46 protein-coding genes (1 of these 46 running past the window's edge) are annotated in these 42,712 nt (G+C 64.0%); 27 read left to right on the forward strand and 19 right to left on the reverse strand.

What is annotated here, in order from left to right; translation table 11 throughout:
- The 6 genes from AB6804_RS11770 to AB6804_RS11795 form a co-directional block, all read left to right on the forward strand.
- A protein-coding gene (locus tag AB6804_RS11770; RefSeq protein WP_370886619.1) for a methionine ABC transporter ATP-binding protein crosses the window boundary here: on the forward strand, positions 1–1,021 show its 3' portion. It extends 14 nt beyond the left edge of the window; only the last 1,021 of its 1,035 coding nucleotides appear in the window; its start codon lies off the left edge, out of view; it ends in the stop codon at positions 1,019–1,021.
- Positions 1,011–1,664 (forward strand): methionine ABC transporter permease, encoded by a 654-nt coding sequence (locus AB6804_RS11775; protein WP_035959668.1) that lies wholly within the window; start codon positions 1,011–1,013, stop codon positions 1,662–1,664. Before AB6804_RS11770 ends, AB6804_RS11775 begins: the two co-directional genes overlap by 11 nt.
- Before the next feature lie 25 nt (positions 1,665–1,689).
- Complete coding sequence (locus tag AB6804_RS11780; protein ID WP_035959667.1) at positions 1,690–2,484, forward strand: MetQ/NlpA family ABC transporter substrate-binding protein; 795 nt, start codon at positions 1,690–1,692, stop codon at positions 2,482–2,484.
- A gap of 194 nt (positions 2,485–2,678) precedes the next feature.
- Positions 2,679–3,428: an electron transfer flavoprotein subunit beta/FixA family protein gene (locus AB6804_RS11785; protein WP_035959665.1), complete on the forward strand. Its 750-nt coding sequence runs from the start codon at positions 2,679–2,681 to the stop codon at positions 3,426–3,428.
- 15 nt (positions 3,429–3,443) lie between these two features.
- Positions 3,444–4,379 carry an electron transfer flavoprotein subunit alpha/FixB family protein gene (locus AB6804_RS11790; RefSeq protein ID WP_244794300.1) on the forward strand — a complete coding sequence of 312 codons (936 nt, stop codon included), beginning with the start codon at positions 3,444–3,446 and terminating at the stop codon, positions 4,377–4,379.
- Positions 4,380–4,484: 105 nt separating this feature from the next.
- On the forward strand, positions 4,485–6,275 hold the full coding sequence (locus AB6804_RS11795) for an acyl-CoA dehydrogenase (RefSeq protein WP_370886620.1): 1,791 nt from the start codon (positions 4,485–4,487) through the stop codon (positions 6,273–6,275).
- A gap of 48 nt (positions 6,276–6,323) precedes the next feature.
- On the opposite strand, the gene AB6804_RS11800 is transcribed toward AB6804_RS11795, so the two are convergent.
- Positions 6,324–7,616, reverse strand: a complete 1,293-nt coding sequence (locus AB6804_RS11800; protein WP_370886621.1) for a D-amino acid dehydrogenase — start codon at positions 7,614–7,616, stop codon at positions 6,324–6,326.
- Between the two features lie 142 nt (positions 7,617–7,758).
- On the opposite strand from AB6804_RS11800, the gene AB6804_RS11805 reads away from it, so the two are divergent.
- Positions 7,759–8,247 (forward strand): Lrp/AsnC ligand binding domain-containing protein, encoded by a 489-nt coding sequence (locus AB6804_RS11805; protein ID WP_035959661.1) that lies wholly within the window; start codon positions 7,759–7,761, stop codon positions 8,245–8,247.
- A gap of 71 nt (positions 8,248–8,318) precedes the next feature.
- The gene (locus AB6804_RS11810; protein ID WP_370886622.1) at positions 8,319–9,443 is read left to right on the forward strand and encodes a PA0069 family radical SAM protein; all 1,125 of its coding nucleotides are present in this window, start codon (positions 8,319–8,321) and stop codon (positions 9,441–9,443) included.
- A 9-nt stretch (positions 9,444–9,452) separates the two neighbouring features.
- On the opposite strand, the gene AB6804_RS11815 is transcribed toward AB6804_RS11810, so the two are convergent.
- Complete coding sequence (locus AB6804_RS11815; RefSeq protein ID WP_370886623.1) at positions 9,453–9,944, reverse strand: hypothetical protein; 492 nt, start codon at positions 9,942–9,944, stop codon at positions 9,453–9,455.
- A gap of 246 nt (positions 9,945–10,190) precedes the next feature.
- Here AB6804_RS11815 and rpsP point away from each other — a divergent pair, with 246 nt between their 5' ends.
- The 6 genes from rpsP (at position 10,191) to AB6804_RS11845 (ending at position 14,478) form a co-directional block, all read left to right on the forward strand.
- The gene (gene rpsP / locus AB6804_RS11820; RefSeq protein ID WP_035959657.1) at positions 10,191–10,445 is read left to right on the forward strand and encodes a 30S ribosomal protein S16; all 255 of its coding nucleotides are present in this window, start codon (positions 10,191–10,193) and stop codon (positions 10,443–10,445) included.
- A gap of 95 nt (positions 10,446–10,540) precedes the next feature.
- Entirely contained in the window at positions 10,541–11,272 is a 732-nt protein-coding gene (rimM, locus tag AB6804_RS11825; protein ID WP_370886819.1) for a ribosome maturation factor RimM, read from the forward strand.
- Positions 11,273–11,323: 51 nt separating this feature from the next.
- Positions 11,324–12,094 (forward strand): tRNA (guanosine(37)-N1)-methyltransferase TrmD, encoded by a 771-nt coding sequence (gene trmD, locus AB6804_RS11830; protein ID WP_370886624.1) that lies wholly within the window; start codon positions 11,324–11,326, stop codon positions 12,092–12,094.
- A 130-nt stretch (positions 12,095–12,224) separates the two neighbouring features.
- A complete protein-coding gene (gene rplS / locus AB6804_RS11835; RefSeq protein ID WP_370886625.1) occupies positions 12,225–12,614 on the forward strand; it encodes a 50S ribosomal protein L19 in 390 nt (129 codons plus the stop codon).
- 146 nt (positions 12,615–12,760) lie between these two features.
- The gene (locus AB6804_RS11840) at positions 12,761–13,414 is read left to right on the forward strand and encodes a CoA pyrophosphatase (protein WP_244794757.1); all 654 of its coding nucleotides are present in this window, start codon (positions 12,761–12,763) and stop codon (positions 13,412–13,414) included.
- A gap of 125 nt (positions 13,415–13,539) precedes the next feature.
- Positions 13,540–14,478, forward strand: a complete 939-nt coding sequence (locus AB6804_RS11845; RefSeq protein ID WP_244794307.1) for a CobD/CbiB family protein — start codon at positions 13,540–13,542, stop codon at positions 14,476–14,478.
- Between the two features lie 6 nt (positions 14,479–14,484).
- Here the strand turns inward: AB6804_RS11845 and AB6804_RS11850 are convergent, their stop codons facing one another.
- From AB6804_RS11850 to AB6804_RS11860, 3 genes are read right to left on the reverse strand one after another with little or no spacing between them, the layout of a single operon-like run.
- Positions 14,485–14,808, reverse strand: coding sequence for a DUF2007 domain-containing protein (locus tag AB6804_RS11850; protein WP_370886626.1), 324 nt, complete (start codon positions 14,806–14,808; stop codon positions 14,485–14,487).
- Complete coding sequence (rsgA, locus tag AB6804_RS11855) at positions 14,805–15,740, reverse strand: ribosome small subunit-dependent GTPase A (protein ID WP_370886627.1); 936 nt, start codon at positions 15,738–15,740, stop codon at positions 14,805–14,807. Before rsgA ends, AB6804_RS11850 begins: the two co-directional genes overlap by 4 nt.
- Positions 15,737–17,005, reverse strand: a complete 1,269-nt coding sequence (locus AB6804_RS11860; RefSeq protein ID WP_244794310.1) for a M48 family metallopeptidase — start codon at positions 17,003–17,005, stop codon at positions 15,737–15,739. The genes rsgA and AB6804_RS11860 overlap by 4 nt, the downstream gene beginning before the upstream one ends.
- 118 nt (positions 17,006–17,123) lie before the next feature.
- Between AB6804_RS11860 and orn the strand changes: the two genes are divergently transcribed.
- Positions 17,124–17,729, forward strand: a complete 606-nt coding sequence (gene orn / locus AB6804_RS11865; RefSeq protein WP_370886628.1) for an oligoribonuclease — start codon at positions 17,124–17,126, stop codon at positions 17,727–17,729.
- Here orn and mog read toward each other — a convergent pair.
- Both mog and yjgA read right to left on the reverse strand, forming a co-directional pair.
- Positions 17,681–18,346, reverse strand: coding sequence for a molybdopterin adenylyltransferase (mog, locus tag AB6804_RS11870; RefSeq protein WP_370886629.1), 666 nt, complete (start codon positions 18,344–18,346; stop codon positions 17,681–17,683). The two genes, orn and mog, sit on opposite strands and share 49 nt — an antisense overlap.
- Positions 18,330–18,935 carry a ribosome biogenesis factor YjgA gene (yjgA, locus tag AB6804_RS11875; RefSeq protein ID WP_370886630.1) on the reverse strand — a complete coding sequence of 202 codons (606 nt, stop codon included), beginning with the start codon at positions 18,933–18,935 and terminating at the stop codon, positions 18,330–18,332. The genes mog and yjgA overlap by 17 nt, the downstream gene beginning before the upstream one ends.
- A gap of 204 nt (positions 18,936–19,139) precedes the next feature.
- Here yjgA and pmbA point away from each other — a divergent pair, with 204 nt between their 5' ends.
- Positions 19,140–20,510, forward strand: a complete 1,371-nt coding sequence (gene pmbA, locus AB6804_RS11880) for a metalloprotease PmbA (RefSeq protein WP_035959646.1) — start codon at positions 19,140–19,142, stop codon at positions 20,508–20,510.
- A 57-nt stretch (positions 20,511–20,567) separates the two neighbouring features.
- Here the strand turns inward: pmbA and AB6804_RS11885 are convergent, their stop codons facing one another.
- Positions 20,568–21,065, reverse strand: coding sequence for a dihydrofolate reductase (locus AB6804_RS11885; protein ID WP_370886631.1), 498 nt, complete (start codon positions 21,063–21,065; stop codon positions 20,568–20,570).
- Positions 21,066–21,984: 919 nt separating this feature from the next.
- Between AB6804_RS11885 and AB6804_RS11890 the strand changes: the two genes are divergently transcribed.
- Together AB6804_RS11890 and AB6804_RS11895 are read left to right on the forward strand one after the other, a co-directional pair.
- On the forward strand, positions 21,985–23,364 hold the full coding sequence (locus tag AB6804_RS11890; RefSeq protein WP_035959644.1) for a sigma-54 dependent transcriptional regulator: 1,380 nt from the start codon (positions 21,985–21,987) through the stop codon (positions 23,362–23,364).
- Positions 23,365–23,498: 134 nt separating this feature from the next.
- Positions 23,499–24,470, forward strand: coding sequence for a thymidylate synthase (locus AB6804_RS11895; RefSeq protein WP_370886632.1), 972 nt, complete (start codon positions 23,499–23,501; stop codon positions 24,468–24,470).
- Between the two features lie 45 nt (positions 24,471–24,515).
- Here the strand turns inward: AB6804_RS11895 and AB6804_RS11900 are convergent, their stop codons facing one another.
- Positions 24,516–25,244 (reverse strand): ArsR/SmtB family transcription factor, encoded by a 729-nt coding sequence (locus AB6804_RS11900; protein WP_370886633.1) that lies wholly within the window; start codon positions 25,242–25,244, stop codon positions 24,516–24,518.
- A 143-nt stretch (positions 25,245–25,387) separates the two neighbouring features.
- On the opposite strand from AB6804_RS11900, the gene AB6804_RS11905 reads away from it, so the two are divergent.
- Positions 25,388–25,534, forward strand: a complete 147-nt coding sequence (locus tag AB6804_RS11905; protein ID WP_370886634.1) for a hypothetical protein — start codon at positions 25,388–25,390, stop codon at positions 25,532–25,534.
- A gap of 56 nt (positions 25,535–25,590) precedes the next feature.
- Positions 25,591–26,124 carry an acyl-CoA thioesterase gene (locus AB6804_RS11910; protein ID WP_244794318.1) on the forward strand — a complete coding sequence of 178 codons (534 nt, stop codon included), beginning with the start codon at positions 25,591–25,593 and terminating at the stop codon, positions 26,122–26,124.
- A 27-nt stretch (positions 26,125–26,151) separates the two neighbouring features.
- On the opposite strand, the gene fumC is transcribed toward AB6804_RS11910, so the two are convergent.
- Together fumC and AB6804_RS11920 are read right to left on the reverse strand one after the other, a co-directional pair.
- Positions 26,152–27,558 carry a class II fumarate hydratase gene (gene fumC, locus AB6804_RS11915; RefSeq protein WP_370886635.1) on the reverse strand — a complete coding sequence of 469 codons (1,407 nt, stop codon included), beginning with the start codon at positions 27,556–27,558 and terminating at the stop codon, positions 26,152–26,154.
- A gap of 25 nt (positions 27,559–27,583) precedes the next feature.
- Positions 27,584–29,242: a phospholipase D family protein gene (locus tag AB6804_RS11920; protein ID WP_370886636.1), complete on the reverse strand. Its 1,659-nt coding sequence runs from the start codon at positions 29,240–29,242 to the stop codon at positions 27,584–27,586.
- Positions 29,243–29,508: 266 nt separating this feature from the next.
- Between AB6804_RS11920 and AB6804_RS11925 the strand changes: the two genes are divergently transcribed.
- Entirely contained in the window at positions 29,509–29,817 is a 309-nt protein-coding gene (locus AB6804_RS11925) for a helix-turn-helix domain-containing protein (protein WP_370886637.1), read from the forward strand.
- Between the two features lie 191 nt (positions 29,818–30,008).
- Here the strand turns inward: AB6804_RS11925 and AB6804_RS11930 are convergent, their stop codons facing one another.
- Both AB6804_RS11930 and AB6804_RS11935 read right to left on the reverse strand, forming a co-directional pair.
- Positions 30,009–31,442: an MATE family efflux transporter gene (locus AB6804_RS11930; RefSeq protein ID WP_370886638.1), complete on the reverse strand. Its 1,434-nt coding sequence runs from the start codon at positions 31,440–31,442 to the stop codon at positions 30,009–30,011.
- 196 nt (positions 31,443–31,638) lie between these two features.
- Positions 31,639–31,860 (reverse strand): RNA-binding S4 domain-containing protein, encoded by a 222-nt coding sequence (locus tag AB6804_RS11935; protein WP_035959636.1) that lies wholly within the window; start codon positions 31,858–31,860, stop codon positions 31,639–31,641.
- A 309-nt stretch (positions 31,861–32,169) separates the two neighbouring features.
- Between AB6804_RS11935 and AB6804_RS11940 the strand changes: the two genes are divergently transcribed.
- From AB6804_RS11940 to AB6804_RS11950, 3 genes are all read left to right on the forward strand, one after another.
- A complete protein-coding gene (locus AB6804_RS11940; protein WP_244794323.1) occupies positions 32,170–32,562 on the forward strand; it encodes a hypothetical protein in 393 nt (130 codons plus the stop codon).
- A 66-nt stretch (positions 32,563–32,628) separates the two neighbouring features.
- Complete coding sequence (locus tag AB6804_RS11945; protein WP_035959634.1) at positions 32,629–32,886, forward strand: hypothetical protein; 258 nt, start codon at positions 32,629–32,631, stop codon at positions 32,884–32,886.
- A 147-nt stretch (positions 32,887–33,033) separates the two neighbouring features.
- Entirely contained in the window at positions 33,034–35,160 is a 2,127-nt protein-coding gene (locus AB6804_RS11950) for an ATP-dependent helicase (RefSeq protein WP_370886639.1), read from the forward strand.
- 12 nt (positions 35,161–35,172) lie between these two features.
- Here AB6804_RS11950 and AB6804_RS11955 read toward each other — a convergent pair whose 3' ends face one another.
- The 6 genes from AB6804_RS11955 to AB6804_RS11980 all read right to left on the reverse strand — a co-directional run bounded on the left by AB6804_RS11955 (position 35,173) and on the right by AB6804_RS11980 (position 39,684).
- A complete protein-coding gene (locus tag AB6804_RS11955) occupies positions 35,173–35,937 on the reverse strand; it encodes a DUF4088 family protein (protein ID WP_035959632.1) in 765 nt (254 codons plus the stop codon).
- Between the two features lie 152 nt (positions 35,938–36,089).
- The gene (locus tag AB6804_RS11960; RefSeq protein ID WP_370886640.1) at positions 36,090–36,413 is read right to left on the reverse strand and encodes an AzlD domain-containing protein; all 324 of its coding nucleotides are present in this window, start codon (positions 36,411–36,413) and stop codon (positions 36,090–36,092) included.
- A complete protein-coding gene (locus tag AB6804_RS11965; protein ID WP_370886820.1) occupies positions 36,410–37,081 on the reverse strand; it encodes an AzlC family ABC transporter permease in 672 nt (223 codons plus the stop codon). Before AB6804_RS11965 ends, AB6804_RS11960 begins: the two co-directional genes overlap by 4 nt.
- A 177-nt stretch (positions 37,082–37,258) precedes the next feature.
- Positions 37,259–38,095 carry an AraC family transcriptional regulator gene (locus AB6804_RS11970; protein ID WP_370886641.1) on the reverse strand — a complete coding sequence of 279 codons (837 nt, stop codon included), beginning with the start codon at positions 38,093–38,095 and terminating at the stop codon, positions 37,259–37,261.
- 61 nt (positions 38,096–38,156) lie between these two features.
- Positions 38,157–38,636: a CreA family protein gene (locus AB6804_RS11975; protein WP_370886642.1), complete on the reverse strand. Its 480-nt coding sequence runs from the start codon at positions 38,634–38,636 to the stop codon at positions 38,157–38,159.
- Between the two features lie 277 nt (positions 38,637–38,913).
- Positions 38,914–39,684 (reverse strand): FadR/GntR family transcriptional regulator, encoded by a 771-nt coding sequence (locus tag AB6804_RS11980; protein ID WP_370886643.1) that lies wholly within the window; start codon positions 39,682–39,684, stop codon positions 38,914–38,916.
- A gap of 123 nt (positions 39,685–39,807) precedes the next feature.
- On the opposite strand from AB6804_RS11980, the gene AB6804_RS11985 reads away from it, so the two are divergent.
- From AB6804_RS11985 to AB6804_RS11995, 3 genes are read left to right on the forward strand one after another with little or no spacing between them, the layout of a single operon-like run.
- Positions 39,808–40,551 (forward strand): (Fe-S)-binding protein, encoded by a 744-nt coding sequence (locus AB6804_RS11985; protein WP_370886644.1) that lies wholly within the window; start codon positions 39,808–39,810, stop codon positions 40,549–40,551.
- A complete protein-coding gene (locus AB6804_RS11990) occupies positions 40,548–41,939 on the forward strand; it encodes a lactate utilization protein B (RefSeq protein WP_370886645.1) in 1,392 nt (463 codons plus the stop codon). Before AB6804_RS11985 ends, AB6804_RS11990 begins: the two co-directional genes overlap by 4 nt.
- Positions 41,936–42,523 (forward strand): lactate utilization protein C, encoded by a 588-nt coding sequence (locus tag AB6804_RS11995; RefSeq protein WP_370886646.1) that lies wholly within the window; start codon positions 41,936–41,938, stop codon positions 42,521–42,523. The genes AB6804_RS11990 and AB6804_RS11995 overlap by 4 nt, the downstream gene beginning before the upstream one ends.
- The last annotated feature ends 189 nt before the right edge of the window (positions 42,524–42,712 follow it).

Genomic DNA, 42,712 nt, shown 5'->3' on the forward strand with positions numbered 1-42,712 from the left:
TAATCTCTCGCAGCGCTTTGCGGGACCTCGGGGCTGGGTGGAAGCGCTGCATAACGTCAATCTGGCGATTCCCGCCGGCGAGATCTTCGGCATCATCGGACGCAGCGGGGCGGGCAAGAGCACGCTGGTGCGCACCATCAACCTGCTGACGCGGCCAAGCGAAGGCAGCGTCGTCGTCGATGGGCGCGACCTCACCACGCTCGGCAAGGATGACCTGCGTGCCGCGCGCCGCGACATCGGCATGATCTTCCAGCACTTCAACCTGCTGTCGTCGCGCACGGTGTTCGGCAACGTCGCGCTGCCGCTCGAACTCGCCGGCAAGACGCGCGCACAAATCGAAGAGACGGTGCTGCCGCTGCTCGAACTCGTCGGCCTCACGCAGCACAAGGACAAGTATCCGGCGCAAATCAGCGGCGGACAGAAGCAGCGCGTGGGCATCGCGCGGGCGCTCGCCAGCAAGCCGAGCGTGCTGCTCTCCGACGAAGCCACGTCCGCGCTCGATCCCGAAACCACGCGTGCCATTCTGGACCTGCTGCGCAAGATCAATCGCGAGCTGGGGCTGACCATCGTGCTCATCACGCACCAGATGGAAGTGATCAAGCAGGTCTGCGATCGCGTGGCCGTGCTCGATGCCGGACGCGTCGTCGAAGAAGGGAAGGTGGTCGATGTCTTCATGCAGCCGCGTCACGAAGTCACGCGCGCGCTGATCGGCGACGTCATCGCGCACGAGTTGCCGCCCGCGTTGAAGGCGCGCGTCGCCGAGCGTCTTTCGACCGGCAGCGGGCATTTGCTGCGGCTCGCGTTCACGGGCTCGGGCGTCGATCAGCCGATTCTCTCGGAGACGATTCGCCGCTACGAACTCGATTTCAACATCCTGCATGGCCAGATCGACGAGATACAGGGCCAGGCGTTCGGCTCGCTCGCGGTGCTCGCGGGCGGACAGCCGGTGAAGGTCGCGGAAGCGATCGCTTATTTGCGCTCGCAAGGCGTCGTGGTGGAGGAGCTTTCCCATGTTGAGTGAAATGTTCGACATGTTCGTGCAGTCGTTCTGGGAGACGCTGGTCATGGTCGGCATCTCGGGACTCATCGGCGCGGCGCTCGGCCTGCCGCTCGGCGTGCTGCTCTATCTGACCGATCGCGACGGCGTGCTGCAGAACATCGGCGTGAATCGCGTGCTCGGCGGCGTCGTGAATGCGGTGCGCTCGACGCCCTTCATCATCCTGCTCGTTGCGGTGATCCCGTTCACGCGGCTCGTCGTCGGATCGTCGATCGGCACCGCGGCGGCGGTCGTGCCGCTGACCATCGCGTCGGCGCCGTTCATCGCGCGTCTCGTCGAAACGGCGCTGCGCGAAGTCGATCGCGGCCTGATCGAAGCCGCCCAGGCGATGGGCGCGACCACGAGCCAGATCGTGTTCAAGGTGCTGCTGCCGGAATCGCTGCCGGGCGTCGTCGCGGGACTGACGATCACGTTCGTGTCGCTCGTCGGCTATTCGGCGATGGCGGGCGCGATCGGCGGCGGCGGCCTCGGAGATCTCGGCATCCGCTACGGCTATCAACGCTTTCTCCCTGAAGTGATGCTCACGGTCGTCGTGATCCTCATCGTGTTCGTGCAGCTCGTGCAGTCGTTCGGCGACTGGCTCGTGCGCCGTCTGAGCCATAAATAACCACATCGAAAAGAAAGGTCAGCACATGCAACGTCGATTCATTCTGAAGTTCGCCGCCGCTCTGGGTGCGGCATCGCTGTTCAGCGCAGCGCACGCGGATGACAACGCGATCAAGGTCGGCGTGACGGGCGGCCCGCACGCGCAGATGATGGAAGTGGTGAAGCAGGTCGCCGCGAAGAACGGGCTCAAGATCACGGTCATCGAATTCTCGGACTACGTGCAGCCGAACGCCGCGCTCGCCGCCGGCGATCTCGACGCGAACAGCTATCAGCATCAGCCGTATCTGGACGCGCAGGTGCGCGATCGCGGCTACAAGCTCATCAAGGTGGCCGATACCGTCACGTTCCCGATGGGCATCTATTCGAAGAAGCTGAAGTCGCTCGCGCAATTGCAGAACGGTGCGCGCATCGCGGTGCCGAACGATCCGACCAACGGCGGCCGTGCGTTGCTGCTCCTGCAGAAGCAGGGCTTGCTGAAGCTGCGCGCCGACGCCGGTCTGAAGGCGACGCCGCTCGATATCGTCGAGAATCCGAAGAAGCTGAAGATCGTCGAACTGGACGCGGCGCAGATTCCGCGCTCGCTCGCCGACGTCGACGCCGCCGCGATCAACACGAACTTCGCGATGGAAGCAGGCCTGAAGCCGAAGTCCGATGCGATCGCGATTGAAGATCCGCACGGCCCGTACGCGAACATCATCGCGATTCGCGCGGCCGACAAGGACAAGCCGTGGGTCGGCAAACTGGTCGCCGCGTATCACTCCGCCGAAGTGAAGCAGTTCATCGAAGGCAAGTATGCAGGCGCGGTGATCGCAGCCTGGTAAGCCTTGGCGCCGGTCGTCCGGGTTTTTCGGGATGGAAAAAGAACGACCGTTCCATAAAAATGGGCGCAAAGCTCGAAATCCCTATCCAATCTGATGCACGCTAACCCGGCCCTCCCGTCTGGAGGGGGAAAACGCGATCGTGTCGCTCGTATAATGAGCCTGGGTTGACGTAATCGTAACTTTGGAGCGTGTGCATGAAAATTCTGGTGCCAGTCAAGCGCGTGGTCGACTACAACGTCAAGGTGCGCGTGAAGTCGGACAACACGGGCGTCGATATCGCTAACGTGAAGATGTCGATGAACCCGTTCGATGAAATCGCCGTGGAAGAGGCGGTTCGTCTGAAGGAAGCAGGCGTGGCGACCGAAGTGATCGCCGTTTCGTGCGGCGTGACGCAGTGTCAGGAAACGCTGCGCACGGCGCTGGCGATTGGTGCGGATCGTGCGATTCTGGTCGAGTCCACGGAAGACCTGCAGCCGCTCGCGGTCGCCAAGATCCTGAAGGCCTTGGTCGATCAGGAAAAGCCTGAGCTGGTCATTCTCGGCAAGCAGGCTATCGACGACGATTCGAATCAGACCGGCCAGATGCTCGCTGCACTGGCGGGCCTGCCGCAAGCGACGTTCGCATCGAAGGTGACGATCGCCGATGGCAAGGCCACGGTGTCGCGCGAAGTCGATGGCGGCGCGGAAACGCTGTCGCTGAAACTGCCGGCGGTGGTCACCACCGACCTGCGCCTGAACGAGCCGCGTTACGTGACGCTGCCGAACATCATGAAGGCGAAGAAGAAGCCGCTGACGACGGTGAAGCCCGCCGACCTCGGCGTGGACGTGACGCCGCGTCTGAAGACGCTGAAGGTCGTCGAGCCGCCGAAGCGCAGCGCGGGCGTCATGGTGCCCGACGTGAAGACGCTGGTCGAGAAGCTCAAGACCGAAGCCAAGGTGCTGTGAGGGAGACGCGAGAAAATGACGATTCTGGTTATTGCAGAGCATGACAACGCGTCGATCAAGGCGGCGACGTTGAACACGGTCGCGGCAGCGGCCAAGATGGGCGGCGACGTGCACGTGCTGGTCGCGGGCTCGAACGCGCAAGGCGCGGCGGATGCGGCGGCAAAGATCGCGGGCGTGAGCAAGGTGCTGCTCGCCGATGCGCCTCAACTGGCCGAAGGCCTCGCTGAGAACGTCGAAGGCACGGTGCTGAATATTGCGAAGGATTACTCGCATATCGTTGCGCCCGCTACCGCGTACGGCAAGAACGTGGCCCCGCGCATCGCGGCGCATCTCGATGTCGCGCAAATCAGCGACATCACCGCTGTCGTCAGCGCTGACACCTTCGAGCGCCCGATCTACGCCGGCAACGCAGTCGCGACGGTGCAGTCGAGCGATCCGATCAAGGTCATCACGGTGCGCGGCACCGGCTTCGACGCGGTCGCGGCGGAAGGCGGCAGCGCGTCGGTCGAGAAAATCGACGCGGCGGCGGATGCCGGCATCTCGCAGTTCGTAAGCCGTGAGATCACGAAGCTGGATCGCCCGGAACTGACGAGCGCGCAGACCATCGTCTCGGGCGGTCGCGGTCTCGGCAGCGGCGAGAACTACACGCACGTGCTCGAACCGCTCGCGGACAAGCTCGGCGCGGCGCTGGGCGCATCGCGTGCGGCGGTCGATGCCGGTTATGTGCCGAACGATTATCAAGTCGGCCAGACGGGCAAGATCGTCGCGCCGCAGTTGTACGTGGCGGTCGGCATCTCGGGTGCGATTCAGCATTTGGCCGGCATGAAGGACAGCAAGGTCATCGTCGCGATCAACAAGGACGCCGAAGCGCCGATCTTCAGCGTGGCCGACTACGGCCTCGTTGGCGATCTGTTCTCGGTCGTCCCGGAGCTGGTCAAGGAACTCGGCTAGAACGCGCGGCGGTAATCGCTGCACGAAGAGCGAAAGGGCGCGACGACCGTTGCGCCCTTTTTTGTATCCGTGGACGAGAGAAGCATCACAGGAGGAGACACGACAATGAGCTACCGCGCCCCCGTCAAGGACATGCTGTTCGTGATGAAGGAACTGGCGGACCTGGACAGCATCGCCGCGTTGCCCGGCTTTGAAGACGGCAACTTCGATACCGCGCAGGCCGTCCTCGACGAGGCCGCGCGCTTCTGCGGCGAAGTGATTGCGCCGCTGAACGTCGCGGGCGACCGCGATCCGAGCGCATGGTCCGACGGCGAAGTGCGGACGACGCCGGGCTTCAAGGACGCGTTTCGCCAGTTCGGGCAAGGCGGGTGGCAAGGCGTCATGCATCCGTCTGAGTTCGGCGGACAGAATTTGCCGAAACTGATCGCGACGGCGTGCATGGAAATGCTCAACTCGGCGAATCTCTCGTTTGCGTTGTGCCCGCTGCTGACCGACGGCGCGATCGAAGCGTTGCTCACGGCCGGCACCGACGACCAAAAGGCGCGCTATCTGCCGAAGTTCATCGCCGGCGAATGGACCGGCACGATGAATCTCACCGAGCCGCACGCCGGTTCCGATCTCGCGCTGGTGCGTACGCGCGCCGAACCGCAGGGCGACGGCACGTACAAGCTCCTCGGCACGAAGATATTCATCACGTATGGCGAGCATGATATGGCCGAGAACATCGTGCATCTCGTGCTCGCGCGCACGCCCGACGCGCCGGAAGGCGTGAAGGGCATTTCGCTCTTTATCGTGCCCAAGTTTCTCGTCAACGATGACGGTTCACTCGGCGCGCGCAACGACGTGCATTGCGTGTCGATCGAGCACAAGCTCGGCATCAAGGCGAGCCCGACGGCGGTATTGCAATTCGGCGATCACGGCGGCGCGGTCGGTTATCTGATCGGCGAAGAGAATCACGGCCTCGAGTACATGTTCATCATGATGAACGCGGCGCGCTTCGCGGTGGGGATGCAGGGCGTCGGCGTATCGGAGCGCGCGTATCAGCAGGCGGTCGCGTACGCGAAAGAGCGCGTGCAAAGCCGTCCGGTCGATGGCAGCGCGAGGGAAGCGGTAACGATCATCCATCATCCCGATGTGCGCCGCATGCTCGCGACGATGCGCGCCTATACCGAGGGCGCGCGCGCACTGGCGTATGTCGCCGCCGCGCACAGCGATGTCGCGCACGCGCATCCGGACGAAGCGCAGCGCAAGAAACATCAGGCGGTGTACGAGTATCTCGTGCCGATCGTCAAAGGCTTCAGCACCGAGATTGCCGTCGATGTCGCGAGCATCGGCGTGCAGGTCCACGGCGGCATGGGTTTCATCGAGGAGACGGGCGCGGCGCAGTATTACCGCGATGCGCGCATCTTGCCGATCTACGAAGGCACGACCGCGATCCAGGCGAACGATCTGATCGGCCGCAAGACCGTGCGCGACGGCGGCGCGGCGGCGCAACTGCTGCTCGCACACATCGATCAGACGATCGCCGCGCTTGCAGAAGTCGATGGCCAGCCGTTCAAGTCGATGCATCGGCATCTGAGCGCGGGCAGTTTGTCGCTCGGGCGGTCGGTGGAGTTCATCGTCGCCAGGATCAAGAGCGATCCGAACGCCGTGTTCCTGGGGAGCGTGCCGTATCTGCGGCTGGCGGGCATCGTGCTGTGCGGATGGCAAATGGCGCGAGCGATGCTGGTTTCGCACGCAAGACGCGCGGAGGACGGGCCGTTCCACACGGCGAAGATCGCGACGGCGCAGTTCTATGCGGAGCACATTCTGTCGCTCGCACCAGGACTCGAGGCCGCGATCGTCAGCGCGAACGGCAGCGAAGGCGTGCTCGCGCTCAGCGAAGATCAGTTCTGAAACGACAACGGCGCCTTTCTTTCGAGAGGCGCCGTTGTGTATGCGTACTCAGACGTTGGCGTAAGCCGGTCGCGTATTCACGCCGACATCGCCGAAATAGCGATGCACCGACAAGTCATCCGAGCGGATCGCCGGCTGCTTGCCGGACATCAGATCGGCGAGCAACTGACCGGAGCCGCACGACATCGTCCAGCCCAGCGTGCCATGCCCCGTGTTGAGGAACAGGTTCGGCAGCGGCGTGCGGCCAACGATCGGCGTGCCGTCCGGCGTCATCGGGCGCAGGCCGGTCCAGAACGTGGCGCTCGTGGTATCGCCGCCGCCGGGGAACAGGTCGTTCACGCACATTTCGAGCGTCTCGCGGCGCGCCTTCTTGAGCGTCTTGTCGTAGCCGACAATTTCCGCCATGCCGCCCACGCGGATGCGATCGTTGAAGCGCGTGATCGCGATCTTGTACGTCTCGTCGAGCACCGTCGACACCGGCGCGCGGTTCGCATCGACGATCGGCGCGGTGATCGAATAGCCCTTCAGCGGATACACCGGAATCTTGATGAGGTCGCCAAGCAGCTTCGGCGAATACGAGCCGAGCGCGACGACATAGGAATCGCCCGTCACGAGTTCATCGCCGCATTTCACGCCCGCGATGCGGCCGTTGCTGACTGCGAGCGCATCGATCGGCGTGTTGTAGCGGAACTTGACGCCCAGCGATTCGGCCATCGCGGCGAGGCGCGTGGTGAACATCTGGCAGTCGCCGGTTTCGTCGTTCGGCAGACGCAGGCCGCCCGTCAGCTTGTGCGAAATGGCGGCCAGCGCCGGTTCCGCCTGCGCCAGTTCCGCCGACGACAACAGCTCGAACGGCACGTTTGCATCCTTCAGCACGCCGATGTCCTTAGCCGCGCCGTCAAGCTGCTGCTGCGTGCGGAAAAGCTGGAGCGTCCCGCCCGTGCGGCCTTCGTACTGAATGCCGGTGTCGGCACGCAGCGCCTGCAGGCAATCGCGGCTGTATTCGGCGAGGCGCACCATGCGGCCCTTGTTCACCGCGTAGCGGTCCTGCGTGCAGTTGCGCAGCATTTGCCACATCCACTGCAACTGGTTCATCGTGCCGTCGAGCCGGATCGCGAGCGGCGCGTGCTTTTCGAACATCCATTTGACGGCCTTCAGCGGCACGCCCGGCGCGGCCCACGGTGACGCGTAGCCCGGGGAGATCTGTCCCGCATTGGCGAAACTCGTTTCGAGAGCAGGGCCGGCTTCACGGTCGATGACCGTCACTTCGTGCCCTGCGCGCGCCAGATAGTACGCACTCGTCACGCCGACCACGCCGCTTCCGAGAATAACGATTCGCATGAAATCTCCAGTTTTTCGATCCGGCCGGACACTGTCGCTTCGCATGAACCGCGGCGGATTGTCCGTCTAGTGTTATCGCCTATAATATTGCGATCAAGGCAGTTTTGGTTAATGTATTTGGCGGATTTTTAGCAAAAAACACATGAGAACGCAGCGAAATCCGGTCCGGGCGCTCGACAAGCTCGATCACAAGATCCTGAATATCCTTCAGCAGGACGGGCGCATCGCGATGAAGGATCTTGCGGAGCGCGTCGGGCTCTCGGTGACGCCGTGCATCGAGCGAGTGAAGCGCATGGAGCGCGATGGCGTCATCACGGGCTACTACGCTCGCGTGAACCCGACGCAACTGGGCGCGGCGCTGCTGGTTTTCGTCGAAATCACGCTCGATCACAAGAGCGGGAACATGTTCGAGCAGTTTCGTCGCGAGGTGCAGCGCATTCCCGAAGTGCTCGAATGCCATCTCGTTTCGGGCGATTTCGACTATCTGATCAAGGCGCGCATCGGCGAAATGGCCGATTACCGGAAACTGCTCGGCGACATTCTTCTGCAACTGCCGGGGGCGGTGCAATCGAAGAGCTATGTCGTGATGGAGGAGATCAAGGAGACGCTGACGATCCCCGTCGATGTGTGAAATTTCCGCTAGCGGCGACGCGGCGATACTGTATATTTATACAGGTATCTCGACGACAAGCTCTCACCGAAATGCCGACGCCGGACCGCGAATTTCCCGTTGCACCGCCTTCGCCGCTCAAGGGGCGAGGCGCCGTCACGAACATTCAGGGGCGATACGAGCGTGACGAGCGCGAGTCCGTCGATGACGGCTGGGTTCACGAATCGGCTGAAGAAGAAGGCGCGCCGGTGCTGCGTACGCAAGTGTTCGAGGAGCGCGCCAAAAGCATTCTCACGCGCAACAACTCGCCGGACATTCCTTTCACGGTTTCGCTCAATCCGTACCGCGGTTGCGAGCACGGCTGTATCTACTGCTTCGCGCGGCCGACGCACAGCTATCTAGGGCTCTCGCCGGGACTCGATTTCGAAAGCCGCATCTATGCGAAGGTCAATGCCGGCGACTTGCTCGAACGGGAGCTTGCGAAGCCCAACTATCAGCCGGATCCCATCGCGCTGGGCGTCAATACCGACGCGTATCAGCCGGTCGAGCGCGACCTGAAGCTCACGCGGCGCGTGACCGAAGTCCTGCACGACTGCGGGCATCCGTTTGCGGCGATTACGAAGTCATCGCTGATCGAGCGGGATATCGACTTGCTCGCGCCGATGGCCGAGCGCGGGCAGTTCATGGCCGCAATCACCGTCACGACGCTCGATGCCGACATCGCACGCACGCTGGAACCACGCGCCGCCACGCCGTCGCGCCGGCTGCGCACGATCCGCACACTTGCCGACGCCGGGATTCCGGTGGGCGTCAGCATCGCGCCGGTGATCCCGTTCGTCACCGAGCCGGACCTCGAGCGCGTGCTGGAAGCGTGCGCGGAGGCGGGCGCGACGACGGCGAGTTACATCGTGCTGCGCTTGCCGTGGGAAGTCGCGCCGCTTTTCAAGGATTGGCTGACCGCGCACTTTCCGGCGCGGGCGGACCGCGTGATGAGCCGCGTGCGCGACATGCGCGGCGGCAAGGACTACGACTCCGATTTCGCCACGCGCATGAAAGGCGAAGGTCTATGGGCCGATATGTTGAAACAGCGCTTTCATCAGGCGACGAAGCGGCTCGGGCTGAATCAGCGCAATCGCGGCATCCTGGATATGTCGGATTTCAAGCGCCCGGCGCTTACCCGGACGCCGCCGCGCACGGGTCAACTCGATCTGTTCTGAGCGCGGCGCTCACTGAGACAAGGCCTTCGCGGCCTCGACCTGACCTTCGAAGTACGTCTGGAACGTCAGCGCGAGTCCCGTCATGAGCAGGAACGCGCCGATCAGCAGCGAAAAGATCACGACGAAGATCACGGTCCAGCCGGAGTCGCTCTCACGATTCGTGTGGGCATTGAACTGCGCGTCCCACTTTGCGTCCGGGCGCAAGCCGTACACGATGGCCGAAAGAAACGCCGCCAGCAACGAGACCGCGCCCGGAAAGGCGAGCGCCCAACCGAGCACGGAGGTGCGCTCGCTCGCCGCGAGCATCAGATAGCCGAACGCGCCCATCACGATGCCGACGATATGCGCCCAGCCGTACTTGTCGCGCATGCCATACAGATAGAAGCGGTGCAAACCAATGCTGCCGAACAGAAACGCGAGCGCCGCAGTTAGCGTCTTCGAGCGAAAGTAGGTCGGGGCGGACTTCGGGGCAGCGGGCGTGGCGACGGACGGGGAGGTCATCAGCGAAAGCAGTGGTAAGGTGTTGGCGCGCCCGTGCGATAGCAGCGCAATCCGTTATTTTACGATGCGCCCGGCGCAGCCAACAGAACGCCGCAAGCGCGGGTTTCAGCGATAGCACACAGGTCAAAATTCTTCCGAAGCACGCGCCGCTCGCGAAAAATGCGTTAAGTGTTTGTTCGTGCTTTGGATTCCCGCTATAATCGCGTGTTCTGGTAGTTCCGAACCCCGGTTTTCAAGGATTTCAGCATGGTCATCATCCGTCTGGCTCGTGGCGGCTCGAAGAAGCGCCCGTTCTACAACATCGTCGCAACCGATTCGCGTAGCCGCCGTGACGGCCGCTTCATCGAGCGCGTGGGTTTCTACAACCCGGTCGCTACGAAGGGCGAATCGCTGCGTATCTCGCAAGATCGCCTGACCTACTGGCAAGGCGTTGGCGCGCAACTGTCGCCGACCGTCGAGCGTCTGGTCAAGCAGTCGCAACAAGCTCAGCCGGCTGCTTAAGCCGTCTGATCGATTGAAGCGATGGAAACGATTGTGCGCGCCGCGAGGCGCGGCGCAGTCGCCGAATCGTTCGAAATTTGCCCAAAGGTTCGCTGATGCCCGCGCGTGATCCCAGAAACGGCCACGAATCCGGCGCTGTCAGTCAACCGAAGCCGGGGCAGGAAGAAGGCGCCGGCACGTTTGGTGCGTTTGTCCGCAAGCCGGGCACGCGCCGCGTGGCGGCCGGCGCTTCTGCGGCAGTCAAGCCGGAAGAGCACGCGGGCGGCATCGAGCCCGTCGAGCAATTGCCGGAAGACGCGGTGGAAGTCGGCTTCGTCGCGGATGCCTACGGCCTGAAGGGCTGGGTCAAGGTCACGCCGCATGCAAACGGCAAGTCGGGCGGCGATGCATTGCTCGCGGCCAAGCGTTGGTGGCTCGTCAAGAATCGCGACCGCAAGCTCGCGCGTTGTATCCAGTCGAAGGTGCATAGCGATTCCATCGTCGCGCGCCTGTCGGGCTGCGACGACCGCGACGCCGCCCTCGCGCTGAAAGGCCACACGGTGCATATTGCACGCAGCGACTTTCCGAAGCTCGACGACGAAGACGAGTTCTACTGGGTCGACCTGATCGGCATGGCAGTCGAAAACGAGGCGGGCGTCGCGCTCGGCCACGTCGCCGACATGATCGACAACGGCGCGCATTCCATCCTGCGGATCGAGTATCCGAGCGAAACGAAGGATGGCAAGCCCGTCACCGGCGAGCGGCTCGTTCCGTTCGTCGGCGTGTATGTGAAGACGGTGGATCGGGCGGCGAAGCGCATCATCGTCGACTGGGACGCCGACTATTAATCCGGTGCTCTCGTCAGCAACACGCGACACCGGCGGAATACGGAGAGGGCGATGCAGTTCGATGTCGTGACGCTCTTTCCAGAGATGTTTCGCGCACTGACCGACTGGGGCATTACCAGCCGGGCGGTGAAACAGGGGCGCTTCGGTCTGCGCACGTGGAATCCGCGCGATTTCACCACGGACAACTATCGCACCGTGGATGATCGGCCTTACGGCGGCGGTCCCGGCATGGTCATGCTGGCGCGTCCGCTGGAAGACGCGATCGCCGCGGCGAAAGCGACGCAGCGCGAGCAGGGCATCGAGGGCACGCGCGTCGTGATGATGTCTCCGCAAGGCGCGAAGCTCGACCACGATCGCGTCATGCGTTACGCGCAGGAACCCGGCCTCGTGCTGTTATGCGGCCGTTATGAAGCGATCGACCAGCGTTTGATTGATCGCGTCGTGGACGAGGAAGTCAGCCTCGGCGACTTCGTGCTGTCGGGCGGCGAATTGCCCGCGATGGCGCTGATGGACGCCGTGGTGCGCCATATTCCCGGCGTGCTGAACGACGCGCAGTCGGCGGTGCAGGACAGTTTCGTCGATGTATTGCTCGATTGTCCGCACTACACGCGCCCCGAGGAATACGAAGGCGTGCGCGTGCCGGACGTGCTGCTCGGCGGGCATCACAAGGAAATCGACGCCTGGCGCAGGCGCGAAGCATTACGCAATACCCTATTCAAGCGGCCCGATCTAATCGCACGGGCGCGCAAGCAGAAGATGTTGAGCCGCGCCGATGAAGCGTGGCTCGCAGAACTCGCAAAGGGCGCGTCGAAGTCTGAATAGACCGGCGCGAACGAGCGGGACAAGGGGGCGTCGTGAAAACGGCGTCTGAAGCAAACCCATCCTCTACCGGGGCCTCATCGACAGCAGTGCGAGGCACGCAACTTCGGCAAGATGGCACAAGGAGTCAGTAATGAATCTGATTGAACAACTCGAGAAGGAAGAGATCGCACGCGTGCTGGCCGAGAAGACCATCCCCGACTTCGGTCCGGGCGACACGGTCATCGTCAACGTGAACGTCGTCGAAGGTACGCGTAAGCGCGTTCAGGCTTACGAAGGCGTCGTGATCGCAAAGCGCAATCGTGGCCTGAACTCGAACTTCATCGTCCGCAAGATTTCGTCGGGCGAAGGCGTCGAGCGTACGTTCCAGACCTACTCGCCGCTGCTCGCGAGCATCGTCGTGAAGCGCCGCGGTGACGTTCGTCGCGCGAAGCTCTACTACCTGCGCGAGCGTTCGGGCAAGTCGGCTCGAATCAAGGAAAAGCTGGTCTCGAAGGACCGCGCTGCTTCCGCCGCCGAGTAAGTGGCTCAGTAGTTCGTTGCACCGGAAAAAGCACCCCTCGCGGGTGCTTTTTTCTTTGATGTGTTCCAATCGTATCTTCGACATTCAGGCTTGAGACCGTGTCCACTGGCAAGACATCGACTCCGCGCATCCTCGAACCCGAACTCATGCCGGTTCTCTCGACCGGCGAAAACATGCCGCCGATCCCGCCCGAGCGCCTGACGCCGGACGGACTCCGCGCGCATTTCGCGAAGGAACTCGAATGGACGCAGGAGCCGCCTGAACAGCGCATCAAGGCAATTGGCGGCGATCCGCGTGTGGCCTCCGTGCTGGTGCCGCTGGTGGTGCGCGAAGGCGGGCTGACCGTGCTGCTGACTCAGCGTGCGGATCATCTGTCGGACCATGCCGGTCAGATCAGCTTCCCTGGCGGGCGGCGCGAGCCCGAAGACATCGACGCCGCCGCGACCGCGCTGCGTGAAGCGCACGAGGAAGTGGGCCTGAGCGCGGAGCATTGCGAAGTGATCGGCGCGATGCCCGATTATCTGACCGGCACCGGTTTTCGTGTGACGCCGGTCGTCGCGCTGGTGTATCCGCCGTTTTCGCTGCAGGCGGACACGCGCGAAGTCGCCGATATCTTTGAAGTGCCGCTCGCGTGGCTCATGAATCCGGCGAATCACGAAGTCCGCGTATTTCGATGGGAAGGCGGCGAGCGCCGTTTCTTCGCGATGCCCTACACGCCGGCCGCCGGCAAAGCGCCGTACTTCATCTGGGGCGCAACAGCCGGCATGTTGCGCAATTTCTATCGCTTCCTCGCCGCGTGAGCGGGACGGCGCAAGCACCATGCGTGATGCGCGCGCGCCACGCGCCCGGCCGGGGTGATGCGCGCGCGAGGTGCTGTGCTATCGTTACGCGAAACTCGAATTAACCGACTGTTTCGGCGCCTCGCATGACTTTTTTCTCCGTATTGCTGGCTCTCATCATCGAGCAAGTGCGCGCGCTCACGCCGCACAATCCCGTTTCGGCGCTGCTTCACTATCATGCGGAATCCACCGCGCATGGCTTCGACGCCGGCAAGCAGAAGCACGGCATCGTCGCGTGGCTCGTCGTCGTGCTGCCGTGGACGCTGGCAGTCGGGCTCGTCTATTACGTGCTGTATCGCATCAACTTCGCTCTGGCGTTCCTCTGGAACGTGGTGGTCGTTTACTTCACGCTTGGCTTCCGCCAGTTCAGCCACTATTTCACCGATATCCACCTCGCCCTGAACAACGACGACGTGCCGCGTGCGCGCGAAGTGCTCGCACAGTGGACCGGGCTCGACACCATCGACATGCCCGTCAGCGAAATCGTGCGTCATACGCTGGTTCACGCGGTGATCGCGTCGCATCGGCACGTGTTCGGCGTGTTCTTCTGGTTCCTGATCCCGGTCGGTCCGGCGGGCGCGGTGTTCTATCGCATCGCGGAGTATCTGGCGCGTGCGTGGGCCGTGCCGAGTCCTGAACGCACGGCCGAGTTCTCGTCGTTCGCGCAGCGCGCTTTCTTCTTCATCGACTGGATTCCGACGCGCCTCACCGCGATGGGCTTCGCGATCGTCGGCAACTTCGAGGACGCGATCTACGCGTGGCGCAATCATGCGCGCCAGTGGCCCGATGCGAATCAGGGCGTGCTGCTCGCGGCGGGCAGCGGCGCACTTGGCGCGCGTCTGGCGGGACCGCTCGCGGAGCCGTTGAGCGTGGAGGCGCTGGCCGTCGGCGATGCGAGCCCGCTGCCTGTCGGCGACGACTGCACGCCGCGCACGCTGCAATCGGCGGTGGGTCTCGTGTGGCGCGCGGTCATCCTGTGGATGTTGCTGCTGCTGATGCTGACCATCGCCGTCTGGCTGGCTTGAGGCGAATCAATCGTCGAGCGGATCGCGCTCCGTCTGACACTTCCAGCATACGGTGAACTGCGGTTCGAGCCACTCGCCGCAATGCTTGCACTTCCAGGGCCGGGCGTTGACGTCCGGCCCTCTTTGCGCACGGTCGAGAAGACGCTGCGCCAGCGTTTCGTCGCGGTCATCGACGATCCAGATTTCCGGCGCGCACTGATCCGCTGGAATTTCGCCCATTGCGCCGTTCAGATAGCGGTTATGAAGTTCGCACGGCACGCCCGCCGTCTTCAGCACGTTCACCCAGTGATGCGCGGTGATGAGATTGGGCGCGCGCGTGAGCCGTTTCATCGCACGATCTGGCTGGCTTCGTGGACCAGTTGCGCATATAGCGCGTGGCGCTCTGGCCGGATCTTTCCGGCCTCGACCGCTTCGAGCACTGCGCAGCCCGGCTCGTGCAGGTGATGACAGTTATAGAACCGGCAATGCCCGAGATAGGGCCTGAAATCCGCGAACGCGCGCTCGAGCTGGCCTTCGGACAGGTGATGAAGGCCGAACTCCTGAAAGCCGGGTGAATCGATCAGCGAACCGCCGCCCGGCAGCGCATAAAGGCGCGTGAATGTCGTCGTGTGCCGGCCGCTGTTGAGCGCGGACGAGATCTCGCGGGTGGCGGCGTCGGCATCGGGGACGAGCAGGTTCACGAGCGTCGACTTGCCCATGCCGGACTGACCGAGCAGGATGGTCGAGCGATCTTTCAGATGGGCGTCGAGTTGAGGATGCACGTCGCCCGGCTGCGTTTTCGCCGATAGCTCGATCACCGTGTAACCGAGCTTGCGATACGGCGCGAGCCGCTCGCGCGCCAGCGTCAACGCGCCTTCCACGTCGATCTTGTTGAGCACGATCAGCGATTGCAGCCCATGCGCTTCGGCCGCGATCAGGGCGCGCCCGAGCAGGTCTTCGCTGAAATGAGGCTCGGTGGCGAGCACGACGAGCAGTTGATCGAGGTTCGCCGCGAACAGCTTCGACTTGAACTGGTCGGATCGATAAAGCAGATTGCGCCGCTCCCCGATCTCGACGATCACTCCCTGATCCGCCGACGACTGCTCGTACACCACATGATCGCCGACTGCGACTTCGCTGCGCTTGCCGCGCGGAAAGCACTGGAGCATCGCGCCGCCATCGCTCGGCCTGACGAGATAATGCCGACCGTGCGCGGCGATCACCGTGCCCGTGAGCCGTCCGGCCGCCGCCGCGTCGCCCTTGCGCGTCGAACGCGCGGTCATGCGGCGTGCTGCATCAGACGATCGATGCGTTGCGATGCCGGCGGATGCGAATAGTAAAACGCGGTGTAGAGCGGATCGGGTGTGAGCGTCGACGCGTTATCTTCGTAGAGCTTGACGAGCGCGTTGACGAGATCCTTCGGATCGGTCTGGCTGGCTGCGAAGGCATCCGCTTCGAATTCGTTCTTGCGCGATGTCAGGCTGCCCAGCGGCGTGATGAAGAACATGAATACGGGCAGCACCAGCATGAAGAGCACGAGCGCGAGCCCGTTATTGCTGCCGATGAGCGAAGGCCGCACGCCGAGTCCTTCGTAGAACCACACGGTCTGTGCGAGCCAGCCGAGCAGCGCGAGCATGACGAGGCTGATGCCGAACATGACGAGCATCAGCTTCAGCACGTGACGGCGCTTGAAGTGGCCGAGTTCGTGCGCGAGCACGGCTTCGATCTCGCTGCCCGACAGGCGCGCGAGGAGCGTATCGAAGAAAACAATGCGCTTGGTCGCGCCGAAACCGGTGAAATACGCGTTCCCGTGGGCCGAGCGGCGGCTGCCGTCCATCACGAAGAGGCCTTTCGCCGCGAAGCCCGTGCGCGACATCAGATTTTCGATGCGCGCGACCAGCGCCTCGTCCTTCAGCGGCTCGAACTTGTTGAAGAGCGGGGCAATGAAGGTGGGATAGATGATCATCGCGAGCAGCTGGAACGCAACCCAGACCATCCACGTCCAGAGCCACCAGTAGGCGCCCGCGCGATCCATCAGCCACAGCGTCAACAGCAGAAGCGGCGCGCCGACGAGCACGCCGATCAGCGTGCCCTTCACGAGGTCCGCGAAGAACAGCTTCTTCGTCATGCGATTGAAGCCGAATTTCTCTTCGATCACGAACTGGCGGAAGTAGTCGAATGGCAAGTCGATGATGCTCGTGATCGCCACCACCGACGCCACCAGCGCGATCTGCCCGAGATAGCCGCGCCCGAGCCACGCGGTGATCGCGTTGTCGAGCGCCTGCACGCCGCCGAGCAGCGTCAGCGCGACGAGCACGACGGCGCTCGTCACCACTTCGATCATCGTGAGCCGCGTGCGCTCGACGGTGTAATCCGCCGCGCGTTGATGCGCGGTCAGCGGGATCGTGCCGGTGAACTGCGGCGGCACGTCATTGCGATGCGCGGCGACGTGCCGGATCTGGCGTGACGCCAGCCACAGCTTGGTCGAAACCATCGCGACCAGTGCAACGACGAAGATCGTCGAGAAAGCGAGAGTGAGGTTGGTCATCCGGGAATTCCGATTGAACTATGCGAGAATTATAGGTTCTTGGCTCTGCCGCCGTTGTCACATCATGCCATTGCCAACCGGCGCGCACGCGGCCTCACTTCTTCCTCAGGCATCGTCCATGACCGACTCTTCCAACGTTCCCGGCGTCGAACCCGTGCTCGCGCGCAGCGACATGAACCTCGTGTGGCTCGACATGGAGATGACCGGGCTCGATCCCGACAATGACCGCATCATCGAGATTGCGGTGGTCGTGACGAACTCGACGCTCGACAAGATGGTGGAAGGCCCGGTCCTCGCGATTCATCAATCGGAAGAGGCGCTCGGACGCATGGACGAGTGGAACCGCAATACGCATGGGCGCTCGGGGCTGACCGAGCGCGTGAAGGCGTCGACGGTGAATGAAGCCGAAGCCACGCGGCAGATTCGTGAGTTTCTCGGCCAGTATGTGCCGCCCGGCAAATCACCGATGTGCGGCAACTCGATTTGCCAGGACCGCCGCTTCATGGCGCGCTGGATGCCGGAACTGGAGACGTTCTTCCACTACCGCAACCTCGACGTCAGCACGCTGAAGGAGTTGTGCCGCCGCTGGCAGCCGGCGATCTACAAGGGCTTTCAGAAGCGCGCGATGCACACGGCGCTCGCGGATATCCACGAATCCATCGACGAGCTCAAGTACTACCGCGAGCATTTCCTCATTCCGTCGGCGGCCGCCGACGGGTCTTGATCCTTCGGCGGGCGAATCGCGCTTTTCGGGCGGAAGGCGGCGACCACTTCGGCCCGCGTTTCGATGTACGGCCCGCCGATCAGGTCGATGCAGTACGGCACCGCCGCGAAGATGCCCGGCACGGCGGTCTTGCCCTCGGCGTCCTTCACCCCTTCCAGCGTTTCACGGATCGACTTCGGCTGTCCCGGCAGATTGATGACGAGCGCGGCATGGCCGTTCGTCTCGCGGATCACCGCGACTTGCCGCGACAGGATCGCGGTCGGCACGAAGTTGAGGCTGATCTGGCGCATCTGCTCCCCGAAGCCCGGCATCTCCTTCGTCGCGACGGCCAGCGTGGCTTCCGGCGTCACGTCGCGGCGCGCGGGGCCGGTGCCGCCCGTCGTTAGGACGATATCGCAGCCGAAGGTATCGACGAGTTCGACGAGCGTCGCGGAGATGGTCGCGGCGTCGTCCTGAATCAGCCGCGTCTCGGCGCGCCACGGCGATTCCAGCGCCTCGCCGAGCCACGCCTGCAGCGCCGGCAAGCCCTTGTCCTCATACACGCCTTGCGATGCGCGATCGCTGATCGAAACGAGCCCGACGATCAACTCGTCGGGATGATTACGCTTCGGAATCATCGCCTTCCTCGGTATCGGCGGAATCGTCGTCGTCTTCGACGCCCGCCGCGTTCTTGATCCACTGGAACAGCTCCCGATAGTAGCGCGGCGGTTTCTGCTGCTCGCGCTCCTTGCGGGCGTTGCGAATCAGCGTGCGGCCTTCCTGCGCATCGACGCCCGGATGCTGACGGATGAACTCGGTCAGCGCGGCGTCGTCGGCGAGCAGCTTTTCGCGCGTCCGCTCGATCCAGTGCATCCGCGCGGTTTCCGCCTTGTTCACGCCGCGATAGGTGTCGAGCGCGGTGCGCAGCGCAGCGACCTGTTCTTCTTCCAGCGAGCGCATGACGCGCCCGACATACTGCAACTGGCGGCGCTTGCCTTCGTGATCGGTGATGCGGCGTGCTTCGCGCACGGCGTCGTCGAGGCTTTCGGGCATCGGCATACGCTTGAGCGCGTCTTTCGGCAGCGCGATCAGCGCCTCGCCCAGCTCCTGCAGCGCGTGCATGTCGCGCTTCAGTTGCGATTTGCTGGGGCGATCGTAGCCATGATCATCGGCCTCGCCGTCGTTGCGGGCGGCTTCGATCGGTTGAATGCGGGTTTTACGGTTCATGGCGTCATTGTAGCTTGCGCCTGCGGGGGACCGGGCGCGGCGGGCGCGTGATGGCGGGTGAATGCACGCGGTCCTTGCTATGATCGCGTAACGGGCCGATGCGGCACGCGAGCGTTTCGCGCATGGGCCGGCATCGGCACTGAATGACCAGAAGGAGCGCGTCGCGCTCGGCTTTTGCAGTCAACGAAACCAAGGCAACGACAAATGGCAGCAGACATCGACGTCAAGCAACGCTTTTTCCCGCATACGCAAGACGAACTGAAGGAGATCGCCTCCGACATCCTGCGCTACGCGAAGGAGTTGGGCGCGAGCGATGCCGCCACCGAAATCTCCGAAGGCGATGGCCTCTCGGTGAGCGTGCGGCGCGGCGAAGTGGAAACCATCGAGCACAACCGCGACAAGATGGTCGGCGTGACGGTGTTCATCGGCAAGAAGCGCGGCAACGCGAGCACCGCCGACTTCACGCGCGAGGCGCTGCGCGACACGGTCGCGGCGGCGTACAACATCGCCCGCTTTACGGCGGAAGACAGCGCGGCGGGGCTCGCCGAAGAGGACTTGCTCGAGAAGACGCCGCAGGATCTCGACCTTTATCACCCGTGGGAACTCGACGCCGACGAAGCCGCCGACATCGCGCGGCGCGCCGAGGACGCGGCCTTCGCCGTCGACAAGCGCATCACCAACTCGGAAGGCGCGAGCGTGTCCGCGCAGCATTCGCAGTTCGTGCTCGCGACGTCGCGCGGCTTTATGGCCGGCTATCCGTATTCACGGCATTACATTGCGTGCGCGCCGATCGCGCAAAGCGGCCGCGACATGCAGCGCGACGACTGGTACACGTCGAGGCGCGCCGCATCGGAACTGGCCGATCCCGAAGCGGTCGGGCGTTACGCGGCCCAGCGCGCGCTCGCACGCCTGAACGCGCGCAGCCTCGACACGCGCAAATGCCGCGTGCTGTTCGAAGCGCCGCTCGCGGCGGGCATTCTCGGCGCGTTCGTGCAGTCGGTGAGCGGCGGTGCGCTGTATCGCAAGACCACGTTTCTCGTCGACAGCCTCGGCAAGCCGGTGTTCGCGCCGCACATTCAGATCGTCGAAGATCCGCACGTGAGGGGCGGCATGGGCAGCGCGCCGTTCGACGAGGAAGGCGTGCGCACGCAGAAACGCAACGTGGTCGAAGACGGCGTCGTGCAGGGCTACTTCCTGTCGACGTATTCGGCGCGCAAGCTCGGCATGCAGACGACCGGCAACGCGGGCGGCTCGCACAATCTGACGATGAAGAGCACGCAGACGAAGCCCGAGGACGATTTCGAAGCGATGCTGAAGAAGCTCGGCACTGGCCTGTTGCTGACCGAGCTGATGGGGCAGGGCGTGAACTACGTGACGGGCGACTATTCGCGCGGCGCATCCGGCTTCTGGGTCGAGAACGGCCAGATTCAGTACGCGGTCGAGGAAATCACGGTCGCGAGCACGCTGCAGGAGATGTTCCGTCACATCGAGGCGATCGGCGCGGATACGGTCGTGCGCGGCACCAAGGCGATCGGCTCGGTGCTGATCGAGCGCATGACGGTCGCGGGGCAATAAGACCGTATAGCGGATAAAAGGCCCCGGACAGTTGCGACCGTCCGGGGCCTTTGTCATTCATGCGCGCCGTTCGTAGCTCACGAAGGCGAAGCCGAAATCGTTCGGGGGCGCGGCGCGATGCGGCTCGCGGGACACTTCCCGCCACTGCGACGCATCCGGTGCTTCGAACCGCGTGTTGCCGTCGAAGTCCGCGTCGATTTCAGTGACGATCATCTTGTGCGCACGGCCGATCGCGTCGCCGTATAGCTGCGCGCCGCCGATCACGAAGGCTTCCGCGGCGCCATCGGCGGCGGCGAGGGCGAGGGCGTCGTCGATGCTTGTCACCGTATCGCAACCTTCAAAGCGTAGCGTCGAATCGCGCGTCACGACGATATTGCGCCGCCCCGGCAACGGCCGGCCGATCGATTCATGCGTCTTGCGGCCCATGATGATGGGCGCGCCCATCGTCGTGCGTTTGAAAAAGGCGAGGTCTTCCGGCAGGCGCCAGGGCAGTTGGTTATCGCGCCCGATCACGCCATTGCGCGCGCGGGCGACGATCAGAGTCAGCGTCGTCATGTGCAAGTAGGATTCAGGCCGCGAAAGGCGGGGGCACGATTCTACCCCGCGCACGCGGTCCCGCGTTCCGGCGGCAATCGTCAGGCTTTGGGGAAGTCGTCCGCGGGATCGGCTTTCGTGCTCCGCGTTTCAGGCGCGATTTCGTCCCAAAGCGTAACGCTGGGCCTTGCAATTCTCGGACGTTCGCAAGCGTTCCAACTGAAACCGTCGACGGTTGCAGCGTCGTGTGCTTCAGGCAATTGCGCCTCGGCCAGTGAGTCGCGCGGTAAAAAGTTATCGAGAGCCATCTTTGACCAAGAAAGATGCCAGCAATTTATTCCGGAATCGCATTCTGGGAATAAGGTTATTGGAGGCCCGGTATGAGCACATGCGGGAAACGATTTTCGCCGTTATGCGCGGGCGCGCAAAAGAGTCCGTCGCCAGATAAGTTCAAAGCCAAATGCGTGCCATTTGCGTTTGTGCCTTGCGGTGCAAGGCACTCGGAAAGCCGCACTCAGGAAGCCGGCTTTGTTGGGCGCGAAAACGTTTCACCCGTGAAACGCTGCACCGGAAAAGCGTGAAAGCCCGCGCGATTCGGGTTAGGCTTGAGCGCAATAGAGGCGGTCATGCGACGATTTAATAAATCGGCGTTATTACCTGCCGACGCACAGCCAGCAAGGACTTTCGGCTAATTCGGCGGCCGTTCGGCATATCTGTTTTCGCCGTTTCTGGGTTATAGTAGTCTCTCGACTGCGGCGCAGAATCATACAAAAAGGGTTTCGCGGAAGGGGCGCAGGTGTTACCTGCACCGTGTTCCCGGGGGCAACGTATTGAAATTGCAAGTCCGTTCGCAGCACGTGCGAGGACAACGAAGTCTGCATGTAGCGCGAGCCTGAACTACGCGACCTTTTCAACGAACGTTGAACCAAGGATCTGAATAATGGACGTCGCTCGGCGGCAACTCATCTATGTAACTCGCGATCCAAGCGAGACGCTATGCGCGCGATTCGAGGAACGCGGCTGGCAAATCGAAATCGTGGCGAGCGCGCGCGACACGCGTAAAGCCTTGCGCAGCGATCTGGCAATGGGCGGGCTGCTCGACCTGTCGAGTCACTTCGAATCACACGAACTGGCGGCGTTCGAATCGTCGCTGACCATGACCAATGTCGGCTGGGTCGCCGCGACCGTCTCCGGCCAACTCGAAGACGCCGCCGTGCGCCGGCTGATCCGCGACTATTGCTTCGATTATGTGACGCTGCCGACGTCGAATGACCGCATCGTCGATTCCGTCGGCCACGCTTATGGCATGGTCGCCCTGCACGACGCCGCGTCGAACGATCCGCGCACCGAAGGCCGCGCCGAAGGCGAAATGGTCGGCTCGTGCGACGCGATGCTCGCGCTGTTCCGCTCCATCCGCAAGGTCGCGATGACGGACGCGCCCGTGTTCATCTCGGGCGAATCGGGCACCGGCAAGGAACTGACGGCGGTCGCCATCCACGAGCGCTCGGCGCGCCGGGACCAGCCGTTCGTTGCGATCAACTGCGGGGCGATTCCCGCGCATCTGCTGCAATCGGAGCTTTTCGGCTACGAACGCGGCGCGTTCACGGGCGCGAATCAGCGCAAGATCGGGCGCGTCGAAGCCGCGAACGGCGGCACCTTGTTCCTCGATGAAATCGGCGACTTGCCGCTCGAAAGCCAGGCGAGCCTGCTGCGCTTCCTGCAGGAGCGCAAGGTCGAGCGTCTCGGTGGACACGGCTCCACCCCGGTGGACGTTCGCATCATCTCGGCGACGCACGTCGACATGCAGACCGCGATGATCGAAGGACGCTTCCGCGCGGACTTGTATCACCGTCTTTGCGTGTTGCAGATCGACGAGCCGCCGCTGCGGGCGCGCGGCAAGGACATCGAACTGCTCGCGAAGCACATGCTCGATCGCTTCAAAAAAGACGCGAGCCGTCGTCTGCGCGGTTTCTCGCCGTGCGCGATCGCCGCGATCCACAACTACGGCTGGCCGGGCAACGTGCGCGAGCTCATTAACCGCGTGCGGCGCGCCATCGTGATGTCCGAAGGCCGTCAGATCACCGCGCGTGATCTCGAGCTCGGCGAGTACGTCGAAGTCGCGCCGGTGTCGCTGGCGCAGGCGCGGGAAGCGGCGGAGCGGCAGGCCATCGAACTCGCGCTGCTGCGCCATCGCGGACGGCTCGGCGATGCCGCGCATGAACTCGGCATTTCGCGCGTCACGCTGTATCGGCTGCTGAGCGCGCATGGCATGCGCCACATCGAAGTCGACGCCCCGCCGGAGCACGCCACGCGCGGCTGACGCACGCCGCGTCGCTGCACGAAACGGGCGCCGCAAGGCGCCCGTTGTCTTTTGCGCGACGCAAAGCAGCGCATTGTCCCGCTTGGTAAAATTGCTCTCTTAGCGCGGCTCGTGCCGGCATCCAAGGAACATCAATGAAACAGTATCTCGAGCTCGTCCAGACGATCCTCGATACCGGCACCTGGCAGGAAAACCGCACCGGCATCCGCACGATCAGCATGCCGGGCGCGATGTTGCGCTTCGACTTGCAGCAAGGCTTTCCGGCCGTGACGACGAAGAAGCTTGCGTTCAAATCCGCGATCGGCGAAATGGTGGGCTTCTTACGCGCGTCGCGCAGCGCCGCGGACTTTCGCGCGCTCGGCTGCAAGGTCTGGGACGCGAACGCGAACGAAAATCCGCAGTGGCTCGAGAATCCGTATCGCCAGGGAACGGATGATCTCGGCGATGTGTACGGCGTGCAATGGCGCCAATGGCCGGCCTACAAGCTGATCGACGCGAGCGCAGGCGACCAGATCGCCGATGCGACCAATCGCGGCTATGAACTGGTGACGAGTTTCGTCGAAAGCGGGCGCGAGAAGGTGCTGCTTTACAAGGCGATCGACCAGTTGCGCCAGTGTCTCGATACGATCATCGAACGCCCGACCGACCGGCGCATTCTGTTTCATGCCTGGAATCCCGCCAAGCTCGACGAGATCGCGCTACCCGCGTGTCACCTGCTGTATCAGTTCCTTCCGAACGTGACGAAGCGCGAAATCTCGCTGTGCCTATATATCCGCAGCAACGACGTCGGGCTGGGCACGCCGTTCAATCTGACCGAAGGCGCGGCGCTCCTGCATCTGGTCGGGCGGCTGACGGGTTACACGCCGCGCTGGTTTACGTACTTCATCAGCGACGCGCACATCTACGAAAATCAACTCGATATGCTAGGCGAGCAGTTGAAGCGCGAGCCGTATCCCGCGCCGCAGCTCATCATCTCCGACCGCGTGCCGGACTACGCGGTCACGAAGAAATACGAACCGGAGTGGCTGGAAAAGGTCGAGCCGACGGACTTCGCGCTGGAAGGGTATCGGCATCATGATCCGATCAGTGCGCCGATGGCCGTCTGATCCGGCGTTGGGCGATGTCACGAAGCGCGGCCACGGCCGCGTTTTTTACGCCTGTCGCCCAGTGAAGAAGTCGTCGAAATGCCGATGTCCGGCGGGCGTCACGCGCAGCACGCGACGCTTCGCCGTGCGCTCGATCCAGCCGTGTTCCTCGCACGCATGAAGCAGCGCCGCGCCCAAAGCGCCGCCCAGGTGCGGACGGCGCTCGCTCCAGTCGATGCACGTGCACGCAAAGCGCCGGCGCCGCGCCCGCTGCGCCTTCATGTCGATGCCCAGCTCCGCGAACGCCTGTATGCCGTCGGGCGTGGCGTCGAGCGTGCCGGGGCCGTGCATCGCCGCTGCGAGCCAGTTGCGCGCGATCATGCCGTCGAAGATCCGCACCGCCAGTTCGCCTGCAAGATGGTCGTAGCAGGTGCGGGCGTAGCGCATGTCGAGCGGCACGGCGCTCGGGCGATGCTCCGGCGCGCGTTGCGGCGCGCTCGCGCGAGCCAGATTTGCGAGCGCTTCGATGGCCGCCGCGATATCCGCCGTCGCGATCCTGTAATAGCGATGCCTTCCGCTGACTTCGAGCGCCAGCAGCCCGCCCTCGGTCAGACGCGCGAGATGCCCGCTCGCGGCGGACGGCGAGACGCCCGCGATCATCGTCAGTTCGCCGGCGGGGCGCGCCGCGCCGTCCATCAGCGACCACAGCATGGCGGCGCGGCCCGGATCGGCGAGCAAGGCGCCGATGCGCGAGAGGCCGGGAAAATGGCGGGCGCGTGAGTCGTCGTTGTTCATGTCGCTGCTGCCACGAAGGGTAGAGGCTTCCATCGTAGCGCGCGCCGGCAACCGACGTTTCACATTGGGATGAAATGTCGATGCAGCCGCCCCGGCGCTAGAATGGCCGCATTGCCTCGAATGCACGTCTGAAGGGGATTCGCATGTCCAAACTCATCATCGCCGCCGCGCTCGGCGTTCTCGTTGTCTGCGCGGGATGCGCGGGCGGACCGTCGTCATCGTCGGCGAGGTCGGGTGGCAGCATCACGATGTACGGCACCATCGATCAGGGCATCACGGTTCACGACTAGCCGCACTTTTTGCGGCCCTATAATCGGCGCTTCGTCCATCCGCTTTGCTTCCCGCCATGAACTCGCCGATCCAACCTTCCGCATCACCTTTGCCGTCCGCCGTGCGCGAGGGCCGTGCCGAAACCACGTTCCGTTTCCTCGCCGAGCCGACATCGGTCAACTTCGGCGGCAAGGTGCACGGCGGCGCGCTGATGAAATGGATCGACGAAACCGCCTATGCGTGCGCCGCGATGTGGTCGGGCCGCTATGCGGTCACGGTGAGCGTCGGCAATATCCGTTTCAGGCGGCCCATTCTGGTCGGCAATCTCGTGGAACTGCGCGCGCGCGTGGTGACGACGGGCCGCACCAGCATGCACATCCACATTTCCGTCCATGCAGGCGATCCGAAAGTCGGCGAGCTTGCGCAGACCACGGATTGCCTGATGGTGTTCGTCGCCGTCGATGAATCCGGCCAGCCGACGCCCGTCCCCGCGTTCGTACCGGAATCGGACGAAGAGAAACGCCTCGCGCGTTACGCGATGGACGTCAAGGACGCGCTCGACGCGATCGTCGAGCTGAAGCCGGAAGAAGTGGCGGCCGGCAAGGTCTGACGGCCGCTCTTTCGCGCAGGGAGCGGCTTACTTGCTGCCGACCATGTCCTGCGGCTTCACCCACTCGTCGAACTGCTGCTCGGTCACGTACCCGAGCGCGAGCGCGGCGGCTTTCAGCGTCGTGCCTTCCTTGTGCGCTTTCTTCGCGATCTGCGCGGCCTTGTCGTAGCCGATGTGCGGATTGAGCGCGGTCACCAGCATCAGCGATTCATTCAGCAGGCTGTCGATGCGCGACTCGTTCGCCTCGATGCCCACAGCGCAGTTGTCGTTGAAGCTCCGCGCGCCGTCCGCGAGCAGCCGCACGGACTGCAGTACGTTGTGCGCGATCATCGGGCGGAACACGTTCAGCTCGAAATTGCCGCTTGCCCCGCCGATGTTCACCGCGACGTCGTTGCCGAAGACCTGACAGCAGAGCATGGTCACGGCTTCCGACTGCGTCGGGTTGACCTTGCCCGGCATGATGGAACTGCCCGGCTCGTTCTCCGGAATCGACAATTCGCCAAGCCCGCAGCGCGGCCCGCTCGCGAGCCAGCGAATATCGTTGGCGATTTTCATCAGGCTCGCGGCGACGGTTTTCAGTGCGCCGTGCGCGGCGACGAGCGCATCGGCGGCGGCCATCACTTCGAACTTGTTGGGCGCGGTCTCGAAGGGCAGGCCCGTGAGCTTGGCGATCGCCTGCGCGACTTTCGCCGCGAATTCCGGATGCGCGTTCAGGCCCGTGCCGACCGCCGTGCCGCCCTGCGCGAGCTGGTAGAGATGCGGCAGCGTCGCTTCGACGTGACGGACGCCCTGATCCAGTTGCGCGACATAGCCGGAGAACTCCTGCCTGAGCGTGAGCGGCGTCGCGTCCTGCAAGTGCGTGCGGCCGATCTTCACGATATTGGCGAACTGCTTCGACTTCTTGTCGAGCGTATCGCGCAGCGTTTTCAGCGACGGCACCAGATGCTTGACGATCGCGTAAGCGGCGGCGACGTGCATCGCGGTCGGGAACACGTCGTTCGATGACTGGCCGCGGTTCACGTCGTCGTTCGGATGCACGAGGCGCTCTTCGCCGCGCGGCCCGCCGAGAATCTCGCTCGCGCGATTGGCGATCACCTCGTTCAGATTCATGTTGGTCTGCGTGCCGGAACCCGTCTGCCAGACCGCGAGCGGAAATTCATCGGGATGCTTGCCGTCGATGATCTCGTCGGCGGCCTGCATGATCGCCTGGGCCTTTTTGGCGTCGAGCTGCTTGAGTTCCGCGTTCACTTCGGCGGCTGCGCGCTTGACGATCGCGAGCGCCGTGATCAGCTCGGGCGACTGCTTTTCGGTCGAAATCTTGAAGTTCTGCAAAGAGCGCTGCGTCTGCGCGCCCCATAGCTTGCCGTTCGGCACGGCGATCTCGCCGAACGTGTCCTTCTCCATGCGTACATCGCCTTGCGCGTTCTGTGTCATGGCCTGAATTTCCGAAAGAGGTTGATCAAAGCTGCTTGTCGACGGGCAGCATCATGAAGAGGCCCGTCATCAGGTTGCGATACAGGCCGGCCTCCGGATCGTAGTAATAGGTGACCGTCCCGGTGTCTTCTTGCGTCGTCCACACGAGGCCGGATTGCGGCGAGCCCGTGCGGCGCAGTTCCGCCATCACCGCCGCGCTCGCGAGTTCGACGCGATAGCTCGCTTGCGGCGAGATTCCGCGGTCGAACAGGCCGGCGGCTTGTTCGGCGATTGGCTTGCTGTGAATCACGAGCGCCAGTTCGGTGTTGAGCTGCGCCGAGCGCGGGTCGAGATTCATCGAACCGATCACGAGGATACTCCGATCGATCACACACGCCTTCGCGTGCAGGCTCGCGCGCGACTTCGATCCGAACAGTCCGGCGGTCGGCCGGCCTTCGCCTTCGGCCTGCATCGGCTTGAATTCGTATAGTTCTACGCCGTTTTGCAGCAGCGGAACGCGATACGGCGCGTAGCCCGCCTGCACCGCGACGGCGTCGGTGGCGGCGAGCGAGTTGGTCAACACCGCGACTCGGACGTGCCGCCGCGTGAGATCGCCGAGCGCCTTCACGCCGGCGTCGTGCGGCACGAAATACGGCGACAGGATCAGAAACTCCTTCTGCGCGTTCTTGAGCAGATCGGCAAGGCGCGTCAGCGGCGGGCTTTTGTAGTCGTCACTCGGATGCTCGATCTTCGACGGCGAATCGACATGGAATTCAGTCGGCGCCCAGTAAAGGCCCATTTGCTCGCGTGCGATCTGCTGGTCGAGCGGCGTCGCGTTGAGCGGCTTGGCGTTGAGCGGGTCGGCGTTGGCGCGCCAGTGCGCGCGGAGTTCTTCGCGCGTCTTGTCGAGATCGGCGGGATCGAATTTCTGCTTGTTCAGCACGCGCCGCGGATAGGAAACCGTGCTGTTCCAGTAGTCGTCGAAACTCGCGGATATCTGCTGCGTGACGGGGCCGGCGACGAACGCGTCGAGGTCGCGAAACTGCAGCGTCGGACTGGCGCTGAAGTATTCGTCGCCGAGATTTCGCCCGCCGACGATGGCGATCTGGTTGTCCGCGATCATCGCCTTGTTGTGCATGCGGCGCGTGAAGTGATCGAGGTTCGTGAAGAAGTTGCGCGTGCGCTCGGAGAAGCTCCGCTGCGCGCTGCCATACGGATTGAAGACGCGGATCTCGATGTTGTGATGCGAATCGAGCGCCGCCATGATGCGGTCGATATCCTTGAAGTTCAGATCGTCGACGAGCATACGTACGCGCACGCCGCGATCGGCGGCATGAAGCGCGGCGCCCAGCAACAGCTTCCCGGTGTTGTCTTCCTCGGCGATGTAGTACTGCATGTCGAGGGTTTTCGACGCTGCGCGGGCGAGCGCGACGCGGGCCTGCAGCGCATCGGTGCCGGTTGGCAGTAGGCGCACGGCGGATTCGCCGGGATGCTGCTTTTCGAGCGGCGCCAGCGCGTTGGCCAGCGGCGTCGCTGCGGTTGCGGCCAGCGCGTGCGTCTGCGGACGAGCGAAAGCCGTCGCGGGCGGGCGGGTCGCACAGGCGTTGAGAGTGACAGTAAGGGCGAGCGCGGCTAACGCTGCGATGGATCTTGCCCGTGTATTTCGCGTTTTAACGTGCGCCGCTTCTGATGCGGCTTTCGACATTCCCCGGCTTTCCGACACTTAGCGCCCTCTCTTTTGATTGTTTAGAGGCGGCTCGGCTGGTTGCGAGCGCGTTGGTTGTGTCATGGTAACGGAGCAAGAAGTGTGCGCGCCGAGAACTCGCTTATGAAAAGCAGCGACGTCCTTCGACGAACCGCCGCCCGGCCTGAGTGTCACTTCGACTTTGGCCTCATGTGCGCGCCCGGCCGCTGCAAGGACGAAGTGCTCGGCCGCGCGGCGACAGGCTCGGCAGCGCATTGCGTGGATCGGTGCCGCAACGCGTCGCCCGGTTCCTGCTGGCGCAAGCGGATGAGGACGAGGGCAAGCAATGGGTTGGCACGCGCCAGGCGGACATCGCGGATTCGCTCGGCGTCACGCGAGAGGCGGCCGCCGCCGCCCTGAGGCGCCTCAGGGATGCGGAATTGATCGAAACGCGCTACCGCAGGATCGACGTGCTGAACATCGAGGGATTGCGGTCGATTGTGGCTTTCGTTGAAAGGTCGACATGTGCATTGGATGAAGGCGGGGCGGTCCTCTCGACATTTTCAATCGCTCGCTGCCAGTTGCCAGCGTCGTAGACGGCAGCCGACCTTGAAGCTTCTTTCGCAAGTTCATCCCAGTGTGAAGACGAAAAAAAGCCCGCTCGGCAGAGCGGGCCTATAACCCCTGTTACTGGAGTCTCAAGGAGGAGACGGGTTCATCTTAACGACGACGCCCGCGCGCCCCAACCAAGCATTCCTGCTTTGCATATGCGCAGGCGACCGCAAGCCTAGGCCGCGCGACGCGGCGCCGTCTCCACGCCATCGGACCTGAGATTTGCATCGACGAGCCGCCTGCTAATGCGATGAAATCGCAGGGTCATCAAGACGGCGACGCTCGCAAGCCCTGCCGCGAGGCCCCACCACAAGCCCTTCGCGCCCAGCCCGAAGTGAAACGCGAGCACATAGCCCGTCGGGAAACCCACGCCCCAGTAACCGAACGCGGCCGCGAGCATCGGCACGCGCGTGTCCTTGAGTCCGCGCAGACAGCCTGAGCCGACCGTCTGCATCCCGTCGACGATCTGAAACACCGCCGCCACGCCCAGCAGCGACGCCGCGAGCGACACGGTACGCGCGTTGGCGGGATCGTCGAGATGCAGATACAGCCCGACGATCGCGTGCGGCGCGACGATCAGCACGAGGCCCGAGCACATCATGAAGCCGACGCCGAGCGCCAGCGCGACGAAGCCCGCGTGACGCGCCGCCACCGGCACGCCCGCGCCGATCCAGTAGCCGACGCGCACGTTCGCCGCCTGTCCGATCGCGAGCGGCACCATGAACGCCACCGACGCCACGTTGAGCGCGATCTGATGCGCCGCGAGCGGCGATTCGCCGAGCAGGCCGACCATCATTCCGGTCGCGAGAAAGAGCGTCGATTCGACGCCATAGGTGATCGCCACCGGCCAGCCAATGCCGAACAGTTCGCCGAGAAGCGGCAGATGCGGACGCGCGGCCAGCACGAAATGCCGATAGCGCGGCCGCAGATGCAGCAGCGCCACGAGAGCGAACGCCGTCAGCCAGACGGTGATGGTCGTCGCCGCCGCCGAGCCGACAAAGCCTTCGCGCGGCAGCCCGTACGCGCCGTGAATCAACCCGTAGTTGAGAAAGCCGTTGACGAACACGCCGCCGATCGATACCCACAGAAGCCGCTTCGCCGCACCGATCGCCGGCAGAAACGCGCGCATCATCCCGATGCCGATCAGGCTGCCCGGCGTTCCCCAGCGCAGCATCGCGCAATATTCGCCGACGTTGCGCGCGAGCGTCGCCGGTTCGTGGAACGCGAGCAGGAGCTCCTCGGCGTAGCTCAACAGCGCAAACGCGGGCACGGCGAGCAGCACGGAAAGCAGCAGCCCCGTCCAGTAGATGCGAGGCACGCGGTCTTCCGCGTTCGCGCCGCGCGCATGCGCCACCGACACGCTCACCGACGTCAGTACGCCCTGCAGCAGCGTCACGACGACGAAGAACAGGTTCGCGCCGAGCCCGCCCGCAGCGAGCGCGTCGGGGCCTAGCGAGCCGAGGAGAATGGTGTCGGTGACGCCCATCGCCATTTGAGAAAGCTGCGCGATGGCGAGCGGCGCGGCGAGGCGCGCCGTGTCGACGGCATGGCGGGACAGCGTCGGCGGTCCCTGATACGCGTTCGTGGCGCGCGTGGTGTGCGATGGCATGGTCGAAGGAAACGGAACGGAACTGGCCGCGAAGCAAACGCGCGGTCAGGCGGTGAACAGCGCAAAGGGCCGACGCTGAAACCAGAACGAAAGACGACTAGCTTATTGCCTCACGCACGTCATGTCGATGCCGCGCTCCGTTATGGCCGGGTTTTGGCAATCCGGCGGCGCGCCGGCGCAAACCCGACGCCATGGGTCAGGCAGGCGCGCGCACGCGGATCTTCTGGCCGTCGATCATCACGACCTGGCCCGCGCGGATCTTGCACGTCTTGCGCAGTTCCACTTTGCCGTCGACGGTGACATCGCCCATGGCGACGCGCGCCTTCGCGGCGCCGCCGCTATCGGCAAGGCCCATCAGCTTGAGCAGATTGTGGAGTTCGACGTGATCGCCAGTGAGGGTGAACTGGAGCTGCGGCATGGCGGGCGGAAGAGTGAAAGGTGCGAAGGAAGCCATCATAAGGCATCGGGTACGCCTCGTGCTCTGTCAATGTCGACCGCGAACGATCGGACGCAAAACGCTTTATGGCCGATCGTCGGCGAATTCGGTAGCAAATGTAGCCAAGTGAAACGGACGGTAACAGCGACTGATTTCGCGAAACTCCATCACCGATCGCCGGGTCTGTTAGTTTGATCGATGCAGCTTCGGTCATCTTCTAAACGCCAACGCGTCGCGCACAGCGCTTTCAGAGCGCCAAGCCGCCGGCGCCACTAAAAAGAGGACTAGCTCATGACTAAGGCTCGAATTTTGATGATCGGCACCGCATTCGCCGCCCTCGCAGCCACCGGCGCGCAAGCGCAAACCGCCCAGCCGATGCAGCCCGCACCGGGCGCGGACACCCAGGCGCAACTCGCGCCGCCGCCGCAGAACCTCGTCGCGCCGGCATCGACCGATCCGCTGGTGCAGAAGCGCAACGCCGACGCCCAGGCGAACGCGGAATACCGCGCGTCGAAGAAGGCGTCGAAGGCCGAGTTGAAGGCCGCGGACAAGGAAGCGAAGGCGCAGTACAAGCAGGAAGTGCGCAACGCGAAGATCAACAAGAAGGCCGACAAGCAGGCCGCCAAGGACGATTTGAACGCCGCAGCCGACCGCACGCCGAAGGATCAGGGCGAGCAGCACTAAACGGGTCGCCGCGACGCCCGCAAGAGGGCGTCGCGAGGCGTTGCGCAACCACACCGGGAGAACACCATGACAAGACGTACGAATGCGTTGCTGGCGGCGCTCGTCGCGGGCGCGTTGACGAGCGTGAGCGCGGTATCGATCGCGCAAACGAGCGATGCGCCGATGACGCACGCCGACAAGAAAGCCGCGAAGAAGCAGGCTGAAGCCGACAAGGACGCGGCCGTCGCGCAGGCGAAGGCCGACAAGAAGAAGACCGAGTCGCAATCGGAAGCGAACGAAGCCGCAGCCGATGCCAAGCTGAAGAACGCGAAGAAGGCCGACTAGGGCGTCTTCTTCCGTCGATACGGCCCGCGCCTTGTTCGCGGGCCGTTGTCGTTTTAGGGCCAAAAGGCTAGCGTCGACAAAGGCTTGCACGCGTGGGTTGTATGGATATACAGTGTCGCGTCACTTCTATCCACCGCTCAAGTCCTCGTGCTCACGCTCCCCGACACCGCCGCCGAATCATCCCGCACTCAAGATCAGGCCGCAGCGGCGTATCTCGCGAAACTGAACGACGGGCAACGCCGCGCCGTCGAATTCGGCGTGGACGAACCGGGCCGCACCGGCGGCCCGCTGCTCGTCATCGCGGGCGCGGGATCGGGCAAGACGAACACGCTTGCGCATCGCGTCGCGCATTTGCTCGTGAAGGGCGCGGACCCGCATCGCATTTTGCTGCTGACGTTTTCGCGCCGCGCGGCGCTCGAAATGACGCGGCGCGTCTCGCGCATCGCCACGAACGCGCTCGGCAACCGCAGCGCCATCGCGCAAGGTCTTACGTGGTCGGGCACGTTTCACGGCGTCGGCGCGCGGCTGCTGCGCGATTACGCCGATATCGTCGGGCTTGCGCCTTCGTTCACCATCAACGACCGCGAAGACTCCGCCGATCTCATGAACCTCGTCCGGCACGAACTCGGGCTGTCGTCGAAGGAAAAGCGTTTTCCGGCCAAGTCGACGTGCTTCGCGATCTATTCGCGCGTGGTCAACACCGGCGCGTCGCTCGCGACGGTGCTCGATCAGTCGTTTCCGTGGTGCCGCGAGTGGGAAGCCGATCTGAAGCGCCTGTTTGCCGCCTACGTCAGCGCGAAGCAATCGCAAAGCGTGCTCGACTACGACGACCTCCTGCTCTACTGGTCGCATCTCGCGGCGGAGCCGGCGATTGCCGCCGATCTGTCGAGCCGCTTCGATCACGTGCTCGTCGACGAATATCAGGACACGAATCGCTTGCAGGCGAGCATTCTTCTCGCGATGAAACCCAACGGGCGCGGCCTCACCGTCGTCGGCGACGATGCGCAGTCGATTTATTCGTTCCGCGGCGCGACCGTGCGCAATATCCTCGATTTCCCGCAACACTTCGATCCGCCCGCCGCGACCGTCACGCTCGATCGCAATTACCGCTCGACGCAGTCCATTCTCGAAGCGTCGAACGCGGTCATCGGGCTTGCCGCCGAGCGGTACACGAAGGACTTGTGGACCGACAAGGCATCGGCGCAGAAGCCGCGCGTCGTCTCCGTCGCCGACGAGGCCGATCAGGCGCGCTATGTCGTCGAAAAGGTGCTGGAGGCGCGCAAGGGCGGCATGAAGCTCAAGTCGCAGGCCGTGCTGTTTCGTGCGGCGCATCACAGCGCGACGCTCGAAATCGAGTTGACGCGCAAGAACATCCCGTTCGTGAAGTTCGGCGGGCTCAAGTTTCTGGATTCGGTGCACGTGAAGGACGTGCTCGCGGTGCTGCGCTGGGCCGAGAATCCGCGCGACCGCGTCGCGGGCTTTCGGGTCGCGCAACTGCTGCCGGGCGTCGGGCCGGCGATCGCGGGACGCCTGCTTGACGGCGTCGCCCAGAACGCGCGGGCAGCCGATGCCATCGCAGCCTTCAGCGCGCCCGCACGCGCGAGCGAGGACTGGCCGCGCTTTGTCGCCCTGATGGGCAGGCTTTGCGGGCGGGAATCGGGCTGGCCCGCCGAGTTCGAAATGATCCGCCGATGGTACGAGCCGCACCTGGAGCGCAACCACGAGGACGCGGCCATTCGCATCGGCGATGTGATGCAGATGGAGAGCATCGCGTCGACGTATCCGACGCGCGAGCGCTTTCTCACCGAACTGACACTCGATCCGCCCGACGCGACAAGCGATGAATCGGGCGTGCCGCTCATCGACGAGGATTATCTGATTCTCTCGACCATCCATTCCGCGAAGGGGCAGGAGTGGCGCAACGTGTTCGTGCTTAACGGCGTCGACGGTTGCATTCCGTCCGATCTCGGCACGGGCAGCGAAGAGGAACTCGACGAAGAGCGCCGCCTGCTGTATGTCGCCATGACGCGGGCAAAGGAAGACCTGCACGTGATCACGCCGCAGCGGTTCTACGTGCACAACCAGACGAACCTCGGCGACAGGCACGTGTGGGCGCAGCGCACGCGCTTCATTCCGCCGCATCTGATGCCGCACTTCGAGGCCGCCGCATGGCCGCCCGTGCCGGTCGCCGCCGCGCCGACGGCGGCAGGGCTAGCGGCGGCGGCGAAAGCGAAGATCGATATCGCCGCGCGGCTCAAGGGAATGTGGGAGTAGGGCGCGCCCTCGTTAGCGCGAGGCCCGCGTCGCGCCTGCCGCCCGCGGCGCGTGACCGAAGATGCTCCGCAGCCACGCCGCGAACCGCGTGAAGCCGTCATACGGCTCTTCGACGAACAATTCCGGCCGCAGCGAGCGCAGATATTCGAGCAACTGCTGCGCTTCCTGCTTCTGCACCGAACCATAGAAGATGCTGAGGCGCAGCAGCGCGCGCAGTTCGCCGAGCTTTTCGCGCGCCGTCGAGCCGACGTTGGTTTCCACGGCGACCTTCGCGTCATGGACACGCTGACGAAGCGAATCGGCGAGCCGCCAGGCCGGCGTCTGCATCTTTTCCTCGACCGTGCGGATATCCGCCGCCGCCGACTTGATCTGCGAGGCGAGCACATCGACTTGCGATACATCGCCCTTCGCCTCGGTGACGATCGCCGCCGCCCATTCGCGCGATGCCTTCAGCAGATCTTCCGCGCTCCAGTCCGAACGAATCGCGAACGCGAAGCCGTGCTCCGCCGCCTGACGAATCAGGATTTCGACGACGTCCGGAAACTCCTTGTCGAGCGCGCGCTTCGCCCAGGCGTACTGGCCGTGCGTGAGCATGCGCTGCACGGCCTGCTCGGTGAGCGGCGTGGGGTTGTCGAGCAGCTTCGCGCGCAGGAAGTCCTCGAACGACGGCGTGATGAACTGAGGGTCGAGCTTCAGCGAGAGACGCAAGAACGCTTCGAAGTCGCGTTGCAGCGAAGCGATCGTCTCGTCGCGAAGCGAAAGGGTGATTTGCGGCATGTCGGTTTCCGGTTCCGCGCTCGGGGCAGCCCGATGGCCCACTCGCGGGAGATGCTGTCGGCCCGCCGGCAGAGCGGAGGCCATTCGATTCTGATATCGGCGCGGGAGCCGGAAACTTGAGTGGCTTCTGTAAGGCGCGCACTGCGCAACGCCTAACGCAACACGACCAGTTGCCAGAAGAAGAACACTGCGAGCGACACGGCGATCGTCAAAAGCGTGCGCTTCGTCAACGCGCACACGACGACGGCGACCACCGCCGCGACGAGCTGCGGATTGCGCCAGGTCAGCTCCGCGCCGGTGCCGTGCGGCGACACGGTCATCGGCACGATGATCGCGGTCAGCACCGTCACCGGGACGAAGCCGAGCGCGGTACGCACGACGGGCGCAAACGTGAGCCGCTCGCCGAGCACGAACACGGCGGCGCGGATCACATAGGTGACGAGCGCCATTCCGAAGATCAGCAGCACATAGTTCATCGCACGCGCTCCTTGTCGAGTCCCGCTTTGGCGTCCGTCATCGTCAGCAGCATGCCGACGACGACGCCCACGAGCACCGCCGCGAGCAGGCCGAGCTTGTACGGCCAGCCTTGCCACGCGAACGACAGCACGCCCGACGCCAGCGCCGCCGCCACGAAGCGCGCCGCGACGAGTTGCGGCACGATGATCGCGATGAACGTCGCGACCATCGCGAAGTCCAGCCCGAGTGATTTGAGGCCCGGAAACGCCGCGCCGAAGAACAGGCCGATGAGCGTCCACACTTGCCAGTTGAGGTACATTGCGACGCCGGAGCCGAAGAAGTAATGCGGCCCGATTTCGCCCGCCGTGCGTTTTTGGTAATGCGCGTAGGCCACGGCGAAGACTTCGTCGGTCATGAGGCCGGCCAGCGCCCAGCGCCAGCGCGCGGGCAGATGGGCGACGTAGGGCGCGAGCGTCGCCGAATACAGGATGTGCCGCAGATTGACGACGAACGTCGTCGCCCAGATGACGGCGAAGCTCGCATTCCCGGCAATCATGCCGGCCGCGATGAACTGCGCCGAGCCGGCGAACACCACGAGCGACATGAGCTGGCCGTGCCACAACGCGAGCGGACTCGCGGTGACGAGCGTGCCGAAGATGACGCCGAAAGGCGCGGCGCCGATCATCATCGGGATGGTGTCACGCGCGCCGGCGGCGAATTCGCTCAGCGCATTGGTGGATGATGATGCGGTCAAGGTGGTCCTCCCTCCAGTACGACATGTGCGTGTTGCCAGCTTGCGGAGGATAACCAGTCGTGCCCTGGCCGGCTTGTACGTTCTTGCGGTCGCGAAGCGGAAACGGCGAACTTAGCGCCAGCGTCCCGGCGCAACGCCGAACGCGCGCTTGAAGTGCCGCGTGAAATGACTCTGATCGGTGAACCCGCTGGCCGCCGCGACATGCGCGATCGACGTCCCCGCGCGCAACGCCGGCAACGCCCGCGCGATGCGCAATTGATTGCGCCATGCATGCGGCGCAAGACCCGTTTCGCGGGTGAAGAGCCGCGCCGCATGGAACATCGACAGCCCGACCGTGCGGGCGAGTTCCGCGAGCGTAACGGGTTCGAGAAGATCGTCGGCGAGGCGGGCTTTCATCGTTGCGACGCGCACCGCATCGGCAGCGAGCGGAGCGGGCGAGGGCCGTTCGAGCGCATCGCGCGCGAGCAGCGTGCTGACCGCATCGACGAGTGCGGTTTCGGCGGCGAGCGGGTCCGCGCTGGCCGCTTGTCCGGCGCGCTCCAGCGCCCGATGCGCGGCCACGAGCCGCCTGGCCAGATCGGTATCGCGGATGATGCCTGCGACGAACCACGGCGCCGCCGTCGCGCGCCCCGACATCTCGCGCGCCAGATTTTCGACGAATGGCACCGGCAGATAAAACACGCGATAGCGCCAGCCGGCATCCACGGCCCGCGCGCCGGTATGCAGCTCGCCGGGATTGATCACCGGCACCGAGCCCGCTTCGGCCACGTACCGCGAGCCGCGATAGTCATAGCATTCCGCGCCCGCTTCGATGACCGGCACCGTGTACGCGTCGTGCCAGTGCGGCGCGAATTCGTGGTCGTAGTACTCGGCGGTGACCATGTCCGCGTCCGGCACGAGCGGCGAGCGCCAGTAGCGTGCGGCGTTGGAGAAACGTGGCGCGTTCATTGAGCGGATCGTTCGAAGGCGAATTGGTCAGTTTACAACTTCGCCTGCCCGCGAGCCGTGCTCACTTCACCGGAATCGCCGTTCCCTGCGGCACCGGCACGGCCGTCACGCTGTTCTTCGCGCTGCCGCTCGCGATACGGTCGCTATACGTCAGATACACGAGCGTGTTGCGTTTCGCATCGACGATCCGCACGACATGCAGCGTCTTGAAGATGAACGACATGCGATCCGTGAACACATCGCTCTTCTGCCTGAGCGGTTCCTTGAACGCGACCGGCCCGACCTGGCGGCACGCGATCGACGCTTCCGTCGGATCTTCGGCGATGCCGAGCGTGCCTTTCACGCCGCCCGTGCGCGCCCGCGAGACATAGCACGTCACGCCGCCGACGAGCGGATCGTCATAGGCCTCGACGCTCACGCGGTCCGAGCCGGTGATGCGGAAGTTCGTGTTGACGCTCGCAATTTCCTCCGCGTGCGCGGCAGTCGCGCCAAGCAGAAAAACGAGCGATGCGGTCGAAGTCAGACGGGCGGCGCGGTTCATCACGATCCTTCGGAAAAAAGAAAAGGGCGCCGTATTGTAACGACGCCCTTCGGTGCTTTTGATGCAGTCTGTTGCTGCCGGTTCAATGGAAGATCAGATACAGAATCACGAGCACGATAACCGGCACGCCGAGCAGCCATCCGAGTAGATAAGGCATCTTGTCCTCCTTGCGCATGTTGTTGACGACGGTTTCAGTATCGCGAGTTCGTTCATCGCGCGTTAGCCGTGTGCGTCCGAAATGCGTGTAGGCGAAGTCCTATCGAATCTTACGAGCACGTTACGAATTCGTCATGTCATCGTGAGAAACGCGGCTGCGCGCCTTCCCCTTTGCGCCGTCGCGATAGAGCGCCCGCACGTAGTCGAGATGCGCGCCCGCGCAGTCCCGGGCGCGCGCCGGATCGCGGGCGATGATTGCGTCGAGCATCGCGCGATGCTGAACGAGCAGGTCGGCTTCGACTTCGTCGTCATAGTCGACGAGACGGTGCGAAGTCAGCATCGATTCGCGCACGAGTTCGTTGAGCCCGTGCATCACGTGGGCGAGCGCGACGTTGTGAGTTGCATCGGCGATGGCGAGGTGGAACGCCGCGTCCTTTTCCGCGATGCGCGCGCTTTTCTGGGCGACGGCGGCTTCGAGCGCATCGAACGCGGCGCGGATTCGCGCGAGATCGGCTTCGGTCGCGCGCTCGGCGGCGTAGGCCGTGGCGAGCGTTTCGAGGCCGTGACGCAGTTCGAGCACGTCGCCGCTGGCGTCCGGCTGCTGTTGCAGCAACGCCGCGAGCGGCAGCGACACCAGCGGCGCGGTCACGTCCGACACGACGAAGCCGCCTCGCGCCACCGCGCGAATGAAGCCATCGGATTCGAGGCGGATCAGCGCTTCGCGCAGCGACGGCCGGGACACGTTCAACTGCTCGGCCAGATCGCGCTCGGCGGGCAGGCGCTGGCCGGGCAGCAGCGTGCCGTTCGAGATCAGTTCCCGAATCTGGCCGGACACGACATCGGACAGGCGCACGCGGGCGTAGGAATGCGAGTGGACGGGCTGGAAGGTCATCGGTCGAATGAAATGCACAGGCAAAGACGCTGGATTAACCTAGTTTGACACGAAAGCGCCGGATCCTTAAAGTCTTGGTCAGACCAAGCTGACCAGACACGCGATTTCCTCCCACGATACGCCATGAAAGTTGCCCTGTTCGTCCCCTGTTTCATCGATGCGTTCTATCCGCAGGTCGGCATCGCCACGCTCGAATTGCTGGAGCGGCTCGGCGTCGATGTCGACTATCCGCAAGATCAGACCTGCTGCGGCCAGCCGATGGCTAACAGCGGCGCGCACAAGGAAGCCGCCGGCGCCGAGCGTGTGTTCGCGCGCAACTTCGCGGACTACGACTACGTGGTCGGGCCATCGGCGAGTTGCACACACCATGTGCGCGAGCACTTCACCGCCATCGAGCAGACGAGCGACGTGCAGAAGGTGCGCCGCAACACCTTCGAACTGGTCGAATTCCTGCACGACGTATTGAGGGTCCGCGAGTTTCCGTGGGCCGAGTTTCCGCATCGCGTCGGGCTGCATAACAGTTGCAGCGCAGTGCGGCATCTTCGCGAGACATCGAATTCAGAAGTCGCCGGTGTTAGATATTCGAAGCCGCGCGCATTGCTCGAGGGCGTGAAGGGCATCGAGTTCGTCTCGCCTGCGCGCCCCGATGAATGCTGCGGCTTCGGCGGCACGTTTTCGGTGACGGAGGAAGCGGTGTCCGTGCGCATGGGCCAGGACAAGGTGCGCGACCACATCGGTGCTGGGGCGGAGTACATCGTCTCGGGCGACATGTCCTGTCTCATGCATCAGCAAGGCTGCGCGGAACGCATGAAGCTCGACGCGCGGTTCATCCACATCGCGCAGGTCCTGAATGGAGCGCGGGCATGAGCAAGACCGTACGAATCGATCACGCCAAGGCGGCCGGCGCGTTTCTGCAGAAGACCGATCACGTCGCGTTTCACGACAAGCGCCTGTGGGATCTGCGCAGCAAGCGCGACGCGCAGGCGCACGGCATCCCCGAATGGGAAGCGATGCGCGAGCTGGCTTCGGGCATCAAGGAACACACGCTGTCGAATCTTGCGGACTACATCGCGCAGTTCGTCGATCAGGCGGAGAAGAACGGCGTCGTCGTGCATTTCGCGGCGAACGCGGAAGAGCACAACGCGCTCGTTCACCAGCTGATGAGCGAACGCGGCATGACGACGCTCGTGAAAAGCAAGTCGATGCTCACCGACGAGTGCTACATGCGTGACTATCTGGAGCCGCGCGGCATCACGGTGATGGAAACCGATCTTGGCGAGCGCATTCAGCAGCTCGATCATCAGGACCCGAGCCATATGGTCGTGCCGGCGGTTCACAAGCTGCGCGCGGACGTGGCCGAACTCTTTGGCCGCACCATCGGCACCGATCCCGCCAACAGCGACATTCACTATCTCGCCGAGAGCCAGCGCATGCACACGCGGCCGTACTTCGTGCGCGAGAAGACGGCGGGCATGACGGGATGCAACTTCGCGGTGGCCGAAACGGGGACGGTCGTGGTCTGCACGAACGAGGGCAACGCCGATCTGTCCGCGAACGTGCCGCCGCTGCATATCGCGTCGATCGGCATCGAAAAGATCATTCCGACGATCGCCGATCTCGGCGTCTTCGTGCGCATGTTGTCGAGAAGCGCGCTCGGCTCGCCGATCACGCAATACACGTCGCACTTTCGCGCGCCGCGGCCGGGGACGGAGATGCACTACATCCTCGTCGACAATGGACGCTCGGAGCGGCTCGCGCTCGACGACTTCTGGTATTCGCTGAAGTGCATCCGCTGCGGCGCGTGCATGAATACGTGTCCGGTGTATCGGCGAAGCGGGGGACTGTCGTATGGCGGCACGTATTCCGGGCCGATCGGCGCGATCATCAACCCGACGCACGACCTCAAACGCTATAGCAGCCTGCCGTTTGCCTCGACGATGAACGGCAGTTGCACCAACGTGTGTCCAACGAAGGTCAATATCCACGAGCAGATTTACAAGTGGCGCGAGGTGATCGCGGAGCGTCACGAAGTGCCGTTCGTGAAGAAGGAAGTGCTCAGGATGGCGGGGCGACTGCTCGCGAGTCCGACGCTTTATCGCGCGACGGTCGCCTCGCTTGGCGGCGCGTTGAAGCGGCTGCCCAACTTCGTGCTGTACAACCCGCTCAACATCTGGGGACGCCAGCGCGACTTGCCCGAAGCGCCCGTCCAGACTTTTCACGAGTGGTACAAGAAGAACCGGAAGCAAGCCAAATGACGACTCGCGAAGCATTTCTCTCGAAGATTCGCGCGGCGCAACCCGCGTCGCGCCCGCGCCCCGATCTGCCGGTTTTCCCGTCGCCCGAAGGCGATCTGATGACGCGCTTCATCACCGCGCTCACCACAATGGGCGGAACCTGCGCCCACGCCCACACTCTCGCCGATGTCGACGCGATGATCGCCGCGCGCTTCGGTGAAGGCGCGGTAGTGGCGTCGGCGGTGGAGGGCATCGCGGCCACGCGCAAGCTGTCGCCGGATACGGTGCCCGCGTCGCTGCAGGATGTCGATGTGGGCGTCGTGCGCGGACGCTTCGGCGTTGCAGAAACGGGTTCAGTGTGGTTCAGCGAGAAGGAATACGTCGTCAATTCGATCGGCTATCTCGCGCAGCATCTGGTCGTGCTGCTCGATCCCGCGCAACTCGTCGACGGTTTGCAGCAGGTTTATCGACGGCGCGATTTTCAGTCCGCGCGTTATGCGGTGCTGGTCACGGGGCCATCCGCGACGGCGGATATCGAAGGCGTGCTGATTCGCGGGGCGCAGGGCGTGAGGTCGCTGACGGTGGTGTGGATGGCGCAGGGGTGAGGGTGGGGCCTGCGCGCGGACAAAGGCGGGCGGGCGTGCCGACTGACAAAATGCTAGGAACCGAGCCGGAAACGCTGGATCGCGCACCGCGAATGGAAACGTCGCCCTGTCGCATTGCGTAAAGCGTCGCGCAAAAACAAAAAGCCCGGTCGAATGACTGGGCTTTTTGATAATGCTTTTTGGCTCCCC

The sequence above is a fragment of the Caballeronia sp. RCC_10 genome (assembly GCF_041360715.1).
Taxonomy (GTDB): Bacteria; Pseudomonadota; Gammaproteobacteria; order Burkholderiales; family Burkholderiaceae; genus Caballeronia; species Caballeronia grimmiae.

Excerpts from the sequence above, each read along its gene's own strand:
- mog (WP_370886629.1), bottom strand. The coding sequence starts at position 18,346 with ATGATTCCGAAGCGTAATCATCCCGACGAGTTGATCGTCGGGCTCGTT.
- AB6804_RS11790 (WP_244794300.1), top strand. The coding sequence starts at position 3,444 with ATGACGATTCTGGTTATTGCAGAGCATGACAACGCGTCGATCAAGGCG.
- AB6804_RS11805 (WP_035959661.1), top strand. The coding sequence starts at position 7,759 with ATGAGAACGCAGCGAAATCCGGTCCGGGCGCTCGACAAGCTCGATCAC.
- AB6804_RS11920 (WP_370886636.1), bottom strand. The coding sequence starts at position 29,242 with ATGTCGAAAGCCGCATCAGAAGCGGCGCACGTTAAAACGCGAAATACA.
- AB6804_RS11960 (WP_370886640.1), bottom strand. The coding sequence starts at position 36,413 with ATGAACTATGTGCTGCTGATCTTCGGAATGGCGCTCGTCACCTATGTG.
- AB6804_RS11940 (WP_244794323.1), top strand. The coding sequence starts at position 32,170 with ATGACTAAGGCTCGAATTTTGATGATCGGCACCGCATTCGCCGCCCTC.
- AB6804_RS11935 (WP_035959636.1), bottom strand. The coding sequence starts at position 31,860 with ATGCCGCAGCTCCAGTTCACCCTCACTGGCGATCACGTCGAACTCCAC.
- orn (WP_370886628.1), top strand. The coding sequence starts at position 17,124 with ATGACCGACTCTTCCAACGTTCCCGGCGTCGAACCCGTGCTCGCGCGC.
- AB6804_RS11975 (WP_370886642.1), bottom strand. The coding sequence starts at position 38,636 with ATGAACCGCGCCGCCCGTCTGACTTCGACCGCATCGCTCGTTTTTCTG.
- AB6804_RS11800 (WP_370886621.1), bottom strand. The coding sequence starts at position 7,616 with ATGCGAATCGTTATTCTCGGAAGCGGCGTGGTCGGCGTGACGAGTGCG.
- pmbA (WP_035959646.1), top strand. The coding sequence starts at position 19,140 with ATGGCAGCAGACATCGACGTCAAGCAACGCTTTTTCCCGCATACGCAA.
- AB6804_RS11810 (WP_370886622.1), top strand. The coding sequence starts at position 8,319 with ATGCCGACGCCGGACCGCGAATTTCCCGTTGCACCGCCTTCGCCGCTC.
- AB6804_RS11775 (WP_035959668.1), top strand. The coding sequence starts at position 1,011 with ATGTTGAGTGAAATGTTCGACATGTTCGTGCAGTCGTTCTGGGAGACG.
- AB6804_RS11860 (WP_244794310.1), bottom strand. The coding sequence starts at position 17,005 with ATGACCAACCTCACTCTCGCTTTCTCGACGATCTTCGTCGTTGCACTG.
- AB6804_RS11980 (WP_370886643.1), bottom strand. The coding sequence starts at position 39,684 with ATGACCTTCCAGCCCGTCCACTCGCATTCCTACGCCCGCGTGCGCCTG.
- fumC (WP_370886635.1), bottom strand. The coding sequence starts at position 27,558 with ATGACACAGAACGCGCAAGGCGATGTACGCATGGAGAAGGACACGTTC.
- AB6804_RS11930 (WP_370886638.1), bottom strand. The coding sequence starts at position 31,442 with ATGCCATCGCACACCACGCGCGCCACGAACGCGTATCAGGGACCGCCG.
- AB6804_RS11970 (WP_370886641.1), bottom strand. The coding sequence starts at position 38,095 with ATGAACGCGCCACGTTTCTCCAACGCCGCACGCTACTGGCGCTCGCCG.
- AB6804_RS11840 (WP_244794757.1), top strand. The coding sequence starts at position 12,761 with ATGCCGGTTCTCTCGACCGGCGAAAACATGCCGCCGATCCCGCCCGAG.
- trmD (WP_370886624.1), top strand. The coding sequence starts at position 11,324 with ATGCAGTTCGATGTCGTGACGCTCTTTCCAGAGATGTTTCGCGCACTG.
- AB6804_RS11890 (WP_035959644.1), top strand. The coding sequence starts at position 21,985 with ATGGACGTCGCTCGGCGGCAACTCATCTATGTAACTCGCGATCCAAGC.
- AB6804_RS11795 (WP_370886620.1), top strand. The coding sequence starts at position 4,485 with ATGAGCTACCGCGCCCCCGTCAAGGACATGCTGTTCGTGATGAAGGAA.
- rpsP (WP_035959657.1), top strand. The coding sequence starts at position 10,191 with ATGGTCATCATCCGTCTGGCTCGTGGCGGCTCGAAGAAGCGCCCGTTC.
- AB6804_RS11955 (WP_035959632.1), bottom strand. The coding sequence starts at position 35,937 with ATGCCGCAAATCACCCTTTCGCTTCGCGACGAGACGATCGCTTCGCTG.
- AB6804_RS11885 (WP_370886631.1), bottom strand. The coding sequence starts at position 21,065 with ATGACGACGCTGACTCTGATCGTCGCCCGCGCGCGCAATGGCGTGATC.
- rimM (WP_370886819.1), top strand. The coding sequence starts at position 10,541 with ATGCCCGCGCGTGATCCCAGAAACGGCCACGAATCCGGCGCTGTCAGT.
- AB6804_RS11850 (WP_370886626.1), bottom strand. The coding sequence starts at position 14,808 with ATGAAACGGCTCACGCGCGCGCCCAATCTCATCACCGCGCATCACTGG.
- AB6804_RS11945 (WP_035959634.1), top strand. The coding sequence starts at position 32,629 with ATGACAAGACGTACGAATGCGTTGCTGGCGGCGCTCGTCGCGGGCGCG.
- AB6804_RS11895 (WP_370886632.1), top strand. The coding sequence starts at position 23,499 with ATGAAACAGTATCTCGAGCTCGTCCAGACGATCCTCGATACCGGCACC.
- AB6804_RS11905 (WP_370886634.1), top strand. The coding sequence starts at position 25,388 with ATGTCCAAACTCATCATCGCCGCCGCGCTCGGCGTTCTCGTTGTCTGC.
- AB6804_RS11985 (WP_370886644.1), top strand. The coding sequence starts at position 39,808 with ATGAAAGTTGCCCTGTTCGTCCCCTGTTTCATCGATGCGTTCTATCCG.
- AB6804_RS11910 (WP_244794318.1), top strand. The coding sequence starts at position 25,591 with ATGAACTCGCCGATCCAACCTTCCGCATCACCTTTGCCGTCCGCCGTG.
- rplS (WP_370886625.1), top strand. The coding sequence starts at position 12,225 with ATGAATCTGATTGAACAACTCGAGAAGGAAGAGATCGCACGCGTGCTG.
- AB6804_RS11965 (WP_370886820.1), bottom strand. The coding sequence starts at position 37,081 with ATGATGATCGGCGCCGCGCCTTTCGGCGTCATCTTCGGCACGCTCGTC.
- AB6804_RS11815 (WP_370886623.1), bottom strand. The coding sequence starts at position 9,944 with ATGACCTCCCCGTCCGTCGCCACGCCCGCTGCCCCGAAGTCCGCCCCG.
- AB6804_RS11785 (WP_035959665.1), top strand. The coding sequence starts at position 2,679 with ATGAAAATTCTGGTGCCAGTCAAGCGCGTGGTCGACTACAACGTCAAG.
- AB6804_RS11900 (WP_370886633.1), bottom strand. The coding sequence starts at position 25,244 with ATGAACAACGACGACTCACGCGCCCGCCATTTTCCCGGCCTCTCGCGC.
- AB6804_RS11780 (WP_035959667.1), top strand. The coding sequence starts at position 1,690 with ATGCAACGTCGATTCATTCTGAAGTTCGCCGCCGCTCTGGGTGCGGCA.
- yjgA (WP_370886630.1), bottom strand. The coding sequence starts at position 18,935 with ATGAACCGTAAAACCCGCATTCAACCGATCGAAGCCGCCCGCAACGAC.
- AB6804_RS11995 (WP_370886646.1), top strand. The coding sequence starts at position 41,936 with ATGACGACTCGCGAAGCATTTCTCTCGAAGATTCGCGCGGCGCAACCC.
- rsgA (WP_370886627.1), bottom strand. The coding sequence starts at position 15,740 with ATGACCGCGCGTTCGACGCGCAAGGGCGACGCGGCGGCGGCCGGACGG.
- AB6804_RS11990 (WP_370886645.1), top strand. The coding sequence starts at position 40,548 with ATGAGCAAGACCGTACGAATCGATCACGCCAAGGCGGCCGGCGCGTTT.
- AB6804_RS11845 (WP_244794307.1), top strand. The coding sequence starts at position 13,540 with ATGACTTTTTTCTCCGTATTGCTGGCTCTCATCATCGAGCAAGTGCGC.